54 protein-coding genes and 1 pseudogene (1 of these 55 cut by a window edge) are annotated in these 54,958 nt (G+C 66.6%); 31 read left to right on the top strand and 24 right to left on the bottom strand.

The window, feature by feature from the left end; translation table 11 throughout:
• The first annotated feature begins 269 nt into the window (after positions 1-269).
• On the top strand, positions 270-785 hold the full coding sequence (locus KNW02_RS04475; protein ID WP_216032077.1) for a MarR family winged helix-turn-helix transcriptional regulator: 516 nt from the start codon (positions 270-272) through the stop codon (positions 783-785).
• A gap of 69 nt (positions 786-854) precedes the next feature.
• On the opposite strand, the gene KNW02_RS04480 is transcribed toward KNW02_RS04475, so the two are convergent.
• From KNW02_RS04480 to KNW02_RS04520, 9 genes are all read right to left on the bottom strand, one after another.
• On the bottom strand, positions 855-1,283 hold the full coding sequence (locus KNW02_RS04480; RefSeq protein WP_216032078.1) for a VOC family protein: 429 nt from the start codon (positions 1,281-1,283) through the stop codon (positions 855-857).
• 119 nt (positions 1,284-1,402) lie between these two features.
• Complete coding sequence (locus KNW02_RS04485) at positions 1,403-2,425, bottom strand: DUF2927 domain-containing protein (protein ID WP_216032079.1); 1,023 nt, start codon at positions 2,423-2,425, stop codon at positions 1,403-1,405.
• Positions 2,425-3,609 (bottom strand): toxic anion resistance protein, encoded by a 1,185-nt coding sequence (locus KNW02_RS04490; protein ID WP_216032080.1) that lies wholly within the window; start codon positions 3,607-3,609, stop codon positions 2,425-2,427. Before KNW02_RS04490 ends, KNW02_RS04485 begins: the two co-directional genes overlap by 1 nt.
• Positions 3,610-3,777: 168 nt before the next feature.
• On the bottom strand, positions 3,778-5,961 hold the full coding sequence (locus KNW02_RS04495) for a 3-hydroxyacyl-CoA dehydrogenase NAD-binding domain-containing protein (RefSeq protein ID WP_216032081.1): 2,184 nt from the start codon (positions 5,959-5,961) through the stop codon (positions 3,778-3,780).
• A gap of 12 nt (positions 5,962-5,973) precedes the next feature.
• Entirely contained in the window at positions 5,974-7,185 is a 1,212-nt protein-coding gene (locus KNW02_RS04500; protein WP_216032082.1) for an acetyl-CoA C-acetyltransferase, read from the bottom strand.
• Positions 7,182-7,823 (bottom strand): glutathione S-transferase family protein, encoded by a 642-nt coding sequence (locus tag KNW02_RS04505; RefSeq protein ID WP_216032083.1) that lies wholly within the window; start codon positions 7,821-7,823, stop codon positions 7,182-7,184. The genes KNW02_RS04500 and KNW02_RS04505 overlap by 4 nt, the downstream gene beginning before the upstream one ends.
• Before the next feature lie 298 nt (positions 7,824-8,121).
• Positions 8,122-9,897, bottom strand: a complete 1,776-nt coding sequence (locus KNW02_RS04510) for an acyl-CoA dehydrogenase C-terminal domain-containing protein (RefSeq protein WP_216032084.1) — start codon at positions 9,895-9,897, stop codon at positions 8,122-8,124.
• 3 nt (positions 9,898-9,900) lie between these two features.
• Positions 9,901-10,299: a MerR family transcriptional regulator gene (locus KNW02_RS04515; RefSeq protein ID WP_216032085.1), complete on the bottom strand. Its 399-nt coding sequence runs from the start codon at positions 10,297-10,299 to the stop codon at positions 9,901-9,903.
• A gap of 106 nt (positions 10,300-10,405) precedes the next feature.
• The gene (locus tag KNW02_RS04520; RefSeq protein ID WP_216032086.1) at positions 10,406-10,792 is read right to left on the bottom strand and encodes a MerR family transcriptional regulator; all 387 of its coding nucleotides are present in this window, start codon (positions 10,790-10,792) and stop codon (positions 10,406-10,408) included.
• 147 nt (positions 10,793-10,939) lie between these two features.
• Here KNW02_RS04520 and KNW02_RS04525 point away from each other — a divergent pair, with 147 nt between their 5' ends.
• From KNW02_RS04525 to KNW02_RS04540, 4 genes are all read left to right on the top strand, one after another.
• A complete protein-coding gene (locus tag KNW02_RS04525) occupies positions 10,940-11,383 on the top strand; it encodes a PaaI family thioesterase (protein ID WP_216032087.1) in 444 nt (147 codons plus the stop codon).
• A gap of 7 nt (positions 11,384-11,390) precedes the next feature.
• The gene (locus tag KNW02_RS04530) at positions 11,391-11,891 is read left to right on the top strand and encodes a PaaI family thioesterase (RefSeq protein WP_216032088.1); all 501 of its coding nucleotides are present in this window, start codon (positions 11,391-11,393) and stop codon (positions 11,889-11,891) included.
• Between the two features lie 5 nt (positions 11,892-11,896).
• The gene (locus tag KNW02_RS04535) at positions 11,897-13,225 is read left to right on the top strand and encodes an MATE family efflux transporter (protein WP_216032089.1); all 1,329 of its coding nucleotides are present in this window, start codon (positions 11,897-11,899) and stop codon (positions 13,223-13,225) included.
• A gap of 206 nt (positions 13,226-13,431) precedes the next feature.
• The gene (locus tag KNW02_RS04540; RefSeq protein ID WP_252733448.1) at positions 13,432-14,175 is read left to right on the top strand and encodes a porin family protein; all 744 of its coding nucleotides are present in this window, start codon (positions 13,432-13,434) and stop codon (positions 14,173-14,175) included.
• A gap of 159 nt (positions 14,176-14,334) precedes the next feature.
• Here the strand turns inward: KNW02_RS04540 and KNW02_RS04545 are convergent, their stop codons facing one another.
• Entirely contained in the window at positions 14,335-14,652 is a 318-nt protein-coding gene (locus KNW02_RS04545; RefSeq protein ID WP_216032090.1) for a DUF1476 domain-containing protein, read from the bottom strand.
• Between the two features lie 125 nt (positions 14,653-14,777).
• Here KNW02_RS04545 and purC point away from each other — a divergent pair, with 125 nt between their 5' ends.
• The 10 genes and pseudogenes from purC (at position 14,778) to KNW02_RS04595 (ending at position 23,888) form a co-directional block, all read left to right on the top strand.
• Positions 14,778-15,539, top strand: coding sequence for a phosphoribosylaminoimidazolesuccinocarboxamide synthase (gene purC, locus KNW02_RS04550; RefSeq protein WP_216032091.1), 762 nt, complete (start codon positions 14,778-14,780; stop codon positions 15,537-15,539).
• 11 nt (positions 15,540-15,550) lie between these two features.
• Positions 15,551-15,790, top strand: a complete 240-nt coding sequence (purS, locus tag KNW02_RS04555) for a phosphoribosylformylglycinamidine synthase subunit PurS (RefSeq protein ID WP_216032092.1) — start codon at positions 15,551-15,553, stop codon at positions 15,788-15,790.
• Between the two features lie 80 nt (positions 15,791-15,870).
• A complete protein-coding gene (locus KNW02_RS04560; RefSeq protein ID WP_216032093.1) occupies positions 15,871-16,671 on the top strand; it encodes an ABC transporter ATP-binding protein in 801 nt (266 codons plus the stop codon).
• 25 nt (positions 16,672-16,696) lie between these two features.
• A complete protein-coding gene (locus tag KNW02_RS04565) occupies positions 16,697-17,419 on the top strand; it encodes a transporter substrate-binding domain-containing protein (RefSeq protein WP_216032094.1) in 723 nt (240 codons plus the stop codon).
• Between the two features lie 56 nt (positions 17,420-17,475).
• Positions 17,476-18,354, top strand: a complete 879-nt coding sequence (locus KNW02_RS04570) for an ABC transporter permease (protein WP_216032095.1) — start codon at positions 17,476-17,478, stop codon at positions 18,352-18,354.
• A complete protein-coding gene (locus tag KNW02_RS04575; protein WP_216032096.1) occupies positions 18,351-19,175 on the top strand; it encodes an ABC transporter permease in 825 nt (274 codons plus the stop codon). The genes KNW02_RS04570 and KNW02_RS04575 overlap by 4 nt, the downstream gene beginning before the upstream one ends.
• A 5-nt stretch (positions 19,176-19,180) precedes the next feature.
• Positions 19,181-20,512 (top strand): glutamine synthetase family protein, encoded by a 1,332-nt coding sequence (locus tag KNW02_RS04580; RefSeq protein WP_216032097.1) that lies wholly within the window; start codon positions 19,181-19,183, stop codon positions 20,510-20,512.
• Positions 20,513-20,811: 299 nt separating this feature from the next.
• Complete coding sequence (locus KNW02_RS04585; protein ID WP_216032098.1) at positions 20,812-20,967, top strand: hypothetical protein; 156 nt, start codon at positions 20,812-20,814, stop codon at positions 20,965-20,967.
• Positions 20,964-21,931: pseudogene (locus KNW02_RS04590) on the top strand (IS5 family transposase). Before KNW02_RS04585 ends, KNW02_RS04590 begins: the two are co-directional and overlap by 4 nt.
• 346 nt (positions 21,932-22,277) lie before the next feature.
• Entirely contained in the window at positions 22,278-23,888 is a 1,611-nt protein-coding gene (locus tag KNW02_RS04595) for a DUF1254 domain-containing protein (protein ID WP_216032099.1), read from the top strand.
• A 51-nt stretch (positions 23,889-23,939) separates the two neighbouring features.
• Here KNW02_RS04595 and moaA read toward each other — a convergent pair whose 3' ends face one another.
• Positions 23,940-24,971, bottom strand: a complete 1,032-nt coding sequence (moaA, locus tag KNW02_RS04600; protein ID WP_252733449.1) for a GTP 3',8-cyclase MoaA — start codon at positions 24,969-24,971, stop codon at positions 23,940-23,942.
• A gap of 107 nt (positions 24,972-25,078) precedes the next feature.
• Between moaA and KNW02_RS04605 the strand changes: the two genes are divergently transcribed.
• A complete protein-coding gene (locus tag KNW02_RS04605; protein ID WP_252733451.1) occupies positions 25,079-25,615 on the top strand; it encodes a hypothetical protein in 537 nt (178 codons plus the stop codon).
• Here KNW02_RS04605 and KNW02_RS04610 read toward each other — a convergent pair.
• Positions 25,603-26,277: a DNA alkylation repair protein gene (locus tag KNW02_RS04610; protein WP_216032100.1), complete on the bottom strand. Its 675-nt coding sequence runs from the start codon at positions 26,275-26,277 to the stop codon at positions 25,603-25,605. The genes KNW02_RS04605 and KNW02_RS04610 overlap by 13 nt on opposite strands.
• 116 nt (positions 26,278-26,393) lie before the next feature.
• On the opposite strand from KNW02_RS04610, the gene aroA reads away from it, so the two are divergent.
• A complete protein-coding gene (gene aroA / locus KNW02_RS04615; protein ID WP_216032101.1) occupies positions 26,394-27,725 on the top strand; it encodes a 3-phosphoshikimate 1-carboxyvinyltransferase in 1,332 nt (443 codons plus the stop codon).
• Between the two features lie 35 nt (positions 27,726-27,760).
• Here aroA and KNW02_RS04620 read toward each other — a convergent pair whose 3' ends face one another.
• From KNW02_RS04620 to KNW02_RS04635, 4 genes are read right to left on the bottom strand one after another with little or no spacing between them, the layout of a single operon-like run.
• Complete coding sequence (locus tag KNW02_RS04620; protein ID WP_216032102.1) at positions 27,761-29,272, bottom strand: tripartite tricarboxylate transporter permease; 1,512 nt, start codon at positions 29,270-29,272, stop codon at positions 27,761-27,763.
• A 1-nt stretch (position 29,273) separates the two neighbouring features.
• Complete coding sequence (locus KNW02_RS04625) at positions 29,274-29,705, bottom strand: tripartite tricarboxylate transporter TctB family protein (RefSeq protein WP_216032103.1); 432 nt, start codon at positions 29,703-29,705, stop codon at positions 29,274-29,276.
• A complete protein-coding gene (locus tag KNW02_RS04630) occupies positions 29,702-30,667 on the bottom strand; it encodes a Bug family tripartite tricarboxylate transporter substrate binding protein (protein ID WP_216032104.1) in 966 nt (321 codons plus the stop codon). The genes KNW02_RS04625 and KNW02_RS04630 overlap by 4 nt, the downstream gene beginning before the upstream one ends.
• 33 nt (positions 30,668-30,700) lie before the next feature.
• Positions 30,701-31,381 carry a GntR family transcriptional regulator gene (locus KNW02_RS04635; RefSeq protein ID WP_216032105.1) on the bottom strand — a complete coding sequence of 227 codons (681 nt, stop codon included), beginning with the start codon at positions 31,379-31,381 and terminating at the stop codon, positions 30,701-30,703.
• Positions 31,382-31,459: 78 nt separating this feature from the next.
• On the opposite strand from KNW02_RS04635, the gene KNW02_RS04640 reads away from it, so the two are divergent.
• Positions 31,460-32,413, top strand: a complete 954-nt coding sequence (locus KNW02_RS04640) for a hydroxymethylglutaryl-CoA lyase (RefSeq protein ID WP_216032106.1) — start codon at positions 31,460-31,462, stop codon at positions 32,411-32,413.
• Positions 32,406-33,608 carry a CaiB/BaiF CoA transferase family protein gene (locus KNW02_RS04645; RefSeq protein WP_216032107.1) on the top strand — a complete coding sequence of 401 codons (1,203 nt, stop codon included), beginning with the start codon at positions 32,406-32,408 and terminating at the stop codon, positions 33,606-33,608. Before KNW02_RS04640 ends, KNW02_RS04645 begins: the two co-directional genes overlap by 8 nt.
• Positions 33,609-33,679: 71 nt before the next feature.
• On the opposite strand, the gene KNW02_RS04650 is transcribed toward KNW02_RS04645, so the two are convergent.
• Entirely contained in the window at positions 33,680-35,374 is a 1,695-nt protein-coding gene (locus KNW02_RS04650) for a winged helix-turn-helix domain-containing tetratricopeptide repeat protein (RefSeq protein ID WP_216032108.1), read from the bottom strand.
• Between the two features lie 299 nt (positions 35,375-35,673).
• Positions 35,674-36,423 carry a DsbA family protein gene (locus KNW02_RS04655; protein WP_216032109.1) on the bottom strand — a complete coding sequence of 250 codons (750 nt, stop codon included), beginning with the start codon at positions 36,421-36,423 and terminating at the stop codon, positions 35,674-35,676.
• A 155-nt stretch (positions 36,424-36,578) separates the two neighbouring features.
• Between KNW02_RS04655 and KNW02_RS04660 the strand changes: the two genes are divergently transcribed.
• The 3 genes from KNW02_RS04660 to KNW02_RS04670 all read left to right on the top strand — a co-directional run bounded on the left by KNW02_RS04660 (position 36,579) and on the right by KNW02_RS04670 (position 41,557).
• Complete coding sequence (locus KNW02_RS04660) at positions 36,579-37,715, top strand: pyridoxal phosphate-dependent aminotransferase (protein WP_216032110.1); 1,137 nt, start codon at positions 36,579-36,581, stop codon at positions 37,713-37,715.
• Positions 37,712-38,914, top strand: a complete 1,203-nt coding sequence (locus KNW02_RS04665) for an N-acetylmuramoyl-L-alanine amidase (RefSeq protein WP_216032111.1) — start codon at positions 37,712-37,714, stop codon at positions 38,912-38,914. Before KNW02_RS04660 ends, KNW02_RS04665 begins: the two co-directional genes overlap by 4 nt.
• A gap of 93 nt (positions 38,915-39,007) precedes the next feature.
• Positions 39,008-41,557, top strand: coding sequence for a penicillin-binding protein 1A (locus tag KNW02_RS04670; RefSeq protein ID WP_216032212.1), 2,550 nt, complete (start codon positions 39,008-39,010; stop codon positions 41,555-41,557).
• Positions 41,558-41,570: 13 nt separating this feature from the next.
• Here KNW02_RS04670 and KNW02_RS04675 read toward each other — a convergent pair whose 3' ends face one another.
• The gene (locus KNW02_RS04675) at positions 41,571-43,832 is read right to left on the bottom strand and encodes a hypothetical protein (protein WP_216032112.1); all 2,262 of its coding nucleotides are present in this window, start codon (positions 43,830-43,832) and stop codon (positions 41,571-41,573) included.
• A 191-nt stretch (positions 43,833-44,023) separates the two neighbouring features.
• Between KNW02_RS04675 and prfB the strand changes: the two genes are divergently transcribed.
• The 3 genes from prfB (at position 44,024) to KNW02_RS04690 (ending at position 47,489) form a co-directional block, all read left to right on the top strand.
• The gene (gene prfB, locus KNW02_RS04680) at positions 44,024-45,151 is read left to right on the top strand and encodes a peptide chain release factor 2 (RefSeq protein WP_216032113.1); all 1,128 of its coding nucleotides are present in this window, start codon (positions 44,024-44,026) and stop codon (positions 45,149-45,151) included.
• Between the two features lie 188 nt (positions 45,152-45,339).
• Positions 45,340-46,323, top strand: coding sequence for an aldo/keto reductase (locus tag KNW02_RS04685; RefSeq protein WP_216032114.1), 984 nt, complete (start codon positions 45,340-45,342; stop codon positions 46,321-46,323).
• A gap of 98 nt (positions 46,324-46,421) precedes the next feature.
• Positions 46,422-47,489, top strand: coding sequence for a patatin-like phospholipase family protein (locus tag KNW02_RS04690; RefSeq protein WP_216032115.1), 1,068 nt, complete (start codon positions 46,422-46,424; stop codon positions 47,487-47,489).
• Here KNW02_RS04690 and KNW02_RS04695 read toward each other — a convergent pair.
• The 4 genes from KNW02_RS04695 to KNW02_RS04710 are packed head-to-tail and all read right to left on the bottom strand — an operon-like array spanning position 47,435 to position 50,312.
• On the bottom strand, positions 47,435-48,133 hold the full coding sequence (locus tag KNW02_RS04695; protein WP_216032116.1) for a DUF502 domain-containing protein: 699 nt from the start codon (positions 48,131-48,133) through the stop codon (positions 47,435-47,437). The two genes, KNW02_RS04690 and KNW02_RS04695, sit on opposite strands and share 55 nt — an antisense overlap.
• Before the next feature lie 33 nt (positions 48,134-48,166).
• Entirely contained in the window at positions 48,167-49,090 is a 924-nt protein-coding gene (locus KNW02_RS04700; protein ID WP_216032117.1) for a pseudouridine-5'-phosphate glycosidase, read from the bottom strand.
• A complete protein-coding gene (locus tag KNW02_RS04705; protein ID WP_216032118.1) occupies positions 49,087-49,968 on the bottom strand; it encodes a PfkB family carbohydrate kinase in 882 nt (293 codons plus the stop codon). Before KNW02_RS04705 ends, KNW02_RS04700 begins: the two co-directional genes overlap by 4 nt.
• The gene (locus KNW02_RS04710; RefSeq protein ID WP_216032119.1) at positions 49,965-50,312 is read right to left on the bottom strand and encodes an ArsR/SmtB family transcription factor; all 348 of its coding nucleotides are present in this window, start codon (positions 50,310-50,312) and stop codon (positions 49,965-49,967) included. The genes KNW02_RS04705 and KNW02_RS04710 overlap by 4 nt, the downstream gene beginning before the upstream one ends.
• Positions 50,313-50,507: 195 nt before the next feature.
• Here KNW02_RS04710 and KNW02_RS04715 point away from each other — a divergent pair, with 195 nt between their 5' ends.
• The 5 genes from KNW02_RS04715 to KNW02_RS04735 all read left to right on the top strand — a co-directional run bounded on the left by KNW02_RS04715 (position 50,508) and on the right by KNW02_RS04735 (position 53,151).
• Positions 50,508-50,855 carry an AtpZ/AtpI family protein gene (locus tag KNW02_RS04715; RefSeq protein ID WP_216032120.1) on the top strand — a complete coding sequence of 116 codons (348 nt, stop codon included), beginning with the start codon at positions 50,508-50,510 and terminating at the stop codon, positions 50,853-50,855.
• A 2-nt stretch (positions 50,856-50,857) separates the two neighbouring features.
• Complete coding sequence (locus tag KNW02_RS04720; RefSeq protein ID WP_348524679.1) at positions 50,858-51,610, top strand: F0F1 ATP synthase subunit A; 753 nt, start codon at positions 50,858-50,860, stop codon at positions 51,608-51,610.
• A 64-nt stretch (positions 51,611-51,674) separates the two neighbouring features.
• Positions 51,675-51,911, top strand: coding sequence for a F0F1 ATP synthase subunit C (locus tag KNW02_RS04725; protein ID WP_101751961.1), 237 nt, complete (start codon positions 51,675-51,677; stop codon positions 51,909-51,911).
• An 83-nt stretch (positions 51,912-51,994) separates the two neighbouring features.
• Complete coding sequence (locus tag KNW02_RS04730) at positions 51,995-52,591, top strand: F0F1 ATP synthase subunit B' (RefSeq protein WP_216032121.1); 597 nt, start codon at positions 51,995-51,997, stop codon at positions 52,589-52,591.
• Positions 52,588-53,151, top strand: a complete 564-nt coding sequence (locus tag KNW02_RS04735) for a F0F1 ATP synthase subunit B (protein ID WP_216032122.1) — start codon at positions 52,588-52,590, stop codon at positions 53,149-53,151. The genes KNW02_RS04730 and KNW02_RS04735 overlap by 4 nt, the downstream gene beginning before the upstream one ends.
• A 112-nt stretch (positions 53,152-53,263) precedes the next feature.
• On the opposite strand, the gene KNW02_RS04740 is transcribed toward KNW02_RS04735, so the two are convergent.
• Positions 53,264-53,899, bottom strand: coding sequence for a sulfotransferase family 2 domain-containing protein (locus tag KNW02_RS04740; RefSeq protein ID WP_216032123.1), 636 nt, complete (start codon positions 53,897-53,899; stop codon positions 53,264-53,266).
• A 107-nt stretch (positions 53,900-54,006) separates the two neighbouring features.
• On the opposite strand from KNW02_RS04740, the gene KNW02_RS04745 reads away from it, so the two are divergent.
• Positions 54,007-54,958: the 5' portion of a glycosyltransferase family 61 protein gene (locus KNW02_RS04745; RefSeq protein ID WP_216032124.1), read on the top strand. It continues 170 nt past the right edge of the window; 952 of the gene's 1,122 nt are visible here — the first part of the coding sequence; the start codon lies at positions 54,007-54,009; its stop codon lies beyond the right edge, outside the window.

Genomic DNA, 54,958 nt, shown 5'->3' on the forward strand with positions numbered 1-54,958 from the left:
CTGATGTGGCATCAGCCATGGGAGGGTCTCCTGATGAAAGGTTGGTCTTCAGCAACCAAACCTTCCCATCAGGGGGCCATTCCCGCCAACACAGACACCTCTCCCGCGTCAGCGGCTTCGTTCAATCATGAACGTCAACAGGCCCTAGAAACGGGGCCGGACGGGGTCGTGGAGGCGTTCTGTCCGCATTAACCGAAGATTCGTGTTTTTCGGGCAAGGTGACCGGTGACGAGATACGTACAGGACCGGAAACTGCCATGCTGAGTCACATGTCACAGTTCGAACACCATAAGCACGACCTTCCCGCACTGGACGATTCTGCCGCCGATACGACCGAGGCCTATCTGGAATCGCTGCAGCTTCTGGAGCGGATGCACCGGCTGATGCAGGATCTGGTGAAGGACGAATTCGAGCGGTTGAGCCGCAACGACCTGACGCCGGTGCAGGCGCTGATCATCTATAATCTGGGCGAGGCCGAAGTGACTGCGGGCGAGCTGCGGTCGCGCGGCATGTATCAGGGATCGAATGTCAGCTACAACCTGAAGAAGCTGGTCGCGATGGGATATGTCCATCACGAGCGGTGCGACATGGATCGCCGCTCGGTCCGGGTGCGGCTGACCGATGCCGGGCAGGAGGTGCGGCTGCTGGTGCATGGCCTCTTCCTGCGCCACGCGGCGGGGCTGGCCATGTCGGGGGTTCTGGACGATCCGCCGCTGGATCAGGTCAACATGCAGAACCGCCGGATCGAACGTTTCTGGTCCGAGCAGATCCGCTATATCTACTGACATCCGCCAATCCCCGAAGCCGGCCGGCCCGCAGGCCCTGCCCGGCTTCGGCGGTCGGCGCCGGCAGCATTACCAATGCCCGGTATTGCCCATGCCGGCCCAGGGTTCCTGGGGCGGCAGGTGGTCGCCCTCCTGCAGGATTTCGATCGAGATGTTGTCGGGACTGCGCACGAAGGCCATATGGCCGTCGCGGGGCGGCCGGTTGATCGTCACGCCGGCATCCATCAGCTTCTGGCAGGTCTCGTAGATATTGCCGACCCGATAGGCGAGATGGCCGAAATGGCGGCTGTCGGCGGGCAGCCCGTCGTCGCCGTCCCAGTTGTGGGTCAGTTCGACCGGGCATTCCGGCTGGCCCGGCGGGGCCATGAAGACCAGCGTGAAACGGCCCTTGTCATTGTCGATGCGGCGGGTTTCCTCGAGGCCGAGAAGGCGGAAGAACGCCATCGTTTCGTCCAGATCCTTCACCCGGACCATCGTGTGCAAATAGCGGATGCTCATCGTGACCTCCTGCGTCAGCCGGCCCGGGCGCGGTCGCGCCGGGCAGTCGCGGGCGAGATTGGCACGGCAGGGCGGCGCTGGCAAACGGGTCCGTCGGGGCGCGCGCCGCCGTTCCCGGGTCAGCTGCCCTGCGAAAGCAGTTCTCCGGCGATCCTGCGCACGATCGGGACCGCCTCGGACTCGGTCATGCCCGGGCGCAGCCGCGGATCGTAGAGGATCTTCAGCAGCAGTTCGTCATGCAGGGTCAGCAGGGCGAATTCCTCGTCATCGTTGAAGACCGAGGGGCGGGCGGCGGGGCTGTCATTGGCAAGACCCATGCCCTGTGCCAGTTCTTCATGGATGCAGGAACTGCGCAGCCGGGTCGGCAGTTCGGCCCGCAGCAGGGCGATGGCCCGGACATAGGCCGCCGAACTGCCCTGTGAATAGGCAAAGACCGAGCAGAGATTGTCGCGGTCCAGCTGGCTCAGCGCCGAGATGTCCTGCGCCGGAAGGCCCGGAACCAGTTGCTGCAGGCGCGGGCCGATGGTCTGTCTTTCGTCCTCGGTCAGGACCAGCACGAAGAAGTTGCCGCCCGACCCGGTCAGCGTGACGGGATGGCCGCTTGCCTTCTGCATCTGCACGGCGAAATCCGCGATCTCGCCATGATAGGCGCGGCGCAGGGCGCTGTCGGCCGAGGCGCCGAATTCCAGCTGCAGCCGGACCGGCGCCTGCCAGCGTCGAAGCGGCGCGCTGCGGGCGTCGGGGATCAGTTCGTCGCCGCTGCGGCTGTATTCGTCGCGCAGCGCGATCTGGACAAAGTCGCGCACCAGGCTGTCGGCGTCGATCGGTGCATCCATCGGGACCCGATCGCGGCGCATGCGGCCCTCGGCCAGCAGCCTGCCCTCGATCGAGCGGTAATAGGCGCGCTGCATCTCGTCGGGGCCGCTGCCGGCCGCCTGGGCGCTGGCGGCAGTCTCATTCAGCGCCCGGTTGCGTTCGGCCCGGGCGTGACGAATGTCGGCCTGGCTGGGGCCCTGGGCCTCGGCAGGAGGCTGTTCCGGGCGGGGCACAGGCGGCACGGGGGCCACCGTCGGTCTGGCGGTGCAGGCCGCAAGCAGCAGGATCAGGCCCAGCCCTGCGGGATGGAGAGCCGCCGCCGGCATCACCGGGCCGTCGCGTCCGGTTGTGCCGCCGCCGGACGCCCGGCGCTGGCCGAGGCCAGCGCGTCGCGCAGCCCGGTTTCCATCCGGGTCAGATCGTCCTCGGCAGCGGCGCGACGGGCGCGGCCCTCATCGGCGATGCGCAGGCTGTCTTCGATGGTGGCGATCAGTTCGGCATTGGCGGTACGCACCGCCTCGATGTCGAAGACCCCGCGCTCGGTCTGGGTGCGGATCTGGGCATTGGCCTGGCGCAGGTTCTCGGCATTGCGGGTCAGCAGGTCATTGGTCAGATCGCCGGCCTCCTTCACGGCGGCGGCCGCCTCGGCGCTGCGCTGGATGGTCACGGCCTGCGCCAGCTGCGTTTCCCACAGCGGCACGGTGTTCACCAGCGTCGAGTTGATCTTGGTGACCAGCGACTTGTCGTTTTCCTGCACCAGCCGGATCGAGGGCAGGGACTGCATCGTCACCTGCCGGGTCAGTTTCAGATCGTGGACCCGGCGTTCCAGATCGTCGCGGGCGGCGCGCATGTCGCGCAGCCCCTGCGCCTCCATCACCTGATCGGGATCGGCGGCGGCGTCGATGGCGGCCTGCCGGGCGGGGATCACCTCGCTGTCGAGTTCCGTCAGCTTGGCGTCACCTGCCGCGATATACAGCGCCAGTTCGTCATAGAAGGCCAGGGTGCGCTCATAGAGCAGGTCCAGCGCCTTGATATCCTTCAGCAGCCGCTGCTCATGCCCTTCCAGATCCGAGGTCACCCGGTCGATCTGGGTCTGCACCTGTTCGTAATTGGCGACGAATTTGGCGAAGGGGGCGCTGCGGCCGATCAGCTTTTCCCACCAGCTGCGATCGCGCCGCATGTCGAGTTCCGAGCTGGAAAAGCCGCGGATGGTGGTGACGATCTCGCGCAGGCTTTCGCCCGCCGGGCCGACATCCTTGTTCTTCACATCGGCCAGCATCTTCTGGCTGATTTCCTGCAATCCGGCCTGCGCGCGGGTGCCGAAACGGACGATCGAGCCGCTGTCGCCCAGATCGATCTCATCCATGCGGCGGCGGATTTCGGCGCTGGTGGCCGTATCGGCCTGTTCAAGCGCGACCGGCCCCTGTCCGGGTTCGGGCAGGACGACCGATGTCATCTCCTCGATATCCTTCAGCGCAGCTTCGGCGCGGCGGCGGGTCTCGTCGGTCATCTCAGTCGTCCTCGTCTCATGGCCGGGCGGCAGGGGGGCGGCGGTCTGTTGCACCGCAGCATATGCTGATTCGCGCCTCGTGCAACAAGACAGGGGGGCGAAAGTTCCGCCCCCCTTGCAGAGCCGCAACGGCCCTTGGTTCATGCAGACGCTGTTGGCCCGCCGGTGTCAGGCAGCCTGCCGTTTCGCGCCGAAACGGTCATAGAAGCTGTCGCCCCGGGCGGCCATCTCGCGCAGCAGGGCGGGGGTCGCGAAACGCGCGCCATGCCGGGCGGTCAGGTCGTCGCAGATCCGGGCCGCACGGGCGGCGCCCAGCATATCCAGCCAGCTGAACGGCCCGCCCGACCAGGGCGCGAAGCCCCAGCCGAGGATCGCGCCGACATCGCCTTCGCGGATATCCTCCAGCACGCCCTCTTCCAGCGCGCGCACGGCTTCCAGGGTCTGGGCAAACATCAGCCGGTGCTGGACCTCGTGCAGGTCGGGCTGTTCCCCGGCGCGCGGGTATTTCGCGTCCAGCCCCTCCCACAGCGCCTGCCGCTTGCCGGCCTCGTCATAGGCATAGAAGCCGGCATTCGACTTGCGGCCCAGACGGCCCTGATCGGCCAGCCAGAACAGCACCTCGTCCACCGCATCGTCGGGATAGGCATCGCCCATCGCCGCCCGCGTCGCCTTGGCGATCTTCACGCCCAGATCGATCGAGGTCTCGTCCACCAGCTGCAGCGGGCCCAGCGGCATGCCCATCAGCTTGGCGGCGTTCTCGATCAGCACCGGGTTCACGCCCTCGGCCACCATCCGCACGCCCTCGTTGATATAGGGGATGATGCAGCGGTTGGCATAGAAGAAGCGCGCATCGTTCACCACGATCGGCGTCTTGCGGATCTGGCGGACGAAATCCAGCGCCTTGGCGACGGCGCGCGGGCCGGTTTCGCGGCCCTTGATGATCTCGACCAGCGCCATCTTGTCGACCGGGCTGAAGAAATGGATGCCGATGAACTGTTCGGGGCGCTTGCTGGCCTTCGCCAGATCGCTGATCGGCAGGGTCGAGGTGTTGGTGGCGAAGATCGCGTCCTGCGGGATCACCGCCTCGGCCCTGGCGGTGACCTCGGCCTTGACGGCCGGATCCTCGAACACCGCCTCGACGATCAGGTCGCAGCCTTCCAGCGCGGCATAATCGGTCGTGGCGGTGATCCGGCCCAGCACCTCGGCCTTCTTCTCCTCGGTTGCCTTCTTGCGGCTGATCGCCTTGTCGAGAAGGTTCTCGGAATAGGCCTTGCCGCGCTCGGCGGCGTCCTGCCTGGCGTCGATCAGCACCACCTCGATCCCGGCCATGGCCGAGACATAGGCGATGCCCGCGCCCATCATGCCGGCGCCGAGGATGCCGACCTTTCTCACCGTCTGGTCGGGGGCATCGGGGCGGTTCGCGCCCTTCTCAAGCGCGCCCTTGTTGATGAACAGGCTGCGGATCATCGCCGCCGATGACGGGTTCATGATGACTTTGGTGAACCAGCGCGCCTCGATCTTCAGCGCCTGATCGAAGGGCACCAGCGCGCCCTCATAGACCGCGCTCAGCAGCGCCTTGGCGGCCGGATAGACGCCCATGGTCTTGCCGTGGACCATGGCGCTGGCGCCCACGAAGGTCATGAAGCCGGCAGGATGGAAGGGTTCGCCGCCCGGCATCTTGTAGCCCTTGGCGTCCCATGGCTTGACCAGATCGGCATCCTTGGCGCTCAGCACCCAGGCGCGCGCGGCGGCGACCGGATCCTCGGCCACCTCGTCGATCAGCCCGGCGGCCTTGGCCTTCTTCGGATCGGAGAGCTTCCCCTCCAGCAGGAAGGGTGCCGCCATCATCGCGCCCAGCTTGCGGGTCAGGCGGGTGGTGCCGCCGGCGCCGGGGAAGATGCCGACCATGATCTCGGGCAGGCCGATCCTGGCCCTGGGATTGTCGGCGGCAAAGATGCGGTGGGTGCTTAGCGGCAGTTCCAGCCCGATCCCGAGGGCGGTTCCGGGCAGGGCAGAGGCGATGGGCTTGCCGCCGGCCCTGGTCTTCGGATCCATGCCGGCCAGCTCGATCTTGCGCAGCAGGCGATGCAGCCCCATCACGCCGTCGAACACGCCCTGCGCGCCGCCCTGCTTCATGCCGGCGATGACGTTCAGATCCATGCCGCCGGCGAAATCCGCCTTGCCGCTGGTGATGACGATGCCCTTCACGGCCTCATCGGCCAGCGCCTCGTCGATGAGCCCGCCAAGTTCGGCCGCACCCTCCAGCGACAGCACGTTCATCGACTTGCCCGGCACGTCCCAGGTGACGATGGCGACGCCGTCGGCGTCCTTCTTCATGGTGAAATCGGTCATGTTCCTGCCTCCTCAGACGCGCTCGATGATGGTGGCCGCGCCCATGCCGGACGCGATGCACAGCGTCGCAAGCCCGACCTGTTTGTCCTGCCGCTCCAACTCGTCCAGCAGGGTGCCGATGATGATCGCCCCGGTGGCGCCCAGCGGGTGACCCATGGCGATCGAGCCGCCATTCGGGTTCACCTTTGCCGGATCGACCTGGAAGGCCTGCATGAAGCGCAGCACGACCGAGGCGAAGGCCTCGTTCACCTCGAACAGGTCGATATCGCTGATCGACATGCCGCTGTCGGCAAGGATCTTCTCGGTCACCGGCACCGGGCCGGTCAGCATGATGGTGGGATCGGTGCCGATCTTGGCGGTGGCGCGGATGCGGGCGCGCGGCTTCAGGCCATGGGCCTTGCCGAACTCCTCGTTCCCGATCAGGACGGCCGCCGCACCATCGACGATGCCCGAACTGTTCCCGGCATGGTGGATATGCTCGATATGGTCGAGATGCGGGTATTTCAGCATCGCCACCTTGTCGAAGCCGGGCATGGTCTCGCCCATATCCTTGAAGCTGGCCTTCAGCTTGCCCAGATCCTCGACCGTCGTACCCGGCCGCATGTATTCGTCGCGGTCGAGGATGATCAGCCCGTTCTGGTCCAGAACCGGCACGATGGATCTGGCGAAGCGGTTTTCGTCCCACGCCCTGCCGGCACGGTTCTGGGATTCGACCGCCAGCGCATCGGCCTCTTCACGGCTGAATCCGTATTCGGTGGCGATGATGTCGGCGCTGATGCCCTGGGGCACGAAATAAGTCTTCATCGCCAGGCTGGGATCGACGGCGATCGCCGCCCCGTCGCTGCCCATGGCCACGCGGCCCATCATCTCGACGCCGCCGGCGATATAGGCCTGACCGGCCCCGCCCTTCACCTGATTGGCGGCAAGGTTCACGGCCTCCATGCCGCTGGCGCAGAAGCGGTTGATCGACAGCCCCGGAATCGACTCGTCCAGATCCGAGGCCAGCACGGCCGAGCGGGCGAGGCAGCCGCCCTGTTCCTTGACCTGGGTGACATTGCCCCAGATCACGTCCTCGACGGCGTGACCCTGAAGCCCGTTGCGCTCTTTCACGGCGTTCAGCAGCCGCGCGGACAGCGCCAGCGAGGTCACCTCGTGCAGGCTGCCATCGGGGCGGCCCTTGCCGCGCGGTGTGCGGGCGGCGTCATAGATATAGGCGTCGGTCATGCGTCCTCCTTCTCGGCCCGGTCGGAAGGGTTGCCGGGCATCAGATCATAGGGATGTTTCCAGCCTGGCAGGGCGGCAATACCGTCCAGCCAGCGGTCGATATGCGGCCAGTCGCTGCGCGCGAAGCCGAAAGGCTCAGGGTAGAACAGATATCCGCAGCAGGCGAAATCGGCGATGGTCGCGTCGTCACCGGCGATCCAGGCACGATCCGCCAGATGGCGGTCCAGCACCTGATAGGTCGCCTTCAGCCGGCCCCCGAGATAGTCGATGGCACCCTGCGGGCGCCTGACCTCAGGCAGGAAATTCATCAGGAAGCGTGCCGGCCCGGCCTGACCCGACAGCCGGTGATTGTCGAACATCAACCAGCGCAGTGTCTCGTTCCGGTCGCGGCCCAGAAAACGCCCGGTCCTTTCCGCGACATGCAGCTGGATCACCGCCGATTGGGTCAGCGTAAGATCACCCTCGCGAAAGACCGGCACCTCGCCCATCTCGTTCAATGCGCGGAACGCCGTACCGCGCGCCTCGCCGTTGAAGAAATCGACATGGACGGCGACCCAGTCATAGCCCGCCAGTTCCATTGTCAGTGCCGCCTTGTAGGCATTGCCGGATTCGCCGAAGCACCAGAGCTGCGCGGTCATCTTTCCTCCTTGATGCCGGGGGCTTCGCGCCCCCGGACCCCCGCGGGATATTTTCGTGAAGAAGAAGGGCGGGTTAACTTTTCCTCAACCCTTCCCATTCAGTCTCGGTGATGCGGTACAGGCTGGGAAGCCGATGACCGCTGAAGGAGAAGGCCCCGGCTTGCGCCGAGATGCGGCTAGCGGTGCGTGGGCCGGGGCTGATCGCTCCTCCTGCTTCTTCTTCATCCAAATATCCCCGCCGGAGGCTCCTGCCGGTGACGCGCGCCCGGCCCTGGCAGGTCGGGCGCGGCGCTGCACCTCAGAAGGCTTCGGCGCTGAGCGCCATCACCGGCTCGGCGCCGCTCTGGATGCGGACAAGATGGGTCGCGGTCATCGGCAATTGCCGCTTCATGTAATAGCGCCCGGTGGTCAGCTTGGTCTCGAAGAACGCTGCGTCACTCGTGCCGGCGTCGAGGGCCTGCCTCGCCGCGACCGCCATCCGTGCCCACATGTAGCCGATGGCCACCTGGCCGAAGAGATGCATGAAGTCGTAAGAGCCCGACAGGGCGTCGTCCGGGTTCCTGGCGGCACGTTCCATGAAGAACATCGCCGCCGACTGCAGGTCTTTCGAGGCGGCCTTGAGCGGGGTGATGAAGTCCGCGGCCAGCGCGGCGTCGTCGGCATGCTGCCGGCAGAAGGTCTTGATCATCTCGAAGAAGGCCATGACATGCCTGCCGCCGTCGGCGGCCAGCTTGCGGCCGACCAGATCCAGCGCCTGCACGCCATTGGCGCCCTCGTAGATCATGGTGATGCGGGCATCGCGGACGAACTGGCTCATGCCGTGTTCTTCGATATAGCCGTGGCCGCCGAAGACCTGCTGGGCCTGAACCGCCGAGTCGAACCCCTTGTCGGTCAGGAAGCCCTTCAGCACCGGGGTCAGCAGCGAGATCAGCCCATCCGCCTCGGCATCGCCTTGATGGCTGCGGTCGATCAGATGCGCGCCCCAGAGCGCCAGCGCACGGGCGCCCTCGATGAAGGACTTCTGGTCCATCAGCGAGCGGCGGATGTCGGGATGCACGATCAGCGGATCGGCCGGGCCCGAGGGGTTCGCGGCGCCGGTGGCGGCGCGGCCCTGCAGCCGTTCCCGGGCATAGGCGGCGGCGTTCTGATAGGCGGCCACGGCGCAGGAATAGCCCTGCGTGGCCACGCCCAGACGGGCCTCGTTCATCATCGTGAACATGGCCCGCATGCCCTTGTGCAGGTCACCCAGCAGCCAGCCTTTCGCGCCGTCGAAGTTCATGACGCAGGTCGAGTTGCCGTGGATGCCCATCTTGTGTTCGATATTGCCCACCGAGACGGCGTTGCGTTCGCCAAGCGTGCCATCCTCGTTGACGAGGAATTTCGGCACGATGAACAACGAGATGCCCTTGGTGCCCTCGCCGCCACCCGGCGCCTTGGCCAGGACCAGGTGGATGATGTTCTCGGCCATGTCGTGATCGCCCGCCGAGATGAAGATCTTCTGGCCGCTGATCAGGTAGCTGCCGTCCTGTTGCGGCTCGGCCTTCGTGCGCAGCAGGCCCAGATCGGTGCCGCAATGCGGCTCGGTCAGGTTCATCGTGCCGGTCCAGTCGCAGCTGACCATCTTCGGCAGATAGGTCTGCTTCTGTGCGTCGGTCCCGTGGGCATGGATGGCGGAATAGGCGCCGTGGGTCAGGCCCTGATACATGTTGAAGGCGATGTTCGCGGCGACGAAAATCTCGCCCGTGGCCGCGCCCAGCACATAGGGCATGCCCTGACCGCCATAGTCCGGATCGCAGTCCAGCGCGGTCCAGCCGCCCTCCTTCATCGCCTCGAAGGCGGCCTTGAAGCCCTCGGGCGTGCGTACGACGCCATTCTCGAGCCGGCAGCCCTGGCTGTCGCCGACGATGTTCAGGGGCGCCAGCACCTCGGAGGCCAGCTTGCCTGCGGCGTCAAGCACGGCTTCGGTGAAGTCACGGTCCAGCTCGTCATGGCCCGGAAGGCCGGTTTCCGGAAGCTTGAGCACATCCTGAAGGACGAACTGAAGGTCGCGGGTCGGGGCGTTATAGATCGGCATGTGTCATCCTGTACGCGTGTTGCTGGGCATTGCGGCAAGGCGGGCCTCGGCTTCGGAGATCTGCGCGCGCAGTTCCGCGATCGCCTCTCCGAGTTCGGCCTGCTGCCGCTCCATATCTGCCAGACGCTCCTGACCGACTTTCAGAGTCGCCGCGATCTGCGCGCGATTCGTGCCGCCGGGTTCGTAGATTTCCAGAAGCTGACGGATCTGTTCCAGACTGAAGCCAAAGCGCTTGCCGCGCAGGATCAGGGTCAGCCGCGCGCGGTCGCGCCGGTCGTAGAGACGGCGCTGGCCACGGCGTTCCGGAAAGATCAGTTCGCGTGATTCGTAGAAGCGCAACGTCCGCGGGGTCACGTCGAACGCGTCGCACATCTCGCGAATTGTCATCAGGTCGTCAGGCATGAGACGCGGATCCTCCCTTGGTTTGCCGCTATCCTCGAGACCGATATAGGCACAAGTTGACGCGAACGTAAGCGAGACGCCACGTCACAACGACGGGCGGGACGATTCAGTCTTCGGTCAGTCCCGGCATTTCCTGCTCGCTGCTGTCGCGCAGCGATTTCAGGTCGTCGCGCGCGGCCTGCAGTTCGGCCATCTGCTGGTCCAGAACGGCAAGCTGCCGGTCGGCAAGGGCCAGCCAGGCCTCGTACTGGCCGCGGCTGCCCTTCTGTTCGTAAAGCAGCAGCCATTGCCGAATCTCTTCCAGCGAGAAGCCGAAGCGGCGTCCGCGCAGGATCAGGGTCATGCGGGCGATCTCGCGCGGGCTGTAGAAACGGCTGCGCCCGTCGCGTCTGGGGCTGAGAAGCTCGATATATTCATAGTAACGCAATGTGCGGGGCGTGGTCTCGAACCGCGCGCACATTTCCTTGAAGCTGAGGAGTTGCTCGTCCGGCATCTGCTGGATCCTTCGGCTTGCATCTTGGCAACAGGCTAGCCTGTCCGCCCGTGCTTCTCAACCGGCAGCTGCGTGCCGCTGCGGCGGGGCTTGAGTGGATGGGGCCGGCGCGGCTAAGCCTGGTGACAGATTACAGGGAGGCGGCAGATGGGTTCCGAGACGGACGACAAGCAGCTCAGCGAACGCGCGCGGATCGCGCAGCAGTTCATAGATGCGATTCCTCATGCCCGTGCCCTGGGCATGCGGGTGGATGAACTGGGGCCGGGCAAGGCGGTGATCAGCATGCCCTGGGCCGAGCATCTGGTCGGCGACCCGCGCAGCGGCGTCATTCATGGCGGGGTCGTTTCGGCGCTGATGGATACCTGCTGCGGGGCGGCGGTGATGACCCATCCGGCATCTCCGCGCAGCACCGCGACGATCGATCTGCGGATCGACTACATGCGCGCCGCCGCGCCCGGGCAGCGCATCACGGCGAAGGCCGAATGCTATCACATGACCCGCAGCGTGGCCTTCCTGCGCGCCGTGGCGCTGGACGAGGAGGGCGAGCATCCGGTGGCGACCGCGACCGGCGCCTTCACGGCGGAAAGGTAGGCAACCGATGACTGATCGCAACGAACCGCTGGACCGGATCAAGTCGCGCCGTGATTCAGCGCTGAAGGCGCTGGTTTCGGGTGTGCCCTACATGACCTGGCTGGGCATCCGCTTTGACCGCCGGGGGGACGAACTGACCGCCGTGTTGCCCTTCGACGAAAAGCTGATCGGCAACCCGATGCTGCCGGCGCTGCATGGCGGGGTGACGGCAGCCTTCCTCGAGGTGACGGCCATTGTCGAACTGGCCTGGACGGTGATGTGGGAGGATCTGGAATCGGGCCGCATCGCGCCGGACGCGGCCGTGCCCGACAGCCTGCCGCGGCTGCCCAAGACCATCGATTTCACGGTCGACTACCTGCGCAGCGGCCTGCCGCGCGACGCCTATGCACGGGCGAGGGTGGTCCGGTCGGGACGCCGCTACGCCTCGGTGCAGGTCGAGGCATGGCAGGACAACCGCTCGCGGCTGATCGCGCAGGCGACGGGCCATTTCCTGATGCCGCAATCCTGACCGGCATGACCAGCCCGCCTCCGGCCCCGCTGACCCATCGGCGGGTGCTGAACATCGCCCTGCCGATCGTCCTGTCCAACGCGACGGTTCCGCTGCTGGGTCTGGTCGATACCGGCGTGGTCGGGCAACTTGGCCGCCCCGAGCCGATCGGCGCGGTCGGCATCGGGGCGGTGGTCCTGACCTCGATCTACTGGGTCTTCGGCTTTCTGCGCATGGGCACCTCGGGGCTGGTCGCGCAAAGCCACGGGGCCGGCGACCGGGCCGAGGTCGGGGCGCATCTTCTGCGCGCGCTGGCCATCGCCGGGACGGCGGGGCTGGCGATGATCCTGCTGCAATACCCGCTGTTCCGGGCCGCTTTCGCCATCGCCCCGGCCGGTGCCGAGGTCGAGGCGCTGGCGCGCGACTATCTGGCGATCCGCATCTGGGGGGCGCCGGCCACGATCGGGCTTTACGCCCTGACCGGCTGGCTCATCGCGATCGAGCGGACCCGTTCCGTGCTGGCCCTGCAACTGCTTCAGAACGGGTTGAACGTGGTCCTGGATGTCTGGTTCGTCCTCGGGATCGGTCTGGGCGTGGCCGGGGTCGCCTGGGCCACGCTGATCGCGGAATGGGCCGGGCTGGCGCTTGGGCTGTTCTTTGCCCGCCATGCCCTGCGCGCGGCGATCGCACAGGCCCGCAGCGCGGCCAGCCTGTTTGCGCGCGACAAGCTGGACCGCCTGCTGCGCGTCAATGGCGACATCATGATCCGCTCGGTCCTGCTGCAGGCCAGCTTCACCACCTTCCTGTTTCTGGGCGCGGCGCAGGGCGATGTGACGCTGGCGGCCAATCAGGTATTGGTGCAGTTCCTCTCGATCACCGCCTTCTCGCTGGACGGGTTTGCCTTCGCCGCCGAAAGCCTGGTCGGGCAGGCCGTCGGCGCGCGCCAGCCGGGCCGGCTGCGTCGCGCCGCCATCCTGACATCGCAATGGGGCGTGGCGGGGGCGCTGCTTCTGGGGCTGGTCTTCTGGGGCCTCGGGGGCGCCATCATCGATCTGCTGACCACCGCGCCGCAGGTCCGCATCGAGGCGCGGCAATACCTGATCTGGATGGGCTTCGCACCGCTGATCGGGGTCGCCAGCTGGATGTTCGACGGCATCTTCATCGGCGCCACGCTGACGCGCGAGATGCGGGTCGCCATGCTGCAGTCGGTGGCGCTCTATGCCCTTGCGCTGGTCGTCCTGCCGCCTTTCTGGGGCAATCACGGGCTTTGGGCCGCGCTGATGGTGCTGAATACGGCGCGCGGCCTGACCATGGCGCGGCTTTATCCCCGCGCCGAGGCGGCGGCGCAGGCATGAGGGCCGCGCAAGGTCATCTCCGGGGGTAGATTCGGGGCCTTTCCGGCGGCTGTCGAACCAAGGCGGGGCAGGGCGCTTGGCGTGATTGGGTTGTTGACCGTGATCCGGGCGTAGGTGCAGCATCTCCATACGGGAAGCGACGATCCCCGGCGCCTCGGATGCGTCCTGCCGGGCGGTGATGCGCCGCGCAAGATGATGAGGGGAACATGATCAATTGCAGTTGGCAACGCGCCTTGCTTCTGGCGGCGGCGCCGTTCGCTGCCCTGCCGGCCTTCGCTCAGGACAGCGACTGGGACTTCGATGTCAGTATCTACCTCTTTGCCGCCGAGACTGACACCTCGGCGGCGACGCCGGCGGGAACAATCGATTCGACGCTGAGCTTCAGCGATGCCCTCTCGGATCTGAAGATGGGGTTCATGGGGGCCTTCGGTGCCAGCAACGGTCAGTGGAGCTTCGTGCTGGACTATCTTTATTACGATCTCGGGTCGGATCTGGCGGTCAAGGGGCCGAGGGTCACGGCAGGAAATGCCGATCTGACAATCCAGATCATGAATGGCTATGCCGGCTATCGCATCTATGACAACGGGACGACGAAGGCCGATCTGGTCGGTGGCCTGCGGTGGTTCGATGTCCAGAGCGACCTGTCGCTGACGACGGCAGCCGGTGCCTTCAACCGTTCGGACGATACGTCCTGGACCTTCGGTCTGGTGGGGGCGCGGCTGCAGCAGCAGCTTGCCCCGCGCTGGCAGGGAACCGTTTTCGTCGATTACGGCGGCTTCAGCAGCGACGACCAGACCTGGCAGGTGCTTCTGACCGCCGATTACGCGATCAACGACGATTGGGCGGTGCGCGGCGGCTATCGCTATCTGGCGGTCGAGCATGGGACGGACAGGGGCGATTTCTCGTTCCGGCAGTCCGGGCCGGTGCTGGCCGCCGTCTACAAGTTCTGACGGATCGGCCTGCCCGGCAACGGAAAGCCGCCCGGATCATGGTCCGGGCGGCTTTCTGATCCTGCCGATCGCCTGCGGCCGCGCCTGCCCGAAACCGCGGGCAGATGCAAAAAAGGCAAGGCGTGGCCCTGCCTTTTGTCGGCAATGCCGGCTGTGCGCCTACTTGCCTTCGTTGATGACCTGCGCGCGGGCCTCGACCAGCAGTTCGGCCATCCTGGTCCGGATTTCCGTGGCGCTGGCATGACCTTCCAGATCCCCCGCCAGCTTGCGGAACACGTCTTCCTCGCCCGGCTCGGCGAAATCCGAGGTTACCACGGTCATCGCATAGTTGCGGGCCGCCTCGCCGGTCTTGCCCAGCAGTTCCGCCGCCCATTCGCCCAGCAGGCGGTTGCGTCGGGCCTCGGCCTTGAAGCGCAGATCGGCATCATGGGCGAATTTTGCCTCATGGGCGCGTTCACGGTCGTCAAAGGTGGTCATTCATGGCCTCCTGTTGCAGTTCCCCCCGATATGCCCATTGCGGGGCGCTGCCGCAAGCCTGTATTGCCCCCCGACCCGGTTCTGCGCTAAGCGCGGGACAACCAGAGGCGAAAGGACGCAAGCCCATGGCACCGCGGCGCAAGAAAATCTACGAAGGCAAGGCCAAGATCCTTTACGAAGGCACCGAGCCGGGCACGCTGGTCCAGTATTTCAAGGACGATGCGACCGCGTTCAACGCCCAGAAGAAGGCGGTGATCGAGGGCAAGGGCGTGCTGAACAACCGTCTGTCGGAGTTCTTCATGCAGGGCCTGACCAATATCGGCGTGCCCAATCACTTCATCCGCCGCATCAACATGCGCGAACAGCTGATCCGCCAGGTCGAGATCGTCCCGCTCGAGGTGATCGTGCGCAACTTCGCCGCCGGCTCGCTGTCCAAGCGGCTGGGGCTGGAGGAAGGCACGCTGCTGCCGCGCCCGATCGTCGAATACAGCTTCAAGAACGACGAACTGGGCGACCCGATGGTCAGCGAGGAATATATCATCGCCTTCGGCTGGGCCAGCCAGCAGGATCTGGACGACATCGTGTCGCTGGCGCTGCGCGTCAACGATTTCCTGTCGGGCGTCCTTTACGGCGTCGGCATCAAGCTGATCGACTTCAAGATCGAGGTCGGCCGGATCTGGGACAATGACTTCATGCGTCTGATCGTCGCGGACGAGATCAGCCCCGACAGCTGCCGGCTGTGGGATCTGAAGACCGGGCAGAAGCTGGACAAGGACGTGTTCCGCCGCGATCTGGGCAGCCTGACGGATGCCTATACCGAGGTCGCGCGCCGTCTGGGCCTGATGCCGGCCAATACGACCAGCCTGAAACCGACCGCGATCAACTGAAGGACAAGCCGATGAAAGCCCGCGTCACCATCATGTTGAAGGACGGTGTTCTGGACCCGCAGGGAGAGGCGATCCGCCACGCGCTTGGCGGCCTGGGCCACAAGGGGGTCTCGGGCGTCCGTCAGGGCAAGCTGATCGAACTGGATCTGACCGCGACGGACCCCGAGGCCGCCCGCTCGGAGGTGGCCCGCATGTGCGAGGGATTGCTGGCCAATACCGTGATCGAGAAATATTCGATCGAGATTGCCTGACGCTGGGGAAAGGGCCGGGATCGGCCCGACGGCGACACAAGACCGTTGCAAATGCCGCACGATTGACGCCCAATGCGCCGATGGACAGTCCGAACCAAACGCCTGACGCCGATACGGTCCCGGTCATCGAGATTCGCGGCCTGCACAAGGCCTATGGATCGCTGGAGGTCATCAAGGGCGTCTCTCTGACGGCGCCGCGTGGCCATGTCATCAGCCTGATCGGGTCCTCGGGATCGGGAAAATCGACGCTGCTGCGCTGCTGCAACCTGCTGGAAGACAGCCAGCAGGGCGAAATCCTGTTCGATGGCGAGGCGGTGCGCTGGACGGGGCAGGGGCTCGAGCGCCGTCCCGCCGACCGCGCGCAGGTGACGCGCTTTCGCACCAACCTGTCGATGGTGTTCCAGCAGTTCAACCTGTGGTCCCACATGACGATCCTGCAAAACGTCATGGAGGCGCCGGTCACCGTGCTGGGCGAGGATCGGGCGACGGTCGAGGCCCGCGCCCGCGAATTGCTGGCCAAGGTGGGCATCGGCGACAAGTGCGAGGCCTGGCCGGCGCAACTGTCGGGCGGCCAGCAACAGCGCGCGGCCATCGCCCGCGCGCTGTGCATGCAGCCCCGGGCGCTGCTCTTCGACGAGCCGACCAGCGCGCTGGACCCCGAATTGCAGCAGGAGGTGGTCAAGGTCATCAAGGATCTGGCGGCCGAGCATCGCACCATGATCATCGTCACCCATGACATGCGCCTGGCCAATGATGTCAGCGATCATGTGGTCTTCCTGCATCAGGGCGTGATCTGCGAGGAAGGTCCGCCCGACCGTGTTTTCGGCGCGCCGCAGAGCGATCGGCTGCGCCAGTTTCTCAGCGCCACCATGGCTGTCTGATTTCTACCAACGGGAGAGTAACATAATGAAAAAACTGATTGTCGCCGCCGCCGCTCTGGCCCTGACCGCAGGGATGGGCCTTGCCCAGACCGTCCGCATGGGCACCGAGGGCGCCTATCCTCCGTATAACTTTGTCAATGATTCCGGCGAGATCGACGGGTTCGAGCGTGAACTGGGCGACGAGCTGTGCAAGCGGGCCGGACTTGATTGCACCTGGGTCAAGAACGATTGGGACTCGATCATTCCGAACCTCGTGTCGAGCAATTACGACACGATCCTGGCGGCGATGAGCATCAATGACGAGCGCAAGGCGGTGATCGCCTTCACCCAGAACTACCTGCCGCCGGCGCCGTCCTCCTATGTCGCGCTCAGCGAGGACGCGGATCTGGAAGGCGGCGTGATCGCCGCGCAGACCGCCACCGTCCAGTCCGCCTATATCGCCGAAACCGGGGCGGCCCTGATCGAATTCGCCAATATCGACGAGGTTCTGGCGGCGGTTCGCAATGGCGAGGCCGATGCGGCCTTCGGCGACAAGGAGGTCGTGCGGCCCTATGTCGATGAGGGCGAGGACCTGATCTTCGTGGGCGAGGATGTCGGCCTTGACGAGGGCATCGGCATCGGTGTCCGCCAGTCCGACACCGAGTTGCGCGAAACGCTGGACGCCGCCATCGGCGAGATGAAGGCGGATGGCAGCCTGAACGAGATGATCAAGAAGTGGTTCGGCGAGGACGCGCAGATCCACGAATAACCTGAAACCGGCCGTGCGCCCGCACCCTGCGGGCGGCCGCCGAACGGTGCCTGCCGATGTTCGCCCAATGTGCCGATCCCGCCTCGCTCGAGGGGTTTGCCTGGCTGATGTGCTATCTCACATCGGGCAAGCACATGCTGTTCTATGCCAGCTTCGGCACCGTGCTGCTGTTGCTGGCGGTGACCGCGCCGGTGGCGCTGCTGTTCGGCTTCTGGGGGGCGATGGCCTCGCGCTCGCGTCTCTTGCCGCTGCGGCTGTTCGGTACGGTCTATACCTCGATGGTGCGCGGCATTCCCGACATCATCTTTTTCCTCTTCGTGCCCATCGCCCTCGATCAGGGGCTGGAATGGCTGCGTCACAAGGCCCTCTGCGACAGCGATGCGCCGGTGCGGCAGGGCAGTGATTTCGTCGTCTGCGCCGCCGCCAAGCTGCCGCTCTCGACCAGCCCGCAATGGGTGCATGAGGCCTATGGCTTCGCGCTGGCCGTGGTGGCCTTCGCCATCGTCTTCGGGGCCTTTGCCGCGAACGTGCTTTACGGCGCCATGCAGGCCGTGCCGCGCGCGCAACTGGAAACGGCCGAGGCCTACGGCATGAACCGCCGCCAGGTGACCCGCCGGGTGCTGATCCCGCAGATGTGGACCTATGCCATTCCCGGCCTGTCGAACCTGTGGATGATCCTGATCAAGGCCACGCCGCTTCTGTTCCTGCTGGGGGTCGAGGACATCGTCTACTGGGCGCGCGAACTGGGCGGCGCCAAGAGCAGCGCCTTCAGCTATCCGCATCCCGACTGGCGGCTGTACTACTTCCTCGCCATTCTGGCCTTCTACCTGCTGATGACCTGGGGGTCGGAACGGGTCATTGCCCGGCTGACGCGACGGTTGTCGGCGGGGCAGGCGACGATGGCGGGCGAGGCCCTGCGCAAGGGGGCGGCATGAGCTGCGCGCAGACGATCTCGGACTATGCGCTGCGTGCCATCGGCATCGGTCCGCGGCTGCTGCCGCGCTCGGATTTCGATCTGTGCCAGCAATTCACGCTGATCGGCTCGGGCCTGATCTGGAACCTCTATTTCGCCTGTCTTGCGCTGTTCTTCGGCTTTTTCCTCGCCAATGCGCTGGCGCTGGCCAAGGCCAGCACGAATCCCTGGCTGCGAAAACCGGCCGAGGCTTTCATCTTCGTGTTTCGCGGCAGCCCGCTGTTCATCCAGTTCTTCCTCGCCTATGAGGCGATGGTGATGCTGCCCCGCGCCGGGATCGAGGTCTTCGGCTTCACCGTGGCGACCAGCTGGCTGACCAAGGCCTGGGCGGGGGCGCTGATCGTGCTGGTGCTGAACACCTCGGCCTATGCCGCGCAGATCTTTCACGGCGCGCTGATGTCGGTGCCCAAGGGCGATATCGAGGCCGCCGACGCCTATGGCCTGACCGGCTGGGCCAAGTTCCGGCGGGTGATGTGGCCGACAATGCTGCGGCTGGGCTGGCCTGCCTATACCAATGAGGCGATCTTCCTGTTCCACGCCACGACGCTGGTCTTCTTCTCCAGCTTCCCGGCTTTCCAGCAGCGCGGCGACAGCCTCTATTACGCCAACTACTTCGCCGACAAGACCTTCAACCCCTTCGTCGCCTATCCTATCGTCGCCGGGTATTTCATTCTCTGTACCCTGATCCTGATCGCGCTGTTCGGAACCGTGAACCGGCGGCTGAACAGGCATCTTCCCGGTGCGGCGGGTCGGCTGAAATACCGCCCGCAACTGCTGAGGTGACCGCCATGGAATGGCTGCGCCAACATCCCGACGTCAAGACCATCCGCGTCGCCGCCGCCGATCTGAACGGCGTGGCGCGCGGCAAGCGCATCCCGGCACGCTTTGCGCACAAGCTGGTCGATGAGGGCACCAAGTTTCCCTATTCGGTAATGAATCTCGACATCTGGGGCGAGGATATCGAGGACAGCCCGCTGGTCTTCGATTCCGGCGATCCCGACGGGCTGCTGCTGCCGACCGAGCGGGGCTTCCTGCCCATGCCCTGGCTGGACGCGCCGACTGCGCTGATGCCGCTGTGGATGTTCCATCCCGACGGCCGCCCCTATGAGGGCGATCCGCGGCAGGCGCTGGCCCGCGTCGTCGACCGCTACCGGGCCGCCGGGCTGCAGGCGGTGGTGGCGACCGAGCTGGAATTCTTCCTGATCGACGATTCCGGCCGCACCCTGCGCGTGCCGCCCAGCCCGCGCTCGGGCAAGCGGCGCACCGGCGGCGAGGTGCTGTCGCTGCGCGCGCTGGACGCCTTCGACCAGTTCTTCTCGGCGCTCTATGACGCCTGCGAGATGATGGACATTCCCGCCGACACCTCGATCTCCGAGGCCGGGCCGGGCCAGTTCGAGATCAACCTGATGCACCAGGCCGATCCGCTGAAGGCCGCGGACGACACCTGGCTGTTCAAGATGCTGGTGAAGGGCGTGGCGCGGCAGTTCGGCTTTGCCGCCAGCTTCATGGCCAAGCCCTATGAAGCCTGGCCCGGCAGCGGCATGCACATGCATTTCTCGGTTCTGACCGAGGACGGGCGCAACATCTTCGACAATGGCGGCGACGAGGGGACCGAGGCCCTGCGCCATGCTGTCGCCGGCTGCCTGCGCGCCATGCCCGGCTCGACCCTGCTGTTCGCCCCGCATGAGAACTCCTATGACCGGCTGGTTCCCAACGCCCATGCGCCGACGGGCATCGGCTGGGCCTATGAGAACCGCACGGCGGCAATCCGCATCCCCTCGTCCGGCCCGAAGGCCCGGCGGATCGAGCATCGCGTCGCCGGCGGCGATGTGAACCCCTATCTCACCGTCGCGGCAATCCTCGGCGCGGCGCTGAACGGCATCGAGGATCGCATCGAGCCGCCCCCGCCCTTCAAGGGCAACGCCTATGACAAGAAGCTGGAGCAACTGCCCGGCGACTGGGGTGCTGCGATCGAGGCTTTCGCCCTATGCCCCGAGATCCGCCGCATCTTCCCCGCGCATCTGATCGAGAACTACCTGATGACCAAGCGGCAGGAACTGCACTATATGGCCGAACTGTCGGATGAGGAGACGGTCGAACTGTATCTGGATACGGTGTGATTGTGTTCCGGCCGCTATAATGCTTCCCTTCGGCCGGGTTTTCTTCCTTTTTGGCAACCATATAACTGCCACTGGATCGCGCGTCCTGACATTTTCACAGTGAAATCAATAGACTGACCTTGCCAACGGCAACGCTGTCTCGCGGTCTGTTCTTCTGGTCCGGTGCCGAGCGCCGTCATTGACGCCTGCGCCGGGCCGCGCCATTCCTTCCGCCAACCCGGGTTTCTGATTTCAACACGCCGCCAGCGCCCCTGTCGCCCGGCGGCACGGCGTCCCTTGGCGCCGGGAAAAGGAACCCCATGCCCCGCATTCCCTTCATCGAAGCGCGCTTCTTCGACCCTGACGAGACGCGCTGCCATATCGAGCAGCGCCTGCTTGCGCATCGGCGTTGTTGGAAAAGTCTTTGTGGTGAAGGGTTCACTCTCTGGATCGATGGGGTTAAGAGGCTTGTATGAACAAGCCTGAACCCGCCCGCTACCGCACGACGAACTGGAAATCCTACAACGATGTGCTGAAGCGGCGAGGTTCGTTGCTGGTCTGGCTTGACAAAGACATGGTCTGGTTGGCCCCCGAGGCTGGTCGCCCGGGTCGCTCGCCAGTGTTCTCCGAGGCCGCTGTGCAATTCTGTCTCATGGTGAAGGTTCTGTTCGGCCTTCCGCTTCGGCAAATCGAGCCATGGAAACGCGACTGGTCCGAGTGACCATGGCGAGGGGGGATGGCGGCCAGCATCATCAAGATGGCTGGCCTCGACTGGCCGGTTCCCGACTTTTCGACCCTGAGCCGCAGGCAGAAGACAATCACGGTGCAGATCACGCACCGCCGCGCGCCGGGCCCCCTGAACCTGCTGGTTGACAGCACGGGGATCAAGTTTCTCGGCAATGGCGATGGTTGGCCCGCAAGCACGGCACCGATCGCCGGCGCCAATACCGCAAGGTGCATCTGGCTATCGACACTGCCACCGGCGACATCCGTGCCGCGGAGTTTACCCCAAGCCGGGAAGGCGACAGCCCCGTTCTGCTGCACCTGCTGGACCAGATCCCGCCCGATGAGCAGATCGGCACCGTGACCGGCAATTGAGCCTTCGATACCCGCCGATGCCACGCTGCGATCCTGGATCGCGGTGGCACGGCAATCATACCAATCCGCAGGAACGGCCGCCTCTGGAAGGAGGACCCCGGCCGCCAGAGCCCGCAATGACATTCATCGGGCGACCAGGCGCTTCGGCCGGGCGACCTGGAAGGCATGGTCCGGCTACCATATCCGAAGTCGGATCGAGGCGAGAATGCGATGCTTCAAGTCCTTCGGCGAACGCATCGCCTCAAAAGACCCCGACCGCCAGACCGCCGAGTCCACATCCGTGTTGCACTCATGAACCGCTTCAACGTCCTCGGCACTGCCGAGATTGAACGCCTGGCATGAATTTGGCGGGGAAAGGGGGTTCCCGGCCCGACCCTGACTTTTGCAACAATGCCGCTGCGGTGCGCCCGTCTATATTCCTCCTTTCCCAAAATAGAAGGGAAAGAAGGTTGAGTGGACATCTAACAGGGCAAGGACAGACGAAGCCGCCCGCTGGGGGGCGGCGGGGCGTCGGGTATCAGGGATCTGGCGCAATATGGATGGTGAATTGAAGGGCCGGATCCATAAAATGTTTGCACTGACCGGTTCATGATCCGGGATGGCGGCGGGCCGCCGTCGGACCTGCGCGCAGGCCGAGGCGCCGTCGAAGGTATCAGGACCGCCAGAGAAATTTCAGAGGAACCGAACGATGATCCGCCGAATCCTAATCAGCAGTGCCGCCCTTGTTGTCGCGGCGAATGCCGGCCTCGCAGAGGTCTCGACCGAAACCATCGAATCGCTGTCGGCGCCGGACAGGATCGAGACCCGCGCCGGAACGCTGGAATTCCGCGACGGTGTGCCGACAGAGGACGCGACGCGGGCCATCTATGACACGCTGGATTTCACCCGCGCGCTGAATGCCTACAACAACAGCTTTCGCGGCGCCTCGGCGCTGGCCATCGTCAAGGGTGTTCAGGACATCGGCGCCAAGCCCGGCGATGTCGTCATCTTCTCGGACCTGATGGATTCCAGTTCGCTGTTTCTGACCGCGAATGCCGACACGGTCTATTACTTCACCGGGCTTGACCTGAGCAAAGGCCCGATGGTGATCGAGCAGCCCTCGGGCGGCATCGGCACGATCAACGACATGTGGTTTTCCTGGGTGATCGATATCGGCGCGCCGGGGCCGGATCGCGGCCTTGGCGGGAAATATCTGGTCGTCGGCCCCGATTATGCCGGCCCGCTGCCCGAAGGCGGCTATTTCATCGCCCGGGCGAAGACGAATTTCGCGATCTATGCCTCGCGCGCCAATCTGGTCGGGAACGACCCGAAGCCGGCGGTCGAGAACATCAAGCGCAACATGAAGGTCTATCCCTACCAGCCGGGCGCCTTCGGCACCAGCATCGCCCAGGCCCTTGAAGGGGCCGTGGGCGTCGCCGGCGAGCCGAAGATCCCCGAGATGGTGTTCATCGAGGCCTCGGGCCGTTCGTTCAACACCATCCCGCCCAGCGATATAGGCTTTTTCGAGCTGATCAACGAGAACATCCAGAACGAGCCCGCGACCAGCTATGACCCGGAACTGGCCGGCCAGCTTGCGGCGATCGGGATCGTCCGCGGCAAGCCCTTCGCGCCCGACGAGCGGATGAAGAAGATCCTGTCCGATGCCGCCGCGGTCGGGCAGGCGACGGGCCGGGCGCTGAACTGGCGCTATGCGATGAAGCATCCGGAATGGGCCTATTACGAAGGCTCGCATTGGGGCAACATGCTGTGGGAGGGCGGGGCCTATTTCGAGACGCCGCCGCCGCTGTTCGAGCAGGGCATGTTCAAGCCTCTGCCGCCGACCGGCGCCCGCACCCTCGATTCCCGCGCCGCCTTCTATTACGGCTATACGCTGGATTCGCCGGGCATGATCATGCGCATCCCCGGCGTCGGCTCGCAATATCTGATGGGGTTCCTCGACGCGGAGGGCCAGCCCTTCGACGGCGCCAAGACCTACCGGATGGTGCTGCCGAAGGACATTCCCGCCGCGGCCTTCTGGTCGCTGACGCTGTATGACAACCAGACGCGATCGATGTTGCAGACGCCGCAGAAATATCCCCGGGCCGGCAGCCAGAGCTATCCCTCGCCGGCGGCGGAGGCGGCCGGCGACGGCAGCACGACGATCTATTTCGGTCCCGACCAGCCCGAGGGCGTGGCGCGCGGCAACTGGATCCAGACCGATCCGGCGAAGGGATGGTTCACGCTGCTGCGCCTTTACAGCCCGCTGCCGTCCTTCTTCGACAAGAGCTGGCGGCCGAGCGAGATCGAGAAGGTCGAATAGGTCAAGGGACCCGATCCGCGCAGGCGGCGGCCTGGCCCTTGCGGACCGGGCCTAGCCGCCGGTATGGCTCATGTGGCGGGACATCTGGCCGGCGACGGTCTGGCGCGAATAGTCGAAGTCATGGCCCTTGGGCTTGTGGGCGATGGCGGCGCGGATCGCCCGGTTGAGGGGCGCGTCATCGGCGCTGTCGCGCAGCGGTCCGCGCAGGTCGGCGCGGTCCTCCTGCCCGAGGCACATGAACAGGTCGCCGGTGCAGGTGACCCGGACCCGGTTGCAGCTTTCGCAGAAATTATGCGTCAGGGGCGTGATGAAGCCGACCTTCTGGCCGGTCTGCTCCAGCCGCACATAGCGGGCCGGGCCGCCGGTGCGTTCGGCCAGATCGGTCAGGGTGAAGCCCCGGGCCAGCTGCCCGCGCAGATCGCTGAGCGGCCAGTACTGGTCCAGCCGGTCCTCGTTGCCGAGATCGCCCATCGGCATGACCTCGATGAAGGTCAGGTCGTGCCCCTCGTCGCCGCACCAGCGGACCAGATCGAACAGCTCGTCGTCGTTCACGCCCTTCAGCGCGACGGTGTTGATCTTGACCCGCAGCCCGGCGGCACTGGCGGCGCGGATGCCGTCGAGCACCTGCGGCAGCCGTCCCCAGCGGGTGATGCGGGCGAATTTCGCCTCGTCGAGCGTGTCCAGCGAGACATTGACGCGGCGCACCCCGCAGTCGGCCAGTTCGGCGGCGAAGCGGCCAAGCTGGCTGCCATTGGTGGTCACCGTCAGCTCGTCCAGGCCCTGGCCCAGATGGCGCGACATGGCGCGGAAGAAGCCCATGATGCCGCGCCGCACCAGCGGCTCGCCGCCGGTGATGCGCAGCTTGCGCACGCCAAGCCCGATGAAGGCGGAACAGAGCCGGTCGAGTTCCTCCAGCGTCAGCAGTTCGGCCTTGGGCAGGAACTGCATATGCTCGGTCATGCAATAGACGCAGCGGAAGTCGCAGCGGTCGGTGACCGATACCCGCAGGTAGGTGATCGGCCGCGCAAAGGGGTCGATGAGGGGGACGTTCGCCGCAAGTTCCATGCCCTCCAAGATAGGCATGTGTCGGCCCGCACACAAGCCGCCGCCGATCACGCAACCACAGGTGGACGCCGGCCCCGGCCGCGGTCTAGGCTGGCCGCGACGATCATGTTCAGGGAGCGTCCTTCATGCAGATGTTCAGGAACGGCGCGGCGATGGCGCTTGTCCTTTCGGCCCTTGCGGGCTGCAATCCCGCCGGGGTGACGGCGACCGCCAGCCGCCCCGCCGCCACGGCCGCCGCGGCGGCCGAGCCGGGCAGGATCGACACCGCGCTGACGCCCGAACAGGTGACGGCCGCCGCCGCCATCACCCGCGCTCCGGCGCCGAAGGCCGCCGCCAAGGCGACCGCGGCGCAGCTGGACACCACCACCGCGGCGCAGAAGACCGCCGCCGCCGAGGCCCCCGCCGCGGTCGAGACGAAGCTGGGCACGACCGTCGCCTCGCTGGGCGATCCGACCGAGGGCGGGTTCTGGATCAAGACGCCGCTGGTCAAGACGCGCGGCATCGGGCGGATCGTGAACCCGGTGAACGGCAAATCCGCCAAGGTCGACCTGATCCCGCTGGACGGGCCGGCGGGGGGCGGCAGCCAGGTGTCGCTGCCGGCGCTGCAGCTGATCGGCGTGTCGCTGACCGATCTGCCGACGATCGAGGTCTATAAGTCCTGAACCAGCCTCGCGGCCTCGCGCCGCGCGAAGGGCTTCATCCGCGCCCCGTGCCGGTCGAGGAAGGCGCGGACCCGGGGCGCGTCGCGCCGCGACAGGTCGCGCAGCCACCAGGCGACGGCCTTCTGGATGAACCATTCGGGCTCGCCCGCCAGCCGCGCGGCCCAGCCGAGGATACGCTCGCGCCGGTCCAGATCGACGGACTTCGGGTTATTCATCTTGGCCCAGGGCAGGGTGCCGACCAGTACGGCCCGCCGCGCCCAGGGGTTCGGGTGGTCAAGCCAGGTCTCGACCTCGTCCAGCCGCGCGGGATCGGCGACCAGCCGCTTCTGCCCGGCGATCATGGCCTGATCGGCGATGGCCCAGCCGTCGAAATCGGGCACCCATGAGGCGATCAGCCGCCAGACCGCCGCGTCGGGCCGGATGCGCGCCTGGGTCAGCAGCTTGGCGGCCGCGATCCGCGCCTCGTGCACATCGCTCTGCCACAGATCGTCGGCCAGCGTGATCCGGCCGTCGAGGTCGCGGTCGGACCGCCAGACCTTCACCAGCGCGTGAATCTGCGGATTGGTCACGCCCAGATACAGCCGGCCGGCCTTGTGATAGCCGGCCATCTTTGCGGCCCTGTCGGGATCGGCCAGATCGGCCAGCGCATCCAGTTCGGTCATCTGCGGTTCCTTCTTCACGCGCCGGTTCTAGGAACTGGCGGCGGCGGGCTCAAGAAGACGGTGGCAGCGCCATGACGGGGGCGCTAGAAGGGCCGTGCAATCCAGAAGGTGTCTCCATGTCGCATTCAGCCGAACCCCGTCCGATGACCTCGCGCCGCAGCAATGCGCTGAAGGGTGAGGCGCTGGTGCCGGGCGACAAGTCGATCAGCCACCGGGCGCTGATCCTTGGCGCGCTGGCGGTGGGCGAGACCCGGATCACCGGCCTTCTGGAGGGCGAGGACGTGCTGGACACGGCCAAGGCGATGCGGGCTTTTGGCGCCCAGGTCGAGCGTCTGGGCGAGGGTGAATGGTCGGTGCACGGGGTCGGCGTCGGCGGATTTTCCGAACCCGAAGGGGTGATCGATTGCGGCAATTCCGGCACCGGCGTGCGGCTGATCATGGGGGCGATGGCGACGACGGCGATCACCGCCACCTTCACCGGCGATGCCAGCCTGTCGCGCCGGCCGATGGCGCGAGTGACCGATCCGCTGGCGGAATTCGGCGCCGAGATCACCGCCCGCGAGGGCGGGCGCCTGCCGATTACCATCCGCGGCGCCGAGGATCCGGTGCCGCTGCGCTATCGCACGCCGGTCGCCAGCGCCCAGATCAAGTCGGCGGTGCTGCTGGCCGGGCTGAACGCGCCGGGCGAGACGGTGGTGATCGAGGCCGAGCCGACCCGCGACCATTCCGAACGCATGCTGGCGGGCTTCGGCGCGCGGATCCGCGCCGAGACCACCGCCGAGGGCCATGTCATCACCCTGACCGGCCGGCCCGAACTGCGCGCCCAGCCGGTTGCGGTGCCGCGCGATCCCTCGAGCGCGGCCTTTCCGGTGGCGGCGGCGCTGATCGTGCCGGGATCCGGGATCCGCGTGCCGGGGATCAGCCGCAACCCGACGCGCGACGGCCTTTACGTCACCCTGCAGGAGATGGGCGCCGATATCGCCTTCGAGAACCCGCGCGAGGAAGGCGGCGAGCCGGTCGCCGATCTGGTGGTGCGCCACGGGCCGCTGAAGGGCGTCACCGTGCCGGCCGAGCGCGCCGCCAGCATGATCGACGAATTCCCGATCCTGTCGGTGATCGCGGCCTTCGCCGAGGGACCGACGGTGATGAACGGCGTCGCCGAATTGCGGGTGAAGGAAAGCGACCGGATCGACGCGATGGCGCGCGGGCTGGAAGCCAATGGCGTCAGGGTCGAGGAGACCCGCGACAGCATGACCGTCCACGGCATGGCGAGGGTGCCCGGCGGCGGCACGGCGGCCAGCCATCTGGACCACCGCATCGCCATGTCCTTCCTGGTCCTCGGGCTGGCGACGGAACACCCGGTCGGCATCGACGACGGCGCCCCGATCGCCACCTCGTTTCCGGACTTCCTGCCGCTGATGCGGAAGCTGGGCGCCGATCTGGGCTGAGCCGGCGGGCTCGGCGCCGGGATCTGCCCGGCGGATCAGTCGCCGGGCGTTTCGAGCCGTGAGGGGATCGCGGAGCCGCGCCGCGACAGCCACAAGGACAGCACCAGAAAGCCGGCGGTCAGCAGGTAGATGACATTGGCGATGGGGCTTTGCAGCAGGATGGTGAAGTCCCCGCCCGAAATCGACAGCGCCCGGCGCAGGTTGTTCTCCATGTCCATGCCCAGAAGCAGGCCGAGGACCACCGGCACCAGCGAGAAATCCAGCTTGCGCAGCACGAAGCCGAGGATGCCGAAGCCGACCATCACCAGAAGGTCGAAGGCGGCATGCGTGATCGCATAGACGCCCAGATAGCTGATCGCCACGACCAAGGGCATCAGCCCCCATGCCGGCAGGCCGAGGACGCGGGTGAACAGGCCGATCAGCGGCAGGTTCAGGATCAGCAGCACGAAATTCGCCAGATACAGCGCCGCGACAAGCCCCCAGACCAGATCCGGGCTGCGCTCGAACAGCAACGGCCCGGGCTGGATGTTCAGCGAGATCAGCATGGCCAGCATCACCGCCGTGGTGCCCGACCCCGGCACGCCGAGGGTCAGCATCGGGATCAGCGCGCCGCCGCTGGCGGCGTTGTTGCCGGCCTCGGGGGCGGCGACGCCGCGCGGATCGCCATCGCCAAAGGTGCCCTTGTCGCTCAGCCGTTTCTCGAAGCTGTAGGACATCACCGCCCCCAGCGAGGCGCCGGCGCCGGGCAGGATGCCGGCGATGAAGCCGATGACCGAGCCGCGCAGCGAGGCGCCGATCCCCTCTTTCACCCGGGTCAGGCGCGGAAACACCCGGCCCGGCGGGACCAGACCGCCGCCATGCGCCTTTTCTTCAAGGAAGAACAGGATCTCGGACAGGGCGAACAGCCCGACCAGCGCCACGATCGGATCGAAGCCGTCATAGAGGTTGAAGCTGCCGAAGGTATAGCGCGCCACCCCGGTCGAGGGGTCGAGGCCGACAGTGCCCAGCATCAGCCCCAGCAGCGCCGCCAGCAGCGTCTTGCGCGGATCGCTGCCGCTGATGCCGCCGATGGTGGCGAAGGCCATGACGTAAAGGGCGAAATAATCCGCCGGGCCGAAATAGATCGCGGCCTTGGCCAGCATCGGCGCGAACAGCGTCAGCCCGATCGTGGCCAGCGTTGCGCCGATGAACGAGGCCACGCCCGAGATCGCCAGCGCATCCGCGGCCTGCCCCTTGCGGGCCATCGGATAGCCGTCGAGCGTGGTCATGATCGCCGGCTCGTCGCCCGGAATGTTCAGAAGGATCGCGCTGATCCGCCCGCCATACATGCAGCCGTAATAGACCGCCGACAGCAGGATCATCGACGAGGTGGCATCCAGCCCGAAGGCGAAGGTCAGCGGGATCAGGATCGCCACGCCATTGACCGGGCCCAGGCCAGGCAGCGCGCCGATCAGCGTGCCGGCGAAGCAGCCCGCGACGATCAGCACCAGATTGATCGGCAGGGCGGCGACGGCGAACCCGTCCCAGAGCAGCGAAAGAATGTCCATGTCAGCCAAACCATGAGCCGATGAGCGGCAGGGGCAGGCCCATCAGCCGGTCGAACAGCAGATAAAGTCCCGGTGCGGCCAGCGCGGCCATCAGCAGCCCGCGCAGGGGCGGCGCGCCCATCAGCAGGCCCAGCCCGAGGATCGCGGAAAATGTCGCCGGCACGAAGCCGAAAGGCTCAAGCAGCAGTGCATAGCCCAGCAGGATGGTGATGGCGGCCGCCTGCCGCAAAAGCCCCGCGCGCCCCGCCCAGACCGCGTCATGCCGCGGCCAGATCAGCAGCGACAGGCCAAGGATCACAGCCGGAATGCCGATCACGCGCGGGAAGATTGCAGGCCCCAGCGGATCGCCGAAGCCTGCGGTATATCCTGCCGACAGCCAGACATAGCCGGCCGCCAGCAGGAAGAAGAACAGGCCCGAGAGCCGGTCGCTCACTGAATGACCCCGATCTCGCGCGAGATATTGGCCATCTGTTCGTTCTGTTCGGCGACATAGTCGTTGAACTCGTCGCCGCCGCGCCAGATCGGTTCCAGCCCGCTGGCCCGGGCGGTTTCCTGCCACGCCGCGCTGTCATAGAGCGTCTTCAGCTTCTCGACCCAGGCGTTGTAATCGTCATCGCTGACGCCGCCGCCGGTATAGAAGCCGCGCCAGTTGTAGCCGGTCACCTCATAGCCCTGCGATTTCGCCGTGGGCAGGTCGGGGAAGGCCGAGATCGGCTCGTCCGACAGCACCGCCAGCACCCGGATGTCGCCGGATTCGACAAAGCCCTTGATCTCGCCCAGATCGGTCGAGACGAGGCCGACCTGGCCGCCCATCATCTGCGTGACCGCCGGGCTGCCGCCGTCGAACTGCACCCAGCGGATCTGCTCCAGCGCCTCGACGCCGCCGGCCTCGGCCAGCAGCAGCAGGCGGATATGGTCCCAGCCGCCGGCGCCCGAGGACCCCGAGGTGACGACCGAGGTCGGGTCTGCCTTCAGCCGCCCCAGCAGATCGTCCAGCGTCTGAATGTCGCTGTCCTTGGCGACGGCGATCACGCCGACATCGGCCCCCAGCATCGCCAGCCAGCGCATCTGGTCGACGCCGCCGGGATATTTGCCCTGCGCGATCTGGGTGATGCCGACGGTCGAGGTGGCGACCAGCAGATCGCCGTCATCGGCGCGCTTGCCGGCGACATTGGCGAAGGCCACGGCGCCCACGCCGCCCGGCATGTTGGTGACCTGCACATTGCCCTCGACCAGCCCTTCCGCCGACAGCAGCCGGCCGACCTCGCGGCAGGTGAAATCCCATCCGCCGCCGGGATCGGCCGGCGCGATGCATTCCGCCGCCATGGCCGGCACGGCGAACAGCATCGCCGCCCCCAGCCCCGCAGCCCTCAGTCCGCTCAGTTTCAGGATCATCCTTGTTCTCCCTGGTTGTTGGATGCTTGTCTCTTATCGCCCGATCACGCCACGGCGGCCCATGAAGCGGCGGGCGTCCTCGATCGTTTCCAGTACTTCCTCGCGCACCGACGCCGAATGGGCAAGCACGGCGCGCGCCGCGCCCTCGCCGTCGCCCGCGCAGATCAGATCGAGGATCTCGCTGTGTTCGCGATGCGTGACCTGCCGCCCCTCGGCCGAGGAAAACGTCAGCCAGCGCGCCCGCAACGCCCTGAGGGTCACGTCCTGCATCGCCGCGACGATGCAGCGGTTGCGGGACAGGGCGGCGCAGCGGACATGGAAATCCAGCGCCATGTCCAGCCAGCGTTCGGGCGTGAACTCGTCATGGCTGAAATTGATGCTGTTGCGGATGGCATCGGTTTCCTCGGGCGTGGCCAGCCGCGCGGCCAGCCGTACCGCTGCGGGCTCGACGATGTCGCGGCAGGCGAAGGCCTCCTCGATCTCGGCCACATCAAAGGGCGCGATGGCATAGCTGCGCCCCTCGCGCACCACCAGCCCGTCGCGCAGCAGGTGGAACAGCGCCTCGCGGATCGGCGTGCGCGAGACCTCGAACTGCTGTTCCAGCGCGCGTTCGCTGACCGGCTCGCCCGGCAGCAGTTCCAGCGACAGGATCGCGAAACGCAGCCTGGACAGCAGGTCCCGATCCTCGCCGTGATGCGCGGCAATTGCGGTCATTGACGCCTCCCTTGTTGCTGGTATACCAACATGGAATTCAATTGCAACGCCATTTGTCGCCAGCAAGGGGAGGACAGGATGGGCCGCAGGATCGCGGGCTTTCCCGAACAGGCCGTCATCACCGAGGTCGGCCCGCGCGACGGGCTGCAATCCGAGCCGGTCTTCGTGCCGACGGCGCAGAAGATCGCGCTGATCCAGTCGTTGCTGGATGCCGGGCTGCGGCGGTTCGAGATCACCTCCTTCGTCTCGCCCCGCGCGGTGCCGCAGATGCAGGACGCGGCCGAGGTGATGGCCGCCTTCCGCCAGCGCCGGGACGCGCATCTGACCGCGCTGGTCCCGAACACGCGCGGCGCCGCGGCGGCGATCGAGGCGGGGGTGGATGCGATGGTGCTGTTCGCCTCGGCCTCGGAAAGCCACAACCTGAAGAACGTGAACCGCCCGCGCGCCGAATCGCTGCGCGGCTTTGCCGAGATCGCGAAGCTGGCCGAGGGCACGGGCGTGGCGCTGCAGGGCGCCATCGCCACCGCCTTCGGTTGCCCCTTCGAGGGCGATGTGGCGGTGCGGGCGGTGGTCGATCAGGCCAGGGCCTACCGCGACCTCGGCATGCGCTTCATCACCCTTGGCGACACCACCGGCATGGCCACCCCGGCGCTGGTGATCGAATGGCTGCGGGCGCTGACGACTGAACTGCCCGATGTCGATTTTTCGCTGCATTTCCACAATACCCGCGGCGTCGGGCTGGCCTGCGCCTATGCCGGCCTGTCGCAGGGTGCGCGGTATTTCGAATCCAGCATCGGCGGTCTGGGCGGTTGTCCCTTCGTGCCGCGCGCCACCGGCAATGTCCCGACCGAGGATCTGGCCTATCTGTTCCACGAATCCGGCGTCGCAACGGGCACCGATCCGGATCTGCTGATCCGGGCCGCGCAACTGGCCGAGCGGATCATCGGCCGCGAATTGCCGGGCCAGATCATGAAGGCCGGCCCGCGTCTGAGGACCGCCCCCATGGACAGCGTGAGGACCGCCAATGGCTGAGATCCCGAACGGCCCGCTGGTGGGCCTGCGCGTCATCGACCTGACCCGCGTGCTGTCGGGCCCGTTCTGCACCATGATCCTGGGCGATCTGGGCGCCGACGTGGTCAAGATCGAGCCGCCCAAGGGTGACCCGGTGCGCGGGCAGGGCACGATGACCGACGGCCATTCGGGCTATTTCGCCGGCTTCAACCGCAACAAGCGCTCGGTCGTGCTGGATCTCTACAGCGAGGCGGGCAGGACGGTGCTGCGCCGCCTGCTGGCGGATGCCGATGTGCTGGTCGAGAATTTCCGCCCCGGCACATTGGACAAGCTGGGCCTGAGCGCGGCCGCGCTGAAGGATCTGAACCCGCGCCTGATCGTGGCCAGCGTGAACGGCTATGGCAGCACCGGCCCCCATGCCGACCGCCCGGCCTTCGACTTCATCGCCCAGGCGATGAGCGGTTTCATGGGCGTGAATGGCGAAGCCGACGGCCCGCCGATGCGCGCCGCCCCCCCGATCAGCGATCTGGTGGCGGGCATCTATGCCGCGGTCGGCATTCTGGCCGCCGTGATCGGGCGCGACGGGACGGGCAGGGGCCAGACGGTCGAGGTGGCGATGGTCAACGGGCTTCTGAGCCTGATGGCCTATATCGCCTCGGAATATTTCGCCACGGACAGGGTGCCGCCGCGCACCGGCAACGATCATCCGCTGGTCTATCCCTACGGGCTGTTCCGCTGCTCGGACGGGCAGATCGCGGTGGCCAATTCGCATGACCAGATCCTGCGGCGTTTCCTCGATACGCTGGATCTGGGCTGGGTCATGTCGGACCCGCGCTATGACAGCAACCCCAAGCGCATGGCCGCCCGCAACGAGCTGCGCGATCTGATCGACAGCCGCATGGCCGGCAAGCCGCGCGACCATTGGCTGGAGGTGCTGAACGTGGCGGGCGTGCCCTGCGGCGTGGTGCAGGATCTGGGGCAGGTCGCGGCCGACCCGCAGATCGCCGCCCAGCAGATGGTGATCGAGACGCCATGGCAGGACGGCCCGTCCTTGCGGGTTCTGGGCTTTCCGATCAAGCTGGGCGGGACGCCCTGCGCCATCCGCCACCCGGTCCCGCGCCTCGGTGGCAACACGGCCGAGGTGCTGGCGGCGGCCGGCTTCAGCGCCGAGGAGATCGCGGGTCTGGCCGCGTCCGGCAGCATCGCAACGGATTGAGCCGCAATCGCGGGGCCGGATGGCGCGAATCCGACGGCCGGAGCCATCCCGCGGGCCGGGTTCCGGGGCGATCAGTTTTCGGAAGAACCCGGCAGCCCCGCCAGCCGGGTGCCCTCGAAATAGGCCTCCCAGGAAGGGCCGATGGTCTGTCCCTTGTTGGGGCCCAGATCCGCGGCCGTCAGGGAAGGTGCCAGTCGCCTGACCTCGGCCACGGTTTCGCGTGCCGCGTCAATGTCGCCGGTCAGGGCTTCGGTCGCCGCCTTGAAGACCAGGACATCGGACATGTCCGGGGCGCGGTCGAAGGCCCCCAGCGCCTCCTCGAAGCGCTGATCGTGGAACAGGGCGAAACCCAGGGCGCCGATATACCATCCCGGCGGGTCAGGGGTCAGGGAAAGTGCCTTCTCGATCCAGCCGACGGGTTCGGGGCCGGTGACACCGCGCCAGGCCGCCCCGAATGTGGCATGGGCCAGGATGTCGGCATCGCTCGGCGCGGCCTCGACCGCCCTTCGCAACAGGTCGGTAGCGCGGTCCTGCTGCTGCTGGCTTGCCAGATAGCTTGAATACCGGATCAGCACATAGGGATCGTTCGGGTCGGCCTCATAGGCGCGGATCTTGGCCTGACTGGAGGCCTCGTAATATCGCTGCTTTTCCTCCTCGGTCTGCGCGTAATCGCCAAGGTAGAGATAGGTGATGTCGAGCGACGCCCATGCCTTGGCGAATTGCGGATCCATGGCAAGCGCCCTTTTCAGGTAGTCTTCGGCCCGCTTCATGCTTTCCGGGGTAAAGAGGTGCTTTTCGGCGCTGCCAAGCAGGTAGAGTTCATAGGCGTCGATACTGTCGGTCGGTTGCGCCCTGCCGCGTGACAGCGTCTCTTGCGACAGGACACCGGTCCATTCCGCGGCGATGATCGAGACGATGCGTTCGTAGATTTCATCCTGCCAGGCAAAGATGTCGCCGACCGAACCATCCCAGCTCCGGGTCCAGACCACCTGCCCGCGTTCGCTGTCGGTAAGCCGCGCGGTCAGCCGAATCCGGTCGTCCTGGGCCAATATGGTTCCGTCCAGAATCATCCGCATGCCATAGCGATCTGCGGCCTCCGCGGGCGAGAATGACGGCTTCCCGGCTTCCTCAAGCGATGCCGCCGCGCCGACCCTCAGTTCGCGATGCCGGGCAAATTCGCCCGAAAGTCCGACCGCGAGGCCGTTTCCAAGCCGCTGCCACCGCGCATCTCCGGTCATGTCCTGAAACGGCAGCACGACGAGCGACGGAGCGGAGGCAGCCGTCGCAGGAGGGATACCCGCCATGTCACGGTCTTTCAGGCCCACGGCCAAGAATATCGCGGCGACGACCAGGGCGGCCATCGCGGCCAGACGCATCCGCCATGACCGGCCTGCGCGCCGAGGTTCTGGCGCCGTCGCTTGGCGGTCGTTCGGGACCAGCCTGTAGCCGCGCTTGGGCACGGTCAACAGGGTGGAGCCGTCCCTGTCTCCGATCGCCGATCTGATCTGGCGCACGCATTGCGACAGGTTGTTCTCGGTGACGTGGATGTCGCCCCAGGCGCCGCTCAGCAGGTCATCCTTGCTGACCACCATATTCGGGCGTTCGGCCAGAACGGCCAGAACCCGCCCGGCCTGATCGCCCAGCAGAACCGGGTTGCCCGCCTGATCGAGAAGCTGGCGGGTGTCGCGCAGGAAACGCACGCGTCCGATCGACAGTTCTTCGGCACCCGAGGCGTCGGTCGTCAGCGTATCGACTTTCATCGACATATGCTTGCCCTCATCGGTGTGATCGATTCTATCACTGCCGACGCGGTTGCGAAAACCGCCCCGCCGCCCATCGAGCGAAGATTCAGAACGATTCAGAAAATTGCACTGCAAATTCAATGCAGAATGAACGGAAACCTATCGCCAAAAACCTTCGGGCCGAGGCGCCGGAGGCATCGCGTCGCAGGGTGCAGCGCCTGATCGGCAGCGGATTGCACCTTCCCTCGCGCGGCAAGGGAACGAAACAAGGCAAGTCCAGCAGGGCGGCGGCTGGCTTCCGCAGTGGGCGCCGTTCGGCGCGATCAGCCCTCGCCCGAAAGCCCCTCGCGGATTTCCTTGACCGTCGCAGTCAGGCCGGCGGCCGGCACGCCGCGCAGCAGTTCCTCGCCAATCACGAAACTCGGTGTGCCGGCGATGCCCATGCGTTCGGCAAGCTGGCGGTTCTCGCGCAGGATGGCACTGACGGATTCGGTGTTCATCGTATTGACGACCTCGTCGGCATCGACGCCGATCGTGCCGGCGATCTTCGTCAGCGCCTCGATCGTGGCCGGGCCGCGCAGGGTGATCAACTCGCCATGGGCTTTTGCATAGGCCTCGTCCCCGCCGATTTCCTTGACGGCAATGGCGAAGCGGGCCGAGTTTTCGCTGTCTTCACCGAGGATAGGAAATTCCTTCAGGATCAGGCGGATATTTCCGTCATCCTCGAGAATGCTGTAGATTTCGTCGTCGAAGCGGCGGCAGACGCCGCAACGATAGTCGATGAACTCGACCATGGTCAGGTCGCCGTCCGGGTTGCCGCCGACCCAGCTGTAGCCATCCTCGAAGATCGCTGCGCGATTGGCGGCGACCAGTTCCAGATCGGATTTCGCGGCCTCGACGGCGCGGCGTTCTTCCAGCACGTTGATCGATTCGATCAACACCTCGGGATTGGCCATCAGGTATTCGCGCACGGCCTCGCCGAAGGCGGCCTTTTCCTTGTCCGTCATGGCCGAGATGTCGAAGGCAAGGACAGGTGTCGCGGTCAGAAGCAGCGCGGCGATCAGGCGTTTCATCGAAATCCTCGTGCATGGGTCGGCCCGCAGCTTGGCCCGGCCGGGCGTTCTTGGCAAGAAAGCCTGCAACACGGCTGCGTGAAAGCCGCAAAAGGCTAGAGTCCGGCGGGGCCGCGCGATAAGACGGGAAAAAACGACCAGACGAGGCCCGAGCCATGCGACAATCCGCCCGCGGACAGGTTGATCCGTTCATCGTCATGGATGTGATGGAGGCGGCGGCCCGTGCCGAGGCCGAAGGCCGCCACATCATCCATATGGAGGTGGGCCAGCCCGGCACGCCCGCACCCGCGGGCGCCCGTGAGGCGCTGGCAAGGTCGCTGTCGCAGCCTCTGGGATACACCGTCGCCCTGGGGCTGCTGCGGCTGCGGCAGGGGATCGCCGGGCTTTACCGGCGCTGGTACGGGGTCGATCTGGATCCGGCGCGCGTGGTGGTCACGCCGGGCAGCAGCGGCGCCTTCATCCTGGCCTTCTCGGCGCTGTTCGATGCCGGCGACCGGGTGGCCATGGGCTATCCGGGCTATCCCAGCTACCGTCAGATCCTGCGGGCGATGTCGCTTGAGCCGGTCGGGATTCCGACCCGGCCCGAAGATCGCTATCAGCCGCGCCCCGAGGCGCTGCCGGATGACGCGCAGGGGCTGATCCTGGCCTCGCCGGGCAACCCGTCGGGGACGGTGCTGCGGCTGGACGAGTTGCGGGCATTGAACGAAGCCGCCCGGGACAAGGGCATGGCGGTGATCTCGGACGAGATCTATCACGGCCTTTCCTATGGCGACCGGTGCCATTCCGCGCTTGAAGTGACGGATGATGTTTTCGTCATAAACTCTTTCAGCAAATACTTTTCCATGACCGGCTGGCGGGTTGGCTGGATGGTGGTGCCCGAGACACATCTGCGCACGGTCGAGCGTCTGGCGCAGAACATGTTCATCTGCCCGCCCCATGCCAGTCAGGTGGCCGCGCTGGCGGCGCTGGACTGCATCGACGAGGCCGAGGCAAATCTGGCCGTCTATGCCCGGAACCGGCAATTGATGCTGGAGGGGCTGCCAAAGGCGGGCTTCACCCGGATCGCCCCGCCCGAAGGGGCCTTCTACATCTATGCCGATGTTTCGGATCTGACCGGGGATTCGTTGGCCTTTGCCGAGGAGATTCTGGCGAAGGCCGGGGTCGCGGTGACGCCGGGGCTGGATTTCGACCCCGAGCGGGGGGCACGGACCTTGCGGTTCAGCTATGCCCGCGCGACCGCCGATATCGCCGAGGGGCTGCGGCGGCTGGCGGAGTTCATGGCGGCGCGATGAGGTGGCTGGCGCTGATCCTTGCGCTTTGCCTGACGGTGTCGGCCGCGCCGGCGCAGGAGGTGGCGCGGCTTGAGCCGGGGTCCTCGTCGCTGACCAGGACCGGGCGCGGCTGGTGGGGGCCGCCGCCGCTGGAACTGCAACTGACGCTGAGCCGCCCGGTGGCCTATCGCGCCTATCTGGTGGCCGATCCGATCCGGCTGGTCGTCGATCTGAAGGGGGCCGACCTGTCCGGCACCCGGCCCGAGGACCTGCCCGGCGCCGATCTGGTGCCCGCGATCCGCTGGGGGCGGTTCCAGCGCGGCTGGTCGCGGATCGTGGTCGAACTGCCGGGCCCCTATCGCGTGGCCAGCGCCGGGCAGCGCACCGGCGATCCGCAATCGCGGATCACCGTGGCCCTGCGGCCCGTCGGAACCGCCGATTTCTATCCCCGTCCCAGTGCGGCGACGGCCCTGCGCGATCTGCCGAGCCCGGTCCAGTTTCCCGAATCCGGGTCGCGCGAGGGATTGGTGGTGGCGCTGGACCCGGGCCATGGCGGCTTTGATCCGGGCGCGCAGTCGGACGGGCAGACCGAGGCCGATCTGGTCCTGACCTTCGCGCAGGAATTGCGCACGGCGCTGGAGGCGCGGGGCGTCAGCGTCGTCATGACCCGCGATGATGACAGTTTCGTCCGGCTGGAGGATCGCATGACCCTGGCGCGCGAGGCCGGGGCACAACTGTTCCTGTCCCTGCATGCCGACGCATTGCCCACGGGGCAGGCTGCGGGGGCAACGATCTATCTGTGGGATCCGGATTCGGACGGCCGGGCGGCGCAGCAACTGGCGCTGCGGCATGACCGCGACGATCTGCTGGCCGGCATCGATCTGGCGGGCGAGGACGATGCCCTGGCCGCAGCCCTGATGGATTTCGTCCGCACCGACACCCAGCCGAGATCCGAGAATTTCGCCCGCTTCCTGACCTCGCGCATGGCGCTGATGGGGATCGGGCTGCATGGGCGGCCGGTGCAGGACGCGGCGTTCTCGGTGCTGAAGTCCCCCGACATGCCCTCTGCCCTGCTGGAACTGGGCTTCATCTCGGACGATCAGGACCGGGCCAATCTGGGTGATCCGCTGTGGCGCGCAAGGATGGTGCAGGTGCTGGTCGAATCGGTCACCGGCTGGGCGCGGGACGAGGCCGTGCGGGCGACGATGCTGCGGCGCTGAGCCGCCACACAGGCCCGTGATCGGCCAGTGTTGTTTTGACCCTCGTTCGGGCCGCGTTTATAGACGAAGCAGATGATTGAAAGGCGTTCGGACGTGCTGCGCAGCATCCTGTCATTTTTCGGTTCGATCTTTTCCTGGATCGTGACGGCGGCGTTCTTTGCGGCGCTGACGCTGGGCGGCATCTTCTGGGTCTATTCGCGCGATCTGCCCAGCCACGAGACGCTGGCCCAGTATTCGCCCAAGACCATCAGCCGCATCTATTCCGGCGAGGGCATGCTGATCGACGAATTCGCCGAGGAGCGCCGCATCTTCGTGCCCAGCGAAGAGATCCCCGATCTGGTGAAGGAGGCCTTCATCAGCGCCGAGGACAAGAACTTCTTCATCCATCCGGGCTATGACGTTCGCGGCATCATCGGTGCGGCCTATCAGGCGGTGCAGACCGGCGGCTCGACCGTGCGCGGGGCCTCGACCATCACCCAGCAGGTGATGAAGAACTTCCTGCTGTCCAGCGACCGCAGCGTCGAGCGCAAGGTGAAGGAACTGATCCTCGCCTCGCGGCTGGAACGCACGCTGAGCAAGGAGCAGATCCTTGAACTTTACCTGAACGAGATTTTCCTCGGTCAGAACAGCTTTGGGGTCGCGGCCGCGGCGCAGGTCTATTTCAACAAGTCGCTGGCGGAACTGGCCCCGCACGAGGCGGCGATGCTGGCCGCCATGCCGCAGGCGCCCGGCCGCTATCACCCGGTCCGCGCCAAGGAACGGGTGACCGAGCGGCGCAACTATGTGCTGCGCGAGATGTGGCAGAACGGCTATATCGATCAGGCCACCTACGAGGCGGAAGCCAGGCTGCCGCTGAAATCGGTACAGAACGGCGACTATCCCTCGGCCGGCAGCCAGATGCCGCCGCGCGACTATTTCACCGACGAGATCCGGCGCCAGCTGAGCCGCGAATTCGGGCAGGAGGAGTTTTTCGGCGGCGGGCTGACCATCCGCGCCACGGTCGAGCCGAAACTGCAATCGGCGGCGGCGGACGCGCTGCGCGAGGCGCTGGAAAGCTATGACCGGGGCCGTGGCGTCTGGCGCGGCACCGGCGAGACCATCGCGCCCGAGCAGCTGGGCAACGAGGCCGGCTGGCGCGGGGCGCTGTTCGAGGCCGAGGTGCCGCGCGACATTCCCGGCTGGTATCCGGCGGTGGTGCTGGAACTCGGCCAGTCGGATGCGCGCATCGGCATCGAGGGCATCGAGGAGGATGCCGACGGCCACTGGATCCCGGCCCGGGACGTGCAATGGGCGCGCAAGCTGAACCGCGAGACTCGGCGGCTGGAGGCCAAGGCGCAGGTCGCGGGCGATCTGGTCTCGGTCGGCGATGTGGTGCTGGTGCGGGCCATGACCAGCGACGGCGACGGCAGCTTCGTCCGCTGGACCCTGCGGCAGGTGCCCGAGGTGCAGGGCGGCTTCATGGCCATGGATGTCAATACCGGCCGGGTCATGGCGATGCAGGGTGGCTTCAGCTATCAGTCCTCGGTCTTCAACCGGGCCACGCAGGCGCAGCGGCAGCCGGGTTCCAGCTTCAAGCCCTTCGTCTATGCCGCCGCGCTGGACAACAACTATACCCCGGCCACCATCGTCGTGGACGAGGCGATCCGCATCAACACACCCTACGGCATGTGGGAGCCGAAGAACGCCAGCGGGCGCACCTATGGCCCCTCGCCGCTGCGCACCGGGATCGAGCAGTCGCGCAACCTGATGACGATCCGCGTGGCCCAGGATATCGGCATGGAGCGGGTGGCCGAATATGCCGAGAAATTCGGCGTCTATGACGACCTGAAGCCGTTTCTGGCCAATGCCCTCGGGGCGCAGGAAACCACGCTGTTCAAGATGGTCGCGGCCTATGCGATGTTCGCCAATGGCGGCGAGCGGGTGGAACCGACGCTGGTCGACCGGGTGCAGGACCGCCGCGGCCGCACCGTCTATCGCCATGACAAGCGGGTCTGCGAGACCTGCGGCATGCAGGCGCTGCCGGCGGGGCAGGGACCGGTGATCGCCAGCAACCGCGAGCGGGTGATGGATGCCGTCACCGCCTATCAGCTGACCTCGATGCTGGAGGGCGTGGTCCAGCGCGGCTCGGGCAAGGGGGTCAGTCTGCCGGTGCCGGTCGCCGGCAAGACCGGCACCACCAATGACGCCAAGGATGTCTGGTTCATCGGGTTTACCAGCAATATCGTCGCCGGCTGCTATCTGGGTTACGACCAGCCGCGCACGCTGGGCAGCAACGCCTATGGCGGGACGCTGTGCGTGCCGGTCTTCAACGCCTTCATGCGCGAGGCGGTGCGCGAATATGGCGGCAGCGCCTTCGCGGTGCCGCCGGGCGGGCACTGGGTGAAGATCGACCGCTTTACCGGCCAGCGGCTGCCCGACGGCGCGTCGGGGGACAATGTCGTGGCCGAATATTTCCGCGACGGCAGCGATCCCGACTGGATGTCGCCGGTCATCATCTCGGGCTTCGGCGACGAGAAGGTGATCCTGCCATGGGAGGCCGGCGGCGGGGCGGGGGCGACCTCGATCACCACCTCGACCGGCCGCAAGAAGGTGATCCCGAAAAAGACCGATTTCGGCACCATGTCCTCGGGCGGGCTCTACTGAGCCGATCGCCGGATCAGTCGCCGCAATTTGCAGGGCGCGTCAGCACCGCCGGATCGGCCTCTGCGAGGACGGGTTCCAGATCCGTGTTGAGGTTGGCTTCGATCCGGCAGAAGGAATTGCGGTCGAGATACCAGCTGACCGTGTAGTTCAGATCCCGAAGCCGCAATGCGAAAGGGGTGATGGTGGTCGTCCGGCCGGTCCCGTCGCCCTGATCCTCGAAGGCTGCGCTGGTTCTGCGCTGCGACAGGACCATGCGGGAATGCCAGGCGCCGAGAAAGGCGGAAAGCGGCGTGCCGAAGGTGCCCTTGAGGCGGCTTGTATCGCCTGACGCGGTGGCGGGATCCTCGGTCGTCAGGACGATCACCTCGACCGGGTTCGGGGTGGCGGGGCGGATGATGTTCAGGATGTCGTGGATCGTCTCGATGCCGGAATTGTCGAAATAGCCGCCGTCCACGATCTGCTGGATGCCGGTCCCGGTGGCGACCCGCGCGGCGGCGGTGACGATCGGAAAGCGCGCGGACATGAAGGCAGCGGTCGCGACCTCGATCGCCGGGCCGTCGATGCCGCCGCTGGACTCGTCGGGCGAGAGGTCCGTGAAGGGCGACAGGATCACCCGGTCACCCGCCGCCACCCGCGTCGTATTGAGAAACAGCGCCGGCAGCCGCGCCTCGGGTGTCCAGCTTGCCGCCAGCGGCCGGGCAAGGGCCATGGCGCCGTCGCCGGCGGCGGCCACGCTGTGCCCGGTCAGCGCCAGTTCAAGCTGCCGGGCGCGGTCGAGCCGCGCCCCGTCCGTTACCGACGAGAAGGGCAGGATCGTATCCGCGAGATCGGTGGTGAACAGGCGCGCCAGAACCGGGCTGAGATAGTCGCGGCCCAGAATGGCGCGGGCGATACGCTGATGGCAGTCGTCGCCACGCGGCGCGTCCTCGCAGGCGCCCGAGGCACGGATCGCCCAGAAGGCCGCCGCCCCGACCGAGCCGCCCGATACGCCGCTGATGGCGAAGATGGAATCGGTAAAATCCGGGCCTTCCGCATCGGCCCGCTTGGCCAGATAGAGCGCGGTGTAATAGGCCGAGAACAGCCCGCCGCCCTCGGCCGCGATCAGCCGCACGGGGGCCTCGGCCGCGCGCTGCGCCAGCCACACCGGATAGGCGTCCGCCATCGCTGCGGGGGCGGTTTCCGGGGGCGCGGTCTCTACCAGATAGCACCCCGCCAGCACCGGGCAGCGGTCCTGGCGCTTGTACCCCCAGGCGGTCAGGCCGATCGCCAGCGCAAGGATCATCGCGGCGGTGATCCGCTCGGGCCATGAGGCCCTTGCCGGGTGGATGAAGACCGCGAGGCCGTAGAGAGCCGCGAGAATCAGAAAGGCAATGCTGCCCGGCCGGCCGGTTCCCGCCATGACCAGCCCCATGACCACAAGGATCAGCGGGATCTGGCCATAGCTCAGCCGAACGGACTGGCGGGTCAGGAAGGCGAGGCATTGTGCCGCGACCGAAACGAAGATGATCGCGACCGCCACCGGCCCCAGCCAGACCGACCAGAGCGGGAAAATCGCTAGCAGCACCAGGATCACGGCACAGGCGGCAAGCGCATGCGGTCGGTAGTCGATGCCTACTCGGCGCTGAAGGCCATAAAGGGCGGCGAGCCGTCGCGTGATCGGGCCTGCGGGATCGGACGGCTGGGACGCTGCTGAGACCCTTCCCCGTGAGACGGCCCCGGCCAGCCGATTGCGGGTTTTTTCGGGCAGGAAGACCCAGATGCCGGAAAGGGTCAGGGACAGGCTCAGCACCAGCAGCAGGATCAGGAACGCCGTGGCCCCGAGGCTGATATGGTCCTCGCCGAACAGAACCCGCAGGATCGCCACCGAAGCCGCCAGAAGCGGCAGCCGCCCCACCCAGGTCAGCAGGACACGCTCGACCTGCGCATTGTGCTTCTGGAAATGGCGCGGAGTTTCGAGGGCGTATTTCGTGGACAGGTGAAGGGTCGGCGGCAGGAAGAAGAAGGCAATCAGGGTAAAAAGCGCGGCCACGCTGCCGACCGGCGGGCGCATGGCGTTTTCGGCCACGGACATCAGCGCTTCATGCGAGGCATCCGGCAGGGCCAGCGCGGCCGAGAACAGGACCGAGATCAGCACCGGCCCCCAGGCATATTCCAGCGCGTTTCCGAATTCCTCGCTGAAGGACGGATGTGGCGTGGATTCTCGCCTTGGTTTTTCAGGTGTTTCTGGAATGCTTGTTTCTTCAGGTTTATCGGAGGGGTCCGAAACGTCAGCCATCGCAAACTCTTTCCATATCCGGGGGGATAAACCGCGGATAATGATATGATGAAGACCACCATCGGAAAACAGAAAAGCACGGGGGCGATGGGTCCGGGTCCGAGGGCGGCGGCGCGTGTTTGCGGGGGAAACTCTTGTTCGCGCCCTTCCGGCAGGCTATCTGTCGCCTCTGATTTCCGAGGAGCCCGCCCATGCGCGCCGAGACGCAGTCGACCATCGAAGCCATCCGCAAGTCGCTGACCCTGCTGGGACAGCGGATGGACTGGCAGACCGCGCCGCATCGCCTGGAGGAAATGAACGCGATGATCGAGGCGGGCGATCTGTGGTCCGACGCGGCCCGCGCGCAGAAACTGATGCGCGAGCGGCAGGCCCTGTCGGATGCGATCGAGACCTATCGCCGGATCGATGGTGATCTGGCCGCCAATGCCGAGATGGTCGAACTGGCCGAGGAGGAAGGCGATCAGGATCTGGTCGCCGAGGCCGAGGCCAACCTGAAATCGCTGGCCGAACTTGCCGCGCAGAAAGAGCTTGAGGCGCTGCTGAACGGCGAGGCGGATGGCAATGACACCTTCCTCGAGATCAATGCCGGCGCGGGTGGGACGGAAAGCTGCGACTGGGCCTCGATGCTGGCGCGGATGTATGTGCGCTGGGCCGAGAAGAAGGGCTATGATGTCGAACTGATCGCGGAATCGGCGGGCGAGGAGGCGGGGATCCGCAGCGCCGCCTACAAGATCAGTGGCCATAATGCCTATGGCTGGCTGAAATCGGAAAGCGGCGTTCACCGTCTGGTGCGCATCTCGCCCTATGACAGCGCCGCGCGGCGCCATACCAGTTTCAGCAGCATCTGGGTCTATCCGGTGGTGGACGAGAATATCGAGATCACCATTCCCGACAATGAGATCCGCATCGACACCTATCGCTCGTCCGGTGCGGGCGGGCAGCACGTGAACACGACCGACTCGGCGGTGCGGATCACCCACCTGCCGACCGGCATCGTCGTGACCAGTTCCGAGAAATCGCAGCACCAGAACCGCGCCAACGCCATGGCCGCGCTGAAATCGCGCCTCTACCAGATGGAACTGGATAAGCGGAACGCCGAGATCAACGCCCAGCACGCCGCCAAGGGCGATGCCGGCTGGGGCAACCAGATCCGGTCCTATGTGCTGCAGCCCTACCAGATGGTGAAGGATCTGCGCACGGGCGAGGAAACCAGCGACACGCAGGGCGTTCTGGACGGCGATCTGGATGCCTTCATGGCGGCCACGCTGGCGCTGGACGTGGCCGGCAAGAGCCGGGCCGAGGCGCAGGCCGAGGACTGAGCCGCACGCCCTCGCGCCGGCCCCAGGGCCGGGCCTCCGGCCTTTTGCCGGTGTCGTCGCCGCGCCGATCAGTGTCGCAATCGGTGTCATATCGAACGTCCGGGCAAGCCGGACGGGAGCCTGCCGCATGGTCTTGCGGCCGCCGGTCAGGGCGGGGCAGGATCGGGCCAGGATGACGGGGGCAGAGAATGCAGAAACGACGGCTTGGCGCACATGGCCCGATGGTGGGCGCGGTGGCATTGGGAACGATGAATTTCGTCGGCACCTATGGCGAGGCCGACCCGGATGAAAGCCTGCGCTGCATGGCCGAATGCCTCGAGATCGGGATCGACCATATCGATACCTCCAATGTCTACGGCATGGGCCGGGCCGAGGAGTTGCTGGCCCGCTTTCTGAAGGACCATCGCGGCCGGATCACGCTGGCCAGCAAATGCGGCATCACCCGCGATCCGCAGCGCCCGTTCGACAATTCTGCCGATCATATGCGGCAGGCGCTGGAGGCCTCGCTGCGCCGCATGGGGGTCGATCACATCGACCTCTATTACCTGCACCGGCACGAGGTCGCGCGGCCCATCGAAGAGGTGATGCAGACGCTGATGCGTTTCCGCGACGAGGGCAAGATCGGCGCCATCGGCCTGTCCGAAATCGCCCCCTCGACGCTGGAACGGGCGCTAGCGGTGGGGCCGGTGGCGGCGGTGCAGTCGGAATATTCGCTGTGGTCGCGCCAGCCGGAACTGGGGATCCTGCAGGCCTGCGCGCGCGAGGGCGCAGCCCTGGTCGCGTTCTCGCCGGTCGGGCGCGGGGTCTTCGGCGCCGAGGCGCCCGATCCGGCCGGCTTCGGAGACAGGGACCTCAGGGCGGGGATGCCGCGCTTTTCGCCCGAGAACTGGCCGCACAACCTGCGTCATCTGCACCGGTTTGCCGAGTTCGCCCGCGATCATCGCGAAAGCCCGGCCTCGGTCGCCATCGCCTGGGTCCTGGCCCGCGGAGATCATGTGATCGCGCTGCCCGGATCGCGCAGCATCGCGCATATGCGGGAGAACGCGCGCGGCGCGGCGATCCGGCTCAGCCCCGAGCAACAGGACGAGATCGGCCGCCTCCTGCCGCCGGGCTGGGCCCATGGCGCGCGCTATGGCGAGGCGATGTCGCGAGGCCCGCAGGCCTATTGCTGAGGCCCCGCGCGGCAACGCGCGCAGCATCGTGCAACACTTGCGGCGTGACCTTCGGTCTGTACTATGCCGCATGTGCGAAATGGACGCAGGGGCCGGACATGCAGGAAAAGACCATCAATCTCGCCTTGCAGGGCGGCGGCGCCCATGGCGCGTTCTCTTGGGGGGTGCTGGACCGGCTGCTGGACGAACACTGGCTGGACATCGCCGCGATCAGCGGCACCTCGGCCGGGGCGCTGAACGGGGCGGCGCTGAAGGCCGGGCTGTCGCGGCAGTCGGGTGCGGCCGGGCGCAGGCTGGCGCGCGAGAATCTGGACTGGCTGTGGTCCGAGATCAGCCAGTTGTCCGACAACCGCATGGTGTGCTGGATGCATTCGCTGCTGCCGATGCCGCGCGGCTGGCAACGCTGGACCGAGATGTTCTCGCCCGCTGCCTGGCTGGACGGGCTGAGCAGGCTGTTCAGCCCTTACGATTACGGTCCCTTCTACGTCAATCCGCTGGGCTCGGTTCTGCGGCAGCTGCCCTATCCGGATTTCGGCAACGATCGCGGCCCGGCGCTGTTCGTGGCGGCGACCAATGTCCGCACCGGGCGCATCCGGGTGTTTACCCGCGCCGCCGTCACCGTCGATGCGGTGCTGGCCTCGGCCTGCCTGCCGACGCTGTTCCAGGCGGTCGAGATCGCAGACCCCGACACCGGCAGGATCGAGGCGTTCTGGGACGGGGGGTTCACGGGCAATCCGGCGCTGTTTCCGCTTTTTGCCCCGCATCTGCCGCGTGACATCGTGATCGTGAACATCAATCCGCTGATCCGCGACGGGGTGCCGCGCACGCCGGCGGGGATCTCGGATCGGGTGAACGAGGTCAGCTTCAACAGTTCGCTGATGTCGGAACTCAGGGCGATCAATTTCGTCAAGAAACTGCATGGCGAAGACAGGCTGCAGCACCGGGAGATGAAGAACCCGCTGATGCACATGATCCTTGACGACACCTTGATGAACGACCTGAACGCGCGGTCGAAGATGATGCCGCCGCCGGGGCTGCTGGCGCGCATGAAGGAGGCCGGGCAGGGTGCCGCCGACAGGTTCCTTGATGCGCATGCGGATGCGCTGAACGTTCAGGACACGGTCGACTTGCCGGAACTGTTCCGGGGCTCGGGCGTCGTCGGATAGACCAGCCCGGCCGAGATCACCAGCTTGGCCGCGTCCTCGACGCTCATGTCGAGGAAGGTCACGTCGCTTGCCGGCACATAGATCAGGAAGCCCGAGGTCGGGTTCGGCGTGGTCGGCACGAAGACGGCGATCAGATCCTGCCGGGTGCGCTCGACCAGTTCGCCCCGTGCGGGGCCGGCGACGAAGCCCACGCCCCACAGGCCCTTGCGCGGATATTCGATCAGGCAGGCGCGGTCGAAACGGGCCTCGTCCTGCGACAGGATCGTCTCGGCGATCTGTTTCAGCGCGCCATAGATCGAGCGCACGATCGGCATCCGGTTCACCAGTTGCTCGCCCATGCGCAGGAACGACCGGCCGACATATCCCTTGGCCATCCAGCCGATCAGCACCGTGAACAGCAAGAACACCAGCACGCCGAGGCCGCGCAGGTCGATGCCGATATACTGCTCGGGTCGCCAGCGGGCCGGGATCAATGGCAGCACCCAACTGTCCATCCAGCCGGTCAGGGTCCAGATCATCCAGACGGTGATGCCGATCGGCGCGATGACGACCAGCCCGGCGAGAAAGCTTGAGCGCAGCCGCGCCAGCAGCCCCGGCTTGCTGCGGGGCTGCAAGTGCAGCGGAGAAGGGTCAGGCACGCGCATGGGCGGATTGGAACAGCGCAAACCCCGTCGCGGTCAAGCCGGTTTCGCCATTTCGATGGCGATTTCCGCCGCCAATCGCGCATTGTTCAGAACGAGGGCGATATTCGAGCCGAGCGAGCGGCCATCCGTCAGTTCGAAAATGCGCTGCAGCAGGAACGGGGTCACCGATTTGGCGGCGACGCCCTGGGTCTCGGCCTCGTCCAGCGCCTTCAGGATCACCGGCAGGATCTCGCTCTGCGTGATTTCGGCCTCGGCCGGGATCGGGTTGGCGACCAGCTGGCCACCCTTCAGGCCGAGGCGGGCGCGCATGGCGGCGGCGGCGGCGATCTCGGCCGGGCTGTCCATGCGCAGGGGGGCAGGGATGCCCGAGCGGCGCGACCAGAAGGCGGGCAGTTCGTCCTGGCCATAGGCGATCACCGGCACGCCAAGCGTTTCCAAGACCTCCCATGTCTTCGGCAGATCGAGAATCGCCTTGGCGCCCGCCGCGACGACCGTCACCGGCGTCTGCGCCAGTTCCTGCAGGTCGGCCGAGACATCGAAGCTGAGTTCGGCGCCGCGATGCACGCCGCCGATGCCGCCGGTGGCAAAGACCCGGATCCCGGCCAGATCGGCGCAGATCATCGTCGCGGCAACCGTGGTCGCGCCGGTGCGGCCGGTGGCGAGGCAGACCGCCAGATCGGCGCGGCTCAGCTTCATGGCCTGATCGGGCGGGGTCCGGGCCAGGGCGGTCAGCGTCGTGTCGGTCAGGCCGATATGGATCTGGCCGCCCATGACCGCGATGGTCGCGGGTGTCGCGCCGGCCGTGCGGATGACCGCCTCGACCTCGCGCGCCATGTCCAGGTTCTGCGGCCAGGGCATGCCATGGGTGATGATCGTCGATTCCAGCGCGACGACGGGTCGGCGGTCTGCCAGGGCCTCGGCCACCTCGGGCGAGAAGGTCAGCGGGGCTTCACTCATGGAACGTCCTTTCCGGAAACATGCGCGCCGGCGGCATCGACGGCGCGTCGCAGCGCCGCCTCGCGGGGCTGACGGGCCAGTTCGGCCGCCAGATGCGCGGCCAGAAAGCAGTCGCCCGCACCGGTGACGCGGGCGACGGCAACAGAGGGCGGGGCCGCGGTCAGGGTCGGGCCGTTGACGATGGCTTCGGCGGCCGGATGCGGGCCATCGGTCACCAGAACCCGCGCGGCACCGCGCGCGACCACCGCCTCGGCCGCGGTGGCGGCGTCGGGGCAGGTCCGGCCGGCGAGGATCTCGGCCTCCAGCCGGTTGAGATAGAAGCTGCCGCGGCGCGCGGCGATCAGCGGCTCCAGCCGCTCGGCCTTGCCGGGGCTGGCAGGGACGACGCGCAGATCGGCCCCCGACAGGCGCGGGTCGCGGGCGATCTCGGCCAGGAGATCCTCGGTCAGGTTGCCGTCCAGCACCACCGGGCCGCTCCAGCCGGCAAGATCGGCTGCCAGCGGCGACAGGATCGCGGCGCCGGCGGCTTCGAGGCCATGCGCATCGGCGATGGCGGCGATCAGGCCCTGACTGTCCTCGATGCCCATATAGCAATCGGTCGGCAGGCCGGTGTCGCGCGAAAGCCAGTCCGTCAGCACGCCCAGCCGTCTGGCCTCGTCCACCAGCGCGCAGCCTTCGGGATCCCGGCCAACCGCCGACAGCACCGCGGGCGCCAGCCCCCAGCGGGCCAGCGCCACCGCCACGTTCAGCGCCACGCCGCCGGGCAGATGGCGGATGCGGCCGGGCACATCGGCCCCCGGCGCCATCCGTCGCGGCGCGCGCCCGATCACGTCCCACAGCATCGCGCCGATACAGAGGATGTCGGGACGGCGGCTCATTCCTCGGTCCATGCCTGCAGCTCGGTTTCCAGGAAACGCTCGAAATCGTCCAGATCGACCGGATCGAACTGCCCGAAGCCCTGCATCCAGACCGAGGCCGCGCGCATCCCTTCGGGGTCCAGCTTGCACCAGGTGATCCGGCCGCGCCGTTCCTGCCGGATCAGCCCTGCGGCGGCCAGCACACCCAGATGTTTCGAGATGGCCGCGAGGCTCATCTGAAAGGGCTGGGCCACGTCGCTGACCGCCATGTCATCCTCGAGCAGCATCGACAGCACCCGCCGCCGCGTCGGGTCGGCGAGGGCCGCGAAGATCAGGTCCAGACGGTCGGGGGCGGGGCTGGGCATGGGGTTCCGGACGGGGAATGGTCAACTGGGCGGTTGAATAATGTCTGGGGCGATGCCGGAATGCAAGCCCGCCGCCGGATTCTTTCATGTCGAAAAATGATGTGTAATCAATCACCTGCCGGCCGGCCTCAGTTGCTTGACTTGCCGGGGATAAGCCCCTAGACAGCGCCCCGAGAGTTGACGGGAACGTGAGAGATGGCCGAGGGGCCCCGGAACGGCGGCGACAGGGACGATGAGACGGCCCGGCTGCGCGACCTGGAGGACCGGCTGTCCAAGCTGACGCCGAAGCCGGACGCCAAGGAGCAGATGGCAAGCTATGACCAGGCGCATGTCGCCTGGCGCATGGTGATCGAACTCGTGGCCGGCATCGGGCTGGGCTTCGGGATCGGTTACGGTCTGGATTATCTGTTCGGCACCACGCCGTTCCTGATGATCCTGTTCATTTTTCTTGGCCTCGCGGCCGGCATCAGGACGATGATGCGCACCGCGGCCGAACTTGGCAGCAAACCCGGCGATCCGCCGGGCACCGATGAGAGGGATTGACCGTGGCGACCGAAGCGGAAGAAGCAACCGGCCTCAGCTTCCACCCGATGGAGCAGTTCCTGGTCAAGCCGCTGTTCGGCGATGGCCCGGTGCATTGGTATACGCCGACCAACGTCACGCTGTGGATGTTCATCACCGTCGCGGCGATCGTGGCGCTGCTGGTCATGGGGACCCGTGGCCGCGCCATCGTGCCGAACCGGGTGCAGTCGGTGGCCGAACTGGCTTACGGCATGGTCCACAAGATGGTCGAGGACGTGGCCGGCAAGGACGCGCTGAAGTATTTTCCCTACATCATGACGCTGTTCATGTTCATCACCTTCTCGAACATGCTGGGCCTGTTGCCCAAGTCGTTCACCACCACCTCGCATATCGCGGTGACCGGGGTTCTGGCGCTGGCCGTGTTCATCAGCGTCACCGTGATCGGTTTCGTCAAGAACGGCACGCATTTCCTCGGGCTGTTCTGGGTCACCTCGGCGCCGCTGGCGCTGCGTCCGATCCTGGCCGTGATCGAGGTCATCAGCTATTTCGTCCGCCCGGTCAGCCACTCCATTCGTCTTGCCGGCAACATGATGGCGGGCCATGCGGTGATCAAGGTGTTCGCGGGCTTTGCCGCCATCGCCGCGATCTCGCCGCTGTCGATCCTGGCCGTGACCGCCGTCTACGGGCTCGAGGTGCTGGTCTCCTTCATCCAGGCCTACGTCTTCACCATCCTGACCTGCGTCTATCTGAAGGACGCGCTGCATCCGGCCCACTGAGCCGCCGCAGCACGGGGTCATCCGCACAGAATTCACCACTTCCAACCGCAAGGAGAGAATGATCATGGAAGGGAATATCGCCGAACTCGGTCAGTACATCGGTGCCGGTCTGGCCGCCATCGGTTCCGGCGCAGCCGCCGTCGGTGTGGGCAACGTCGCCGGCAACTTCCTGTCGGGCGCCCTGCGCAACCCGTCGGCAGCCGCCGGCCAGACCGCGACGCTGTTCATCGGCATCGCCTTCGCGGAAGCCCTGGGGATCTTCGCGTTCCTCGTCGCGCTTCTGCTGATGTTCGCGGTCTGATCCAGCCCCATCCTTGCGGCGGGGTGGGGGCGCGGATGCCGCGCCGTCACCCCTTCGTGACCTGATAGGCCAAGGGGTAGGACATGTTCAGCCTGTTGCAAGAGGCCGCCACGACCGCGGCCGGACATACCGAAGAGGCTGCTGCAACCGCGGCGGCTGGCGCCGAGGCTGCCGAAAGCGCCAGCGGCATGCCGCAGCTTGATTTCAGCACCTTCCCGAACCAGATCTTCTGGCTCGTGATCACCCTGGGGGTGCTTTACTGGGTGCTGTCGCGCATCGCGCTGCCGCGGATCGCGGCGGTGATCTCGGACCGTCAGGGGGCCATTACCGGCGATCTGATGGCGGCCGAGGAATTCAAGCAGAAGGCGAAGGAGGCCGAGGCCGCCTATGACAAGGCGCTGGCCGATGCCCGCGTCGAGGCCGGAAAGATCGTCGCCGCCAACCGCGCCGAGATCCAGAAGGAACTGGATGCCGCCATCGCCCGTGCCGATGCCGAGATTGCCGCGCGCACCGCGGAATCGGAAAAGCGCCTGGCCGAGATCCGCACCTCCTCTGCGGCCGATGCCCGCGAGGTCGCCCGCGACGTCACCGGCGAACTGGTCCGCAGTTTCGGCGGCAAGGCCGACGAGGCCGCTGTCGATCAGGCGGTGGACAGCCGCATGAAAGGGACCGTGCAATGACCAGACTTGCCGTATTCGCGATCGCCGCGGTCCTTGCCGCCGGACCGGCTGCTGCCGCAGGTGATTCGTTTTTCTCGCTGGCCAATACCGATTTCATCGTTCTGCTGGCCTTCCTGATCTTTGTCGGCATCCTGATCAAGTTCAAGGTTCCGGGCATCATCGGCGGATTGCTGGACAAGCGCGCCGAGGGCATTCGCAGTGATCTGGACGAGGCCCGTCGCCTGCGCGAAGAGGCGCAGGAGATCTATGCCAGCTATGAGCGTCGCCAGCGCGAGGTGAAGGGGCAGGCCGAACTGATCGTCGCCAATGCCAAGCGCGAGGCCGAGGCACAGGCCGCCAAGGCCAAGGACGACCTGAAGGTCTCGATCGAGCGGCGCCTGAAGGCCGCCGAGGATCAGATCGCCAGCGCCGAGGCCGACGCCATCCGCGCGGTGCGGAACCGTGCCGTGCAGACGGCCATTGCCGCCGCTTCGGAACTTCTGGCCCGGCAGGTCAAGGCCGGGCAGCGCTCGGCCGGGATCGACGACGCCATCGAAGACGTGGCGCGCCGGCTGAACTGATCTGGCGCCCGGTCTGACCGGGCCGCCCTGATCGAGGGACGTGATCTGAGGCTCCGGTTATCCGGGGCCTCTTTTCGTCGTGATGTCATGTCGCCCGCTGGCGCCACTCGGCTCAGGCCGGGGTGGCGGGGGCGGGCACGATGGGCAGGCGGAAGCGTTCGTAATCCTCGGCATAGTATTCGCGGACAAAGGCCGCCAGGCTGTCGGACGGGGGCGCGGTCCTGTATCCGCCGGACAGCGCATGACCGATGGCGTTCGGGTGGCTGGCGCCGCTCCAGTCGTCCAGCCAGCGGATGAATTCGGCAAAGCCGTCCTCAAGCCGGAAGACCCGGCACCAGTCCGGAACCATCGCGGCCTGCGGGCGGAAATGGTCGTCGAAGCGGGCATGGGCCGCCTTGTCGAACCCGGCGATGCGCGGCAGCCAGGTGTCGAATTCGGCCTCCTCGGGGATCTTGCCGCGCTTGCCTTGGTGAAAATGGAAGGCGCTGCGCGCCCGTGCCAGCGGGTCGCGCACGAAGGCGCAGCCCGCATCGAGGAAACCGGCGGGAAACAGCTTTGCAAGATCCTGCGCCGGGATATGCTGGGGCGAGGTGCGGCTCCAGTTGTGGCGATTGCCCGGCGGGAACCTGCGGTCCAGAAAGGCGGCGGGTCCGAAGCGGGCGATCAGGTAGTTCTCGATGCTGGTGCCGGCGCATTTCGGGACATGGGCGAAGTAGAGCAGCTTTCCCGCATGCTTGAAGATCGGCATTCCGTCGTGATCCTTGTCGTTCGACCTGTCCCGCAGAGATTGACGGAACCGGGCGGGCTTGCCAAGAACGGGAAAAGGACAGGAACCATTTTCGCCCCGCCAGACCCATGAAAAGCCCGGAAATGCCCTCGCCCTTGCCACCGGCCCCGTTCCGGCTGCCGCTGCCCGACCCCGATCGGGGCTGGTCGCGCACGGTCATGCGGGTCCGGGGCGCGGTCATCGACCCGTCGGATGGCGGGGTCTGGTGCGATGGCGCGCTGTGCCCCGAGGCGATGCTGTATCGCTGGCGTGGGGCCTACAAGGGGCGCAAGGGCACCGTCATGCCCGCCGATCCGGCGCGGATCGCCGGGCGGCACCTGTGGGGCGGGACGCTGTTCTTTCATTTCGGCCATTTCCTGTCGGAATCGCTGGGCCGGCTCTGGGCGGCCGAGGCCAGCGGCGCGGAATCGATCCTGTTCACGCCCAAGAATCCGCGGGGCAAGCGGCCCGAAGACTTGGTGGGTTTCCAGAAACAGGTGCTGGCGCGGCTGGGGATCGAGCTTCCGGTCCGCATCCTCTATGCGCCGGCTATGGTCGAGGATCTGCTGATCCCCGGGCAGGGCTTCGGTCTGGGCGCGCTGGCGCGCGGCACGCCCGAATTCCGTGCCTTCGCCCGCCGCATGGACCCGGATCCGGATGCCGGTCCCGGGACCGGGGCGCGCAGGCTGTATATCTCGCGCACGGCCTTGCCGCGAAAGACCGGCAGCGTCCTGGGCGAAGCCTGGCTGGAAGAGCAGTTGCGGGGGCAGGGGTTCCGGATCTACCATCCGCAGCAGCATTCCATCGACCATCAGTTGCGGACCTTCCGCGAGGCGACCCATTTCGTCGGGCCGGATGGATCGGCCTTCCATCTGGCCGGCTTCATCGCCCGGCCGTGGCAGAACTTCACCCTGATCAAGCGGCGCAGCGCGCGGGAATATGTCACCTTTGTCGATCAGCTGAAGGCTGTCGGGGCGAAGGTCGGGGTGATCGACGCGCTGGTCGCGAACTGGATCCGGCCGGGCAAGCACAAGCCCGATG

It is taken from the genome of Paracoccus marinaquae, assembly GCF_018860165.1.
GTDB classification, from domain to species: Bacteria; Pseudomonadota; Alphaproteobacteria; order Rhodobacterales; family Rhodobacteraceae; genus Paracoccus; species Paracoccus marinaquae.

Bases quoted from the DNA above. Each gene is read 5' to 3' on its own strand.
- KNW02_RS04475 (WP_216032077.1), top strand. From the start codon at position 270: ATGTCACAGTTCGAACACCATAAGCACGACCTTCCCGCACTGGACGAT.
- KNW02_RS04480 (WP_216032078.1), bottom strand. From the start codon at position 1,283: ATGAGCATCCGCTATTTGCACACGATGGTCCGGGTGAAGGATCTGGAC.
- KNW02_RS04485 (WP_216032079.1), bottom strand. From the start codon at position 2,425: ATGCCGGCGGCGGCTCTCCATCCCGCAGGGCTGGGCCTGATCCTGCTG.
- KNW02_RS04490 (WP_216032080.1), bottom strand. From the start codon at position 3,609: ATGACCGACGAGACCCGCCGCCGCGCCGAAGCTGCGCTGAAGGATATC.
- KNW02_RS04495 (WP_216032081.1), bottom strand. From the start codon at position 5,961: ATGACCGATTTCACCATGAAGAAGGACGCCGACGGCGTCGCCATCGTC.
- KNW02_RS04500 (WP_216032082.1), bottom strand. From the start codon at position 7,185: ATGACCGACGCCTATATCTATGACGCCGCCCGCACACCGCGCGGCAAG.
- KNW02_RS04505 (WP_216032083.1), bottom strand. From the start codon at position 7,823: ATGACCGCGCAGCTCTGGTGCTTCGGCGAATCCGGCAATGCCTACAAG.
- KNW02_RS04510 (WP_216032084.1), bottom strand. From the start codon at position 9,897: ATGCCGATCTATAACGCCCCGACCCGCGACCTTCAGTTCGTCCTTCAG.
- KNW02_RS04515 (WP_216032085.1), bottom strand. From the start codon at position 10,299: ATGCCTGACGACCTGATGACAATTCGCGAGATGTGCGACGCGTTCGAC.
- KNW02_RS04520 (WP_216032086.1), bottom strand. From the start codon at position 10,792: ATGCCGGACGAGCAACTCCTCAGCTTCAAGGAAATGTGCGCGCGGTTC.
- KNW02_RS04525 (WP_216032087.1), top strand. From the start codon at position 10,940: ATGGGTTCCGAGACGGACGACAAGCAGCTCAGCGAACGCGCGCGGATC.
- KNW02_RS04530 (WP_216032088.1), top strand. From the start codon at position 11,391: ATGACTGATCGCAACGAACCGCTGGACCGGATCAAGTCGCGCCGTGAT.
- KNW02_RS04535 (WP_216032089.1), top strand. From the start codon at position 11,897: ATGACCAGCCCGCCTCCGGCCCCGCTGACCCATCGGCGGGTGCTGAAC.
- KNW02_RS04540 (WP_252733448.1), top strand. From the start codon at position 13,432: ATGATCAATTGCAGTTGGCAACGCGCCTTGCTTCTGGCGGCGGCGCCG.
- KNW02_RS04545 (WP_216032090.1), bottom strand. From the start codon at position 14,652: ATGACCACCTTTGACGACCGTGAACGCGCCCATGAGGCAAAATTCGCC.
- purC (WP_216032091.1), top strand. From the start codon at position 14,778: ATGGCACCGCGGCGCAAGAAAATCTACGAAGGCAAGGCCAAGATCCTT.
- purS (WP_216032092.1), top strand. From the start codon at position 15,551: ATGAAAGCCCGCGTCACCATCATGTTGAAGGACGGTGTTCTGGACCCG.
- KNW02_RS04560 (WP_216032093.1), top strand. From the start codon at position 15,871: ATGGACAGTCCGAACCAAACGCCTGACGCCGATACGGTCCCGGTCATC.
- KNW02_RS04565 (WP_216032094.1), top strand. From the start codon at position 16,697: ATGAAAAAACTGATTGTCGCCGCCGCCGCTCTGGCCCTGACCGCAGGG.
- KNW02_RS04570 (WP_216032095.1), top strand. From the start codon at position 17,476: ATGTTCGCCCAATGTGCCGATCCCGCCTCGCTCGAGGGGTTTGCCTGG.
- KNW02_RS04575 (WP_216032096.1), top strand. From the start codon at position 18,351: ATGAGCTGCGCGCAGACGATCTCGGACTATGCGCTGCGTGCCATCGGC.
- KNW02_RS04580 (WP_216032097.1), top strand. From the start codon at position 19,181: ATGGAATGGCTGCGCCAACATCCCGACGTCAAGACCATCCGCGTCGCC.
- KNW02_RS04585 (WP_216032098.1), top strand. From the start codon at position 20,812: ATGCCCCGCATTCCCTTCATCGAAGCGCGCTTCTTCGACCCTGACGAG.
- KNW02_RS04595 (WP_216032099.1), top strand. From the start codon at position 22,278: ATGATCCGCCGAATCCTAATCAGCAGTGCCGCCCTTGTTGTCGCGGCG.
- moaA (WP_252733449.1), bottom strand. From the start codon at position 24,971: ATGCCTATCTTGGAGGGCATGGAACTTGCGGCGAACGTCCCCCTCATC.
- KNW02_RS04605 (WP_252733451.1), top strand. From the start codon at position 25,079: ATGCAGATGTTCAGGAACGGCGCGGCGATGGCGCTTGTCCTTTCGGCC.
- KNW02_RS04610 (WP_216032100.1), bottom strand. From the start codon at position 26,277: ATGACCGAACTGGATGCGCTGGCCGATCTGGCCGATCCCGACAGGGCC.
- aroA (WP_216032101.1), top strand. From the start codon at position 26,394: ATGTCGCATTCAGCCGAACCCCGTCCGATGACCTCGCGCCGCAGCAAT.
- KNW02_RS04620 (WP_216032102.1), bottom strand. From the start codon at position 29,272: ATGGACATTCTTTCGCTGCTCTGGGACGGGTTCGCCGTCGCCGCCCTG.
- KNW02_RS04630 (WP_216032104.1), bottom strand. From the start codon at position 30,667: ATGATCCTGAAACTGAGCGGACTGAGGGCTGCGGGGCTGGGGGCGGCG.
- KNW02_RS04635 (WP_216032105.1), bottom strand. From the start codon at position 31,381: ATGACCGCAATTGCCGCGCATCACGGCGAGGATCGGGACCTGCTGTCC.
- KNW02_RS04640 (WP_216032106.1), top strand. From the start codon at position 31,460: ATGGGCCGCAGGATCGCGGGCTTTCCCGAACAGGCCGTCATCACCGAG.
- KNW02_RS04645 (WP_216032107.1), top strand. From the start codon at position 32,406: ATGGCTGAGATCCCGAACGGCCCGCTGGTGGGCCTGCGCGTCATCGAC.
- KNW02_RS04650 (WP_216032108.1), bottom strand. From the start codon at position 35,374: ATGTCGATGAAAGTCGATACGCTGACGACCGACGCCTCGGGTGCCGAA.
- KNW02_RS04655 (WP_216032109.1), bottom strand. From the start codon at position 36,423: ATGAAACGCCTGATCGCCGCGCTGCTTCTGACCGCGACACCTGTCCTT.
- KNW02_RS04660 (WP_216032110.1), top strand. From the start codon at position 36,579: ATGCGACAATCCGCCCGCGGACAGGTTGATCCGTTCATCGTCATGGAT.
- KNW02_RS04665 (WP_216032111.1), top strand. From the start codon at position 37,712: ATGAGGTGGCTGGCGCTGATCCTTGCGCTTTGCCTGACGGTGTCGGCC.
- KNW02_RS04675 (WP_216032112.1), bottom strand. From the start codon at position 43,832: ATGGCTGACGTTTCGGACCCCTCCGATAAACCTGAAGAAACAAGCATT.
- prfB (WP_216032113.1), top strand. From the start codon at position 44,024: ATGCGCGCCGAGACGCAGTCGACCATCGAAGCCATCCGCAAGTCGCTG.
- KNW02_RS04685 (WP_216032114.1), top strand. From the start codon at position 45,340: ATGCAGAAACGACGGCTTGGCGCACATGGCCCGATGGTGGGCGCGGTG.
- KNW02_RS04690 (WP_216032115.1), top strand. From the start codon at position 46,422: ATGCAGGAAAAGACCATCAATCTCGCCTTGCAGGGCGGCGGCGCCCAT.
- KNW02_RS04695 (WP_216032116.1), bottom strand. From the start codon at position 48,133: ATGCGCGTGCCTGACCCTTCTCCGCTGCACTTGCAGCCCCGCAGCAAG.
- KNW02_RS04700 (WP_216032117.1), bottom strand. From the start codon at position 49,090: ATGAGTGAAGCCCCGCTGACCTTCTCGCCCGAGGTGGCCGAGGCCCTG.
- KNW02_RS04705 (WP_216032118.1), bottom strand. From the start codon at position 49,968: ATGAGCCGCCGTCCCGACATCCTCTGTATCGGCGCGATGCTGTGGGAC.
- KNW02_RS04710 (WP_216032119.1), bottom strand. From the start codon at position 50,312: ATGCCCAGCCCCGCCCCCGACCGTCTGGACCTGATCTTCGCGGCCCTC.
- KNW02_RS04715 (WP_216032120.1), top strand. From the start codon at position 50,508: ATGGCCGAGGGGCCCCGGAACGGCGGCGACAGGGACGATGAGACGGCC.
- KNW02_RS04725 (WP_101751961.1), top strand. From the start codon at position 51,675: ATGGAAGGGAATATCGCCGAACTCGGTCAGTACATCGGTGCCGGTCTG.
- KNW02_RS04730 (WP_216032121.1), top strand. From the start codon at position 51,995: ATGTTCAGCCTGTTGCAAGAGGCCGCCACGACCGCGGCCGGACATACC.
- KNW02_RS04735 (WP_216032122.1), top strand. From the start codon at position 52,588: ATGACCAGACTTGCCGTATTCGCGATCGCCGCGGTCCTTGCCGCCGGA.
- KNW02_RS04740 (WP_216032123.1), bottom strand. From the start codon at position 53,899: ATGCCGATCTTCAAGCATGCGGGAAAGCTGCTCTACTTCGCCCATGTC.